This window comes from Microbacterium tenebrionis, assembly GCF_903645325.1.
Lineage (GTDB): Bacteria > Actinomycetota > Actinomycetes > Actinomycetales > Microbacteriaceae > Microbacterium > Microbacterium tenebrionis.
In genome coordinates, this window is sequence record NZ_CAHJXQ010000006.1 from 1 (window position 1) to 56,001 (window position 56,001).

Annotated in this window: 56 protein-coding genes and 3 rRNA genes (1 of these 59 only partly in view); 51 read left to right on the plus strand and 8 right to left on the minus strand. The window is 67.9% G+C overall.

Translation table 11 applies throughout. The features are described from left to right. The first annotated feature begins 171 nt into the window (after positions 1-171). From HWX58_RS15525 to HWX58_RS09725, 4 genes are read left to right on the plus strand one after another with little or no spacing between them, the layout of a single operon-like run. Positions 172-402 carry a hypothetical protein gene (locus tag HWX58_RS15525; protein ID WP_438268252.1) on the plus strand — a complete coding sequence of 77 codons (231 nt, stop codon included), beginning with the start codon at positions 172-174 and terminating at the stop codon, positions 400-402. A 1-nt stretch (position 403) separates the two neighbouring features. Beyond that, the gene (locus HWX58_RS09715; protein ID WP_175987405.1) at positions 404-805 is read left to right on the plus strand and encodes a TadE/TadG family type IV pilus assembly protein; all 402 of its coding nucleotides are present in this window, start codon (positions 404-406) and stop codon (positions 803-805) included. Continuing rightward, positions 798-1,229, plus strand: coding sequence for a TadE family protein (locus HWX58_RS09720; protein ID WP_250646186.1), 432 nt, complete (start codon positions 798-800; stop codon positions 1,227-1,229). Before HWX58_RS09715 ends, HWX58_RS09720 begins: the two co-directional genes overlap by 8 nt. Next, positions 1,226-1,645 (plus strand): pilus assembly protein TadG-related protein, encoded by a 420-nt coding sequence (locus tag HWX58_RS09725; protein WP_175987407.1) that lies wholly within the window; start codon positions 1,226-1,228, stop codon positions 1,643-1,645. The genes HWX58_RS09720 and HWX58_RS09725 overlap by 4 nt, the downstream gene beginning before the upstream one ends. 21 nt (positions 1,646-1,666) lie before the next feature. On the opposite strand, the gene HWX58_RS09730 is transcribed toward HWX58_RS09725, so the two are convergent. Beyond that, complete coding sequence (locus tag HWX58_RS09730; protein ID WP_175987546.1) at positions 1,667-2,890, minus strand: MFS transporter; 1,224 nt, start codon at positions 2,888-2,890, stop codon at positions 1,667-1,669. 64 nt (positions 2,891-2,954) lie between these two features. Beyond that, positions 2,955-3,749: an endo alpha-1,4 polygalactosaminidase gene (locus HWX58_RS09735; RefSeq protein ID WP_175987409.1), complete on the minus strand. Its 795-nt coding sequence runs from the start codon at positions 3,747-3,749 to the stop codon at positions 2,955-2,957. Positions 3,750-3,794: 45 nt separating this feature from the next. Here HWX58_RS09735 and prfB point away from each other — a divergent pair, with 45 nt between their 5' ends. From prfB to smpB, 4 genes are all read left to right on the plus strand, one after another. Beyond that, entirely contained in the window at positions 3,795-4,907 is a 1,113-nt protein-coding gene (gene prfB / locus HWX58_RS09740; protein WP_175987411.1) for a peptide chain release factor 2, read from the plus strand. Between the two features lie 69 nt (positions 4,908-4,976). Further along, a complete protein-coding gene (gene ftsE, locus HWX58_RS09745; RefSeq protein ID WP_175987413.1) occupies positions 4,977-5,951 on the plus strand; it encodes a cell division ATP-binding protein FtsE in 975 nt (324 codons plus the stop codon). Next, complete coding sequence (ftsX, locus tag HWX58_RS09750) at positions 5,948-6,865, plus strand: permease-like cell division protein FtsX (protein WP_175987414.1); 918 nt, start codon at positions 5,948-5,950, stop codon at positions 6,863-6,865. The genes ftsE and ftsX overlap by 4 nt, the downstream gene beginning before the upstream one ends. Before the next feature lie 59 nt (positions 6,866-6,924). Continuing rightward, the gene (smpB, locus tag HWX58_RS09755; protein ID WP_175987416.1) at positions 6,925-7,401 is read left to right on the plus strand and encodes an SsrA-binding protein SmpB; all 477 of its coding nucleotides are present in this window, start codon (positions 6,925-6,927) and stop codon (positions 7,399-7,401) included. 1 nt (position 7,402) lies between these two features. Here the strand turns inward: smpB and HWX58_RS09760 are convergent, their stop codons facing one another. Further along, positions 7,403-9,274, minus strand: coding sequence for an alpha/beta hydrolase family protein (locus HWX58_RS09760; RefSeq protein WP_175987418.1), 1,872 nt, complete (start codon positions 9,272-9,274; stop codon positions 7,403-7,405). Between the two features lie 115 nt (positions 9,275-9,389). Then, positions 9,390-10,076, minus strand: coding sequence for a transcriptional repressor LexA (gene lexA / locus HWX58_RS09765; RefSeq protein WP_175987420.1), 687 nt, complete (start codon positions 10,074-10,076; stop codon positions 9,390-9,392). A 260-nt stretch (positions 10,077-10,336) separates the two neighbouring features. Here lexA and HWX58_RS09770 point away from each other — a divergent pair, with 260 nt between their 5' ends. The 6 genes from HWX58_RS09770 (at position 10,337) to HWX58_RS09795 (ending at position 14,641) form a co-directional block, all read left to right on the plus strand. Then, a complete protein-coding gene (locus HWX58_RS09770) occupies positions 10,337-10,699 on the plus strand; it encodes a LysM peptidoglycan-binding domain-containing protein (RefSeq protein ID WP_175987422.1) in 363 nt (120 codons plus the stop codon). A 13-nt stretch (positions 10,700-10,712) separates the two neighbouring features. Continuing rightward, positions 10,713-11,807: a histidinol-phosphate transaminase gene (locus HWX58_RS09775; protein WP_175987424.1), complete on the plus strand. Its 1,095-nt coding sequence runs from the start codon at positions 10,713-10,715 to the stop codon at positions 11,805-11,807. After that, entirely contained in the window at positions 11,804-12,409 is a 606-nt protein-coding gene (hisB, locus tag HWX58_RS09780) for an imidazoleglycerol-phosphate dehydratase HisB (RefSeq protein ID WP_175987426.1), read from the plus strand. The genes HWX58_RS09775 and hisB overlap by 4 nt, the downstream gene beginning before the upstream one ends. Next, positions 12,406-13,038 (plus strand): imidazole glycerol phosphate synthase subunit HisH, encoded by a 633-nt coding sequence (gene hisH / locus HWX58_RS09785; RefSeq protein ID WP_175987428.1) that lies wholly within the window; start codon positions 12,406-12,408, stop codon positions 13,036-13,038. Before hisB ends, hisH begins: the two co-directional genes overlap by 4 nt. An 84-nt stretch (positions 13,039-13,122) precedes the next feature. Then, positions 13,123-13,869, plus strand: coding sequence for a bifunctional 1-(5-phosphoribosyl)-5-((5-phosphoribosylamino)methylideneamino)imidazole-4-carboxamide isomerase/phosphoribosylanthranilate isomerase PriA (gene priA / locus HWX58_RS09790; protein WP_175987430.1), 747 nt, complete (start codon positions 13,123-13,125; stop codon positions 13,867-13,869). Further along, entirely contained in the window at positions 13,853-14,641 is a 789-nt protein-coding gene (locus HWX58_RS09795; RefSeq protein ID WP_175987432.1) for an SseB family protein, read from the plus strand. The genes priA and HWX58_RS09795 overlap by 17 nt, the downstream gene beginning before the upstream one ends. 96 nt (positions 14,642-14,737) lie before the next feature. On the opposite strand, the gene HWX58_RS09800 is transcribed toward HWX58_RS09795, so the two are convergent. Continuing rightward, on the minus strand, positions 14,738-15,130 hold the full coding sequence (locus tag HWX58_RS09800) for a DUF1844 domain-containing protein (protein ID WP_175987434.1): 393 nt from the start codon (positions 15,128-15,130) through the stop codon (positions 14,738-14,740). Positions 15,131-15,306: 176 nt separating this feature from the next. Here HWX58_RS09800 and infC point away from each other — a divergent pair, with 176 nt between their 5' ends. The 19 genes from infC (at position 15,307) to HWX58_RS09895 (ending at position 34,543) form a co-directional block, all read left to right on the plus strand. Then, positions 15,307-15,996 carry a translation initiation factor IF-3 gene (infC, locus tag HWX58_RS09805; RefSeq protein ID WP_250646187.1) on the plus strand — a complete coding sequence of 230 codons (690 nt, stop codon included), beginning with the start codon at positions 15,307-15,309 and terminating at the stop codon, positions 15,994-15,996. A gap of 68 nt (positions 15,997-16,064) precedes the next feature. Further along, positions 16,065-16,262 carry a 50S ribosomal protein L35 gene (gene rpmI / locus HWX58_RS09810; protein WP_175987436.1) on the plus strand — a complete coding sequence of 66 codons (198 nt, stop codon included), beginning with the start codon at positions 16,065-16,067 and terminating at the stop codon, positions 16,260-16,262. Positions 16,263-16,293: 31 nt separating this feature from the next. Then, a complete protein-coding gene (rplT, locus tag HWX58_RS09815; RefSeq protein WP_175987438.1) occupies positions 16,294-16,680 on the plus strand; it encodes a 50S ribosomal protein L20 in 387 nt (128 codons plus the stop codon). Between the two features lie 80 nt (positions 16,681-16,760). Next, entirely contained in the window at positions 16,761-17,573 is an 813-nt protein-coding gene (locus HWX58_RS09820; protein WP_175987440.1) for a TrmH family RNA methyltransferase, read from the plus strand. Between the two features lie 81 nt (positions 17,574-17,654). Further along, a complete protein-coding gene (locus HWX58_RS09825; protein ID WP_175987442.1) occupies positions 17,655-18,404 on the plus strand; it encodes an amino acid ABC transporter ATP-binding protein in 750 nt (249 codons plus the stop codon). A 50-nt stretch (positions 18,405-18,454) separates the two neighbouring features. Beyond that, complete coding sequence (locus HWX58_RS09830; protein ID WP_175987444.1) at positions 18,455-19,366, plus strand: glutamate ABC transporter substrate-binding protein; 912 nt, start codon at positions 18,455-18,457, stop codon at positions 19,364-19,366. Between the two features lie 65 nt (positions 19,367-19,431). Further along, positions 19,432-20,088, plus strand: coding sequence for an amino acid ABC transporter permease (locus tag HWX58_RS09835; protein ID WP_175987446.1), 657 nt, complete (start codon positions 19,432-19,434; stop codon positions 20,086-20,088). Beyond that, positions 20,085-20,978, plus strand: coding sequence for an amino acid ABC transporter permease (locus HWX58_RS09840; RefSeq protein ID WP_175987448.1), 894 nt, complete (start codon positions 20,085-20,087; stop codon positions 20,976-20,978). The genes HWX58_RS09835 and HWX58_RS09840 overlap by 4 nt, the downstream gene beginning before the upstream one ends. A 42-nt stretch (positions 20,979-21,020) precedes the next feature. Next, a complete protein-coding gene (gene pheS, locus HWX58_RS09845; RefSeq protein WP_175987450.1) occupies positions 21,021-22,061 on the plus strand; it encodes a phenylalanine--tRNA ligase subunit alpha in 1,041 nt (346 codons plus the stop codon). Continuing rightward, positions 22,061-24,562 carry a phenylalanine--tRNA ligase subunit beta gene (pheT, locus tag HWX58_RS09850; protein WP_175987452.1) on the plus strand — a complete coding sequence of 834 codons (2,502 nt, stop codon included), beginning with the start codon at positions 22,061-22,063 and terminating at the stop codon, positions 24,560-24,562. Before pheS ends, pheT begins: the two co-directional genes overlap by 1 nt. A 182-nt stretch (positions 24,563-24,744) precedes the next feature. Further along, the gene (locus HWX58_RS09855) at positions 24,745-25,710 is read left to right on the plus strand and encodes an NAD-dependent epimerase/dehydratase family protein (protein ID WP_175987454.1); all 966 of its coding nucleotides are present in this window, start codon (positions 24,745-24,747) and stop codon (positions 25,708-25,710) included. Between the two features lie 292 nt (positions 25,711-26,002). Further along, a complete protein-coding gene (gene argC / locus HWX58_RS09860) occupies positions 26,003-27,046 on the plus strand; it encodes an N-acetyl-gamma-glutamyl-phosphate reductase (protein ID WP_175987456.1) in 1,044 nt (347 codons plus the stop codon). Beyond that, positions 27,043-28,200 (plus strand): bifunctional glutamate N-acetyltransferase/amino-acid acetyltransferase ArgJ, encoded by a 1,158-nt coding sequence (gene argJ / locus HWX58_RS09865; protein ID WP_175987459.1) that lies wholly within the window; start codon positions 27,043-27,045, stop codon positions 28,198-28,200. The genes argC and argJ overlap by 4 nt, the downstream gene beginning before the upstream one ends. After that, a complete protein-coding gene (argB, locus tag HWX58_RS09870) occupies positions 28,197-29,114 on the plus strand; it encodes an acetylglutamate kinase (RefSeq protein WP_175987461.1) in 918 nt (305 codons plus the stop codon). Before argJ ends, argB begins: the two co-directional genes overlap by 4 nt. Then, positions 29,111-30,331 (plus strand): acetylornithine transaminase, encoded by a 1,221-nt coding sequence (locus HWX58_RS09875; RefSeq protein ID WP_175987463.1) that lies wholly within the window; start codon positions 29,111-29,113, stop codon positions 30,329-30,331. The genes argB and HWX58_RS09875 overlap by 4 nt, the downstream gene beginning before the upstream one ends. After that, the gene (argF, locus tag HWX58_RS09880) at positions 30,328-31,251 is read left to right on the plus strand and encodes an ornithine carbamoyltransferase (RefSeq protein ID WP_175987465.1); all 924 of its coding nucleotides are present in this window, start codon (positions 30,328-30,330) and stop codon (positions 31,249-31,251) included. The genes HWX58_RS09875 and argF overlap by 4 nt, the downstream gene beginning before the upstream one ends. A gap of 13 nt (positions 31,252-31,264) precedes the next feature. Further along, positions 31,265-32,359, plus strand: a complete 1,095-nt coding sequence (locus HWX58_RS09885; protein ID WP_175987551.1) for a heparan-alpha-glucosaminide N-acetyltransferase domain-containing protein — start codon at positions 31,265-31,267, stop codon at positions 32,357-32,359. Between the two features lie 32 nt (positions 32,360-32,391). Next, complete coding sequence (gene argH, locus HWX58_RS09890) at positions 32,392-33,822, plus strand: argininosuccinate lyase (protein WP_175987467.1); 1,431 nt, start codon at positions 32,392-32,394, stop codon at positions 33,820-33,822. 73 nt (positions 33,823-33,895) lie between these two features. Further along, positions 33,896-34,543 (plus strand): SatD family protein, encoded by a 648-nt coding sequence (locus tag HWX58_RS09895; protein WP_175987469.1) that lies wholly within the window; start codon positions 33,896-33,898, stop codon positions 34,541-34,543. A 100-nt stretch (positions 34,544-34,643) separates the two neighbouring features. On the opposite strand, the gene HWX58_RS09900 is transcribed toward HWX58_RS09895, so the two are convergent. Next, positions 34,644-35,234: a hypothetical protein gene (locus HWX58_RS09900; RefSeq protein WP_175987471.1), complete on the minus strand. Its 591-nt coding sequence runs from the start codon at positions 35,232-35,234 to the stop codon at positions 34,644-34,646. Positions 35,235-35,296: 62 nt separating this feature from the next. Between HWX58_RS09900 and tyrS the strand changes: the two genes are divergently transcribed. Further along, a complete protein-coding gene (gene tyrS, locus HWX58_RS09905) occupies positions 35,297-36,598 on the plus strand; it encodes a tyrosine--tRNA ligase (RefSeq protein WP_175987473.1) in 1,302 nt (433 codons plus the stop codon). Further along, positions 36,598-37,407, plus strand: a complete 810-nt coding sequence (locus tag HWX58_RS09910; protein WP_175987475.1) for a DUF4184 family protein — start codon at positions 36,598-36,600, stop codon at positions 37,405-37,407. Before tyrS ends, HWX58_RS09910 begins: the two co-directional genes overlap by 1 nt. Here the strand turns inward: HWX58_RS09910 and HWX58_RS09915 are convergent. Then, positions 37,358-38,593 carry a CoA transferase gene (locus tag HWX58_RS09915; RefSeq protein WP_175987478.1) on the minus strand — a complete coding sequence of 412 codons (1,236 nt, stop codon included), beginning with the start codon at positions 38,591-38,593 and terminating at the stop codon, positions 37,358-37,360. The two genes, HWX58_RS09910 and HWX58_RS09915, sit on opposite strands and share 50 nt — an antisense overlap. Before the next feature lie 506 nt (positions 38,594-39,099). Here HWX58_RS09915 and HWX58_RS09920 point away from each other — a divergent pair. The 3 genes from HWX58_RS09920 to rrf all read left to right on the plus strand — a co-directional run bounded on the left by HWX58_RS09920 (position 39,100) and on the right by rrf (position 44,401). Continuing rightward, positions 39,100-40,622, plus strand: a 16S ribosomal RNA gene (locus HWX58_RS09920). A 427-nt stretch (positions 40,623-41,049) separates the two neighbouring features. Then, positions 41,050-44,156 (plus strand): 23S ribosomal RNA (locus tag HWX58_RS09925). A gap of 128 nt (positions 44,157-44,284) precedes the next feature. Continuing rightward, positions 44,285-44,401, plus strand: a 5S ribosomal RNA gene (rrf, locus tag HWX58_RS09930). The 16S, 23S and 5S rRNA genes sit together here, the layout of an rRNA operon. A 5-nt stretch (positions 44,402-44,406) precedes the next feature. On the opposite strand, the gene HWX58_RS09935 is transcribed toward rrf, so the two are convergent. Then, positions 44,407-45,069 (minus strand): hypothetical protein, encoded by a 663-nt coding sequence (locus HWX58_RS09935; protein ID WP_175987480.1) that lies wholly within the window; start codon positions 45,067-45,069, stop codon positions 44,407-44,409. Here HWX58_RS09935 and HWX58_RS09940 point away from each other — a divergent pair. The 13 genes from HWX58_RS09940 to HWX58_RS10000 form a co-directional block, all read left to right on the plus strand. After that, positions 45,058-45,651 carry a hypothetical protein gene (locus HWX58_RS09940; RefSeq protein WP_250646192.1) on the plus strand — a complete coding sequence of 198 codons (594 nt, stop codon included), beginning with the start codon at positions 45,058-45,060 and terminating at the stop codon, positions 45,649-45,651. The genes HWX58_RS09935 and HWX58_RS09940 overlap by 12 nt on opposite strands. Beyond that, complete coding sequence (locus HWX58_RS09945; protein WP_175987482.1) at positions 45,652-46,683, plus strand: HAD-IIA family hydrolase; 1,032 nt, start codon at positions 45,652-45,654, stop codon at positions 46,681-46,683. A gap of 45 nt (positions 46,684-46,728) precedes the next feature. Beyond that, positions 46,729-46,908, plus strand: coding sequence for a hypothetical protein (locus HWX58_RS09950; protein ID WP_175987485.1), 180 nt, complete (start codon positions 46,729-46,731; stop codon positions 46,906-46,908). Next, complete coding sequence (locus HWX58_RS09955) at positions 46,905-47,702, plus strand: TlyA family RNA methyltransferase (RefSeq protein WP_175987487.1); 798 nt, start codon at positions 46,905-46,907, stop codon at positions 47,700-47,702. Before HWX58_RS09950 ends, HWX58_RS09955 begins: the two co-directional genes overlap by 4 nt. Further along, on the plus strand, positions 47,699-48,610 hold the full coding sequence (locus HWX58_RS09960; protein WP_175987488.1) for an NAD kinase: 912 nt from the start codon (positions 47,699-47,701) through the stop codon (positions 48,608-48,610). Before HWX58_RS09955 ends, HWX58_RS09960 begins: the two co-directional genes overlap by 4 nt. Further along, positions 48,607-50,316: a DNA repair protein RecN gene (gene recN, locus HWX58_RS09965; RefSeq protein ID WP_175987491.1), complete on the plus strand. Its 1,710-nt coding sequence runs from the start codon at positions 48,607-48,609 to the stop codon at positions 50,314-50,316. The genes HWX58_RS09960 and recN overlap by 4 nt, the downstream gene beginning before the upstream one ends. A gap of 14 nt (positions 50,317-50,330) precedes the next feature. Further along, entirely contained in the window at positions 50,331-52,025 is a 1,695-nt protein-coding gene (pyrG, locus tag HWX58_RS09970; protein ID WP_175987494.1) for a CTP synthase, read from the plus strand. After that, positions 52,018-52,584 carry an NUDIX domain-containing protein gene (locus HWX58_RS09975; protein ID WP_175987496.1) on the plus strand — a complete coding sequence of 189 codons (567 nt, stop codon included), beginning with the start codon at positions 52,018-52,020 and terminating at the stop codon, positions 52,582-52,584. Before pyrG ends, HWX58_RS09975 begins: the two co-directional genes overlap by 8 nt. Position 52,585: 1 nt before the next feature. Further along, positions 52,586-53,488 carry a site-specific tyrosine recombinase XerD gene (xerD, locus tag HWX58_RS09980; RefSeq protein WP_175987498.1) on the plus strand — a complete coding sequence of 301 codons (903 nt, stop codon included), beginning with the start codon at positions 52,586-52,588 and terminating at the stop codon, positions 53,486-53,488. Between the two features lie 68 nt (positions 53,489-53,556). Further along, positions 53,557-54,468: a ParA family protein gene (locus tag HWX58_RS09985; RefSeq protein WP_227531360.1), complete on the plus strand. Its 912-nt coding sequence runs from the start codon at positions 53,557-53,559 to the stop codon at positions 54,466-54,468. Next, positions 54,452-55,348 (plus strand): segregation and condensation protein A, encoded by an 897-nt coding sequence (locus HWX58_RS09990; RefSeq protein ID WP_438268251.1) that lies wholly within the window; start codon positions 54,452-54,454, stop codon positions 55,346-55,348. Before HWX58_RS09985 ends, HWX58_RS09990 begins: the two co-directional genes overlap by 17 nt. Continuing rightward, the gene (gene scpB, locus HWX58_RS09995) at positions 55,338-55,958 is read left to right on the plus strand and encodes an SMC-Scp complex subunit ScpB (protein ID WP_175987500.1); all 621 of its coding nucleotides are present in this window, start codon (positions 55,338-55,340) and stop codon (positions 55,956-55,958) included. The genes HWX58_RS09990 and scpB overlap by 11 nt, the downstream gene beginning before the upstream one ends. After that, a protein-coding gene (locus tag HWX58_RS10000; RefSeq protein ID WP_175987502.1) for a pseudouridine synthase crosses the window boundary here: on the plus strand, positions 55,955-56,001 show its beginning. The gene runs 763 nt beyond the window's last position; only the first 47 of its 810 coding nucleotides appear in the window; it begins with the start codon at positions 55,955-55,957; its stop codon lies off the right edge, out of view. Before scpB ends, HWX58_RS10000 begins: the two co-directional genes overlap by 4 nt.

Here is a 56,001-nt window from a genome sequence, read left to right on the forward strand (position 1 = left end):
CGACCAGCCCTGCGGTCATCAGCGTCACCAGCACCCAGCCAGGCACGTCTCCGCGGTCGTCCTCCGCGAGATCGCGCGCGTCGACGGTGAGCTGCGCCCACCAGGTTCGTACTCGCTTCATCATTCGTCCTTTCATGGGGTCGGTCGTTCTGGCCGTCAGCCGAGGCCGAGCTGGAGGATGAACATGCCGGGGAACACGGCGAACAGAACGCTGAGCGGGAGGATCAGAAAGACGAGCGGCAGCATCATCAAGATCTCGCGGAGGACGACCGCGGAGACGTGCCTGGCTGGGTGCTGGTGACGCTGATGACCGCAGGGCTGGTCGTGCTGATCTGGGCAGTCGCCGGTCCTGCGCTGACCGGACTGTTCGAGCAGGCGATCTCGCGGGTCTCCGGGCTCTGAGATGCTGCGGTGGGCGGATGCGGGCGAGGATCGCGGGTCGAGTCCCGTCGACTTCGTGCTCGTCGGCGCCCTGCTGACCGCTCTCACGCTCGCCGTGCTCCAGCTCGGGTTCGCCGTATACGTGCGCAACGTCGTCCACGACGCCGCGGTGGAGGGCGCCCACTACGCGGCCCTCGCCGACACCACGCTCGACGACGGAGCCGAGCGCACCCGGCTGGCGATCTCCCGTGCCGTGGGCGATGCCTTCACCGGCGACATCGTCGTGTCGCAGAGCGACCGGCTCGGGCATCCCACCGCCGTCGTCACCGTCCGCACGACGCTGCCGATCATCGGTCTGATCGGCGTCCCGTATGCGTTGGAGGTGGATGCCGATGCGCCGATGGAGTCGCTGGGGGATGAATGACGAGGGGTCGGCGGCGCTCGAGTTCATCACGGTCGGGGTGATCCTCCTCGTCCCGCTCGCCTACCTCATCATCACGCTCGGCACCGTGCAGCAGGCGATGCTGGGCGCTGAGGCGGCCGCGCGGCACACGGCGCGTGTGATCGGCCAGGCCGAGAACGCGACGGATGCCGCCGACCGGGGCGATGCCGTGCTCGCCAGCGTCATCGACGAATACGACCTGAACGCCGCCGACGTCGACGTGTCGGTGACCTGCACACCGGCCGGAGCGGAATGCCCGCGCTCGGGGGCGACGGTCGTCGTCACCGTCAGCACCCGCGTCTCGCTGCCGTTCGTACCCGAGATCTTCGGGCTCGACCGCGCGACGCAGATCCCGCTCGAGGCCGCGGCGACGCAGAAGGTCTCGCGCCTGTGGGGCGAGCGATGACGGCCCGTGAGCGGCAGGACGACGACGGCAGCATCCTCCCGCTGCTCCTCGGCTACGTCGTGCTCGCGCTCGCCGTGGTCTTCGTCTGCACCTGCGCCACCGATCTCTACATCGCGCAGAAGCGACTGGATTCGCTTGCGGATGCCGCAGCGCTCGCGGGCGCCGACGGTTTCACGCTCGTCGTCGAGGGCGAGAGCGTCCGAGCCGAGCTCACGGACGACGGCGTGCATGAGCAGGCCGCGGCGGTCGTGGGAGCGATGTCCTCCGGCGCGCAACTGGTGTCGGCATCCGCGCCGGACGGCGTCTCGGCCCGCGTGACCGTCGCGGCCGCCTGGCATCCGCCGCTGGTGTCGGCCTTCGTTCCGGACGGCGTGCCGCTCGAGGCGACCGCGACGAGTCGCACCGCTCTGCGTTAGTCGGGCGCCCCTGGCGGGGAGTCAGGCGGGCGGGCCCTGGCGGGGACTGAACCGCGGGATCCAGCGGATGAACCCGAGCGCGCCGAGGAGCCCGACGGCCCCCATCAGGGCCGCTGCCACCGACAGCGACGCGATCGCGGTCACCCCCGACACGATCAGCGGCGCTGCGGCGCCTCCGGCATCGGTCAGCGTGCGCCACGATCCGAGGAACGGAGCAGGGTCCTGCCTCGGGGCGACATCCGCACCGAGGGTGAGCAGGATCCCGCTGGAGAGCCCGTTGCCGACGCCGAGCACGGCGGCCAGCATCCCGAACCACAGCACCGCGGCCTCGCCGTCGTGCGTGAGCGACAGCACGAGGAACCCGGCGCCCATCAGCACCATGGCGGGCATCGCCGCCCAGAGCCTGCCGAACCGGTCCATCACCTGGCCGCTGGCGTAGAACAGGGCGAAGTCGATCGCCCCGGACACGCCGACGACCAGCGCGATCGTCTGGGCGTCGAGCCCGAGCGACACGCCCCACAGCGGAAGCACGACCTGGCGTGCCGAGCGCACCGTCGACAGCGACGCCGCGGCGAGTCCCAGTCGCCCCAGCACACCGCGGAAGCGCCACATCGTGCGGAAGATCCCGACCCGCTCGACTGTCGGGATGGAGCCGCTCACCGCCTCGCCGGAGTCCTCGACGAGAGGGGAGGAGCTCGGCAGGGGAGCGTGGGTCTTCTCCGGGTCGGGCCCGAACAGCACGAGCACGACCATCACGACCAGGCACGCCATGAAGAACCAGATCGCGGCCTGCTCCGTGCCGAACAGCTGCAGAAGACCGGCCGTCACGAACGGGCCGACGAAGACTCCGAGGCGGAAGCTCCCGCCGAGGAGCGAGAGGGCACGCGCACGGAACGCCAGCGGAACACGTGTCGTCATGAACGCGTGCCTGGCCAGGCCGAAGGCGGCGGCGCAGAACCCCAGCAGGAAGACGGATGCCGCGAAGACCGCGATGACCGGCGCGAACGCCATTCCGGCGACAGCGATCATCGAGATGACGCCGGCGACCACCATCGTGAAGCGCTCGCCGATGCGGGCGACGGCCCACCCGGCGGGAAGGTTGCCGCACAACTGCCCGACGACGAGGGCGGATGCGACAAGGGCGGCGGCAGCGACATCGGCTCCCATGTTCGCCGCGATCACGGGGATCAGCGGGAGAACGGCGCCCTCGCCCATCGAGAAGAGGATGGTGGGCAGATACACCATCGGCCCGAACTGCCTCAGGACGGTGGATGCACTGCTCACCCCGCCACGCTACTCCCGCCCGCGGTCAGCACGTTCCGCGCACGTACGCGCTGTCGCCGGGGCGCGTCAGATCGCGGTCGCGGACGATCGCGGACCGCGGCGTGCCGGGCCGCGCGCACAGCACCTCGAACGACTCCGGCAGGTTGTCGGTGTACTCGATGTCGAGCACCGTGGCATAGACCTCGGTGTACGCCGTGCACTCCCCGTACGCCGCGCACTCCTCGGCGATCGCGAAGTCGAAACCGGCATCGTCGCGGAGGGCGACGGCATGCTCGGCTGCATTCTTCTGCGCCGCCGCGAGACCGGAGGCGTGCGCGGTGTCGACGAGTTCCTTCGCGACCGCGACGGCATCCTCCTGGCTCAGCGCACCGTTCGAACGGGTGAACGAGTCGAGGTTGTCGAACTCCACCGCGTCGAAGCCGTCGGCGGCGCAACCGCGGACCCATCCGCCGATGCGGTCGACGACGACGGCGGCGCCCTCGGGGTCGGCGATGTCGAGCAGCACTTCATCGGGCCAGTCCGGATCGACGACGCGGACCCCGGAATCGTCCGTCAGCAGCGCCGTCTCCGGCCACGCGTCCTCATCGCCCGGCTGCGTCTGGAACGCGTTCACGTAGCAGACCGAGTACAGATCGGGATGCGGCGATGCGGTGCGGTCGCGGACGACGATCTCGACCCCGGCGGCCGGCTCGTACGCGCCGCCGAGCTGATAGTCGAACGCGGCATCCGGTGGCGGAGGGACAGGTTCCGCTGCACCGTTCGCGCATCCCGTGAGCAGGACGGCGAGGATCGCCGGCACCGGCCATGTTCGACTGCGCACACCTCAGGCTATCCGCCCGGCTCCGGCACGGTAGGCTGAAGCGTCATGCTCGAACTCGATCTCTCCGCCGAAATCCAGGCGCTCAGGCACACATACGGCGACATCAGCGAGGTCGTCGACATCACCAGGCTCCAGGCCGACATCGCGCGGCTCAGCGAGGAGGCCGGCGCCCCGGACCTCTGGGACGACCCCGAGAAGGCCCAGAAGGTCACCAGCGCGCTCAGCCACAAGCAGGCCGACCTCAAGCGGGTGAGCGAGATCGGGCAGCGTCTCGACGACCTCGAGGTGCTCGTGGACCTCGCCAACGAGATGGAGGACGAAGACTCCGCCGCCGAGGCGCGTGCCGAGCTCGCCGCGCTCACCGACGTCATGAACCAGCTCGAGGTGCAGACGCTGCTGGACGGCGAGTACGACGAGCGCAGCGCCATCGTCACCATCCGCTCCGGCGCCGGCGGCGACGACGCCACCGACTTCGCCGAGATGCTCATGCGCATGTACCTGCGCTGGGCGGAGAAGCACGGCTACCCCGTGAAGGTCATGGACACCTCCTACGCCGAGGGCGCGGGCATCAAGTCGACGACGTTCGAGGTCGAGGCCCCGTACGCGTTCGGCACTCTCTCGGTCGAAGCGGGCACGCACCGCCTGGCCCGCATCAGCCCGTTCGGCTCCGCCGACAAGCGCCAGACCAGCTTCGCCGCGGTCGAGGTCATCCCGCTGATGGAAGAGGCGACCGAGGTCGACATCCCCGAGAACGACATCCGGGTCGACGTCTTCCGCTCCTCAGGCCCCGGCGGCCAGTCGGTCAACACGACGGACTCCGCCGTGCGCATCACCCACCTGCCGACCGGCATCGTCGTGTCGATGCAGAACGAGAAGTCGCAGATCCAGAACCGCGCCGCCGCCATGCGCGTGCTCCAGACCCGCCTCCTGCTGCTGCAGAAGGAGGAGGAGGCCGCGAAGAAGAAGGAGCTCGCCGGAAACATCACGGCGAGCTGGGGCGACCAGATGCGCTCGTACTTCCTCTACGGCCAGCAGCTCGTGAAGGACCTGCGCACCGGACACGAGTCCGGCAACCCGGCCGCGGTCTTCGACGGCGACCTGGACGACTTCATCTCGGCCGGCATCCGCTGGCGCAAGCGTCCCGACGACGACGACTGATCCGGCGCACCCGTGTGACCGGGTGTCGCTCGCGGTCACACGTGAACCCGCGCTTAGGCTCGTAGGGCCATGATTCGGTTCGAGAACGTCACCAAGCGCTACCGCGGTACGAAGAGACCGGCCCTCGCCGGGGTCGACTTCGAAGTCGAGCGGGGCGAGTTCGTCTTCCTCGTCGGAGCATCCGGGTCGGGCAAGTCGTCCTGTCTCCGCCTGATCCTCCGCGAGGACGTCCCCACCACCGGCCGCGTCGCCGTCCTCGGCCGCGACCTGCGCAGCCTCGCCAACCGGAAGGTCCCGTACTTCCGCCGTCACATCGGCTCGGTCTTCCAGGACTTCAGACTCCTGTCGACCAAGACCGTCTTCCAGAACGTCGCCTTCACCCTGCAGGTCACCGGTTCCTCGCGCGGATTCGTGCAGCAGGCGGTTCCCGAGGCCCTGGCTCTGGTGGGGCTGGACGGCAAGGAGAAGCGAATGCCGCACGAGCTCTCCGGCGGCGAGCAGCAGCGCGTCGCGATCGCGCGCGCGCTGGTGAACCGTCCGCAGGTGCTCCTCGCCGATGAGCCGACGGGCAACCTCGACCCTGCGACGTCGGTCGACATCATGCAGCTGCTGGCCCGCATCAACGCCGGCGGAACCACCGTGCTCATGGCCACGCACGAGGCCGCGTTCGTCGACCAGATGCAGCGCCGCGTGATCGAGCTGCGCGACGGCGAGATGGTGCGCGACGAGACGCGCGGCGGCTACGGCGACCGGTCGATGATCCCGCAACTGGTGCCGCAGGAGGAGCGCGGAGCCGCCGCCACCGCCGCCTTCACCGCCGTCCAGGAAGTCCAACGCGAGACCGAGTCCCTCGAGCCCCTCACCGCCGAGATGATCGCCTCCATGAAGGCGGAGCGCGACGCCGCGGCCCCGGAGGCCGCGCCTGCGGTAACCCGGACGCATCCGATCGTGCTGCCCGAGGTCGACGTCGCCGAGCTCGGCGTCGCCGACCGGCTCGGCCTGTCCGCCGCGGACGATGACGACGAAGTGGGGCCGACCTCGTGAGAGTGGGACTGATCCTGATGGAGGCCCTCGGGGGCCTTCGTCGCAACATCTCGATGGTGATCTCCGTCGTGCTCGTCACGTTCGTGTCGCTGACGTTCGTGGGAGCTGCGATCCTCATGCAGGGCCAGATCAGCACGATGCGCGACTACTGGACCGAGCGCGCCCAGGTCGCCGTCTACATGTGCTCCTCCGTGTCGGACACGCAGGAGACCTGCATCGACGGCGAGGCGACGCAGGACCAGATCGAGCAGGTGCGCGCCGAGCTGGAGGGCCCGGCGCTGAACGCGCTGATCTCCGAGGTGCGCTTCGAGACGAAGGCCGAGGCCTACGCGAAGCTCGTCGATCAGCTCGGCGACGAGCAGGCCAGCGTCCTCACCGAGGACCAGATGTTCGACAGCTTCTGGATCACCCTGAAGGATCCGAGTCAGTCGCAGGTCATCGTCGAGGCCTTCAGCGGTGTGAACGGCGTCGAGGAGGTGCTGGATCAGCTGCAGTACCTCGATCCGCTGTTCTCCGCCCTGACGGTGGCGACCTACATCGCCGTCGGCATCGCCGTGCTCATGCTCATCGCCGCCGTGCTGCTCATCGCCACGACCATCCGCCTGTCGGCCTACGCCAGACGCAAGGAGATCGGGATCATGCGCCTGGTCGGCGCATCCAACCGGTTCATCCAGACGCCGTTCGTGCTCGAAGGCGTGTTCGCCGCCTTCCTCGGGTCGGCGCTTGCGAGCGCTGCCGTGATCGCCGGAATGCACTTCGGCGTCGAGGGATACCTCAAGGGCCGCGTGCCGTTCATCACGACCTGGGTGAGCATGCAGGACGCCCTCGTGGTCGTCCCGATCCTCATCGTGATCGGCGTCGTGCTCGCCGCGCTGTCCGCCGGGTTCGCGATCCGTCGCTGGCTGCGCACCTGACGTCCTCGCTGTTGTAGGGTTGAAGGCTGGCCGTACGACAGGATGCACAGGAGAGAACCATGCCAAGGGAACGCGGGGAGAAGGTCATCGCGACCAATCGCCGTGCCCGTCACGACTACACCATCGAGAAGTCGTACGAGGCAGGGCTGGTGCTCACGGGCACCGAAGTGAAGTCGCTGCGCCAGGGGCGCGCGAACCTGTCCGACGGATACGCGTACATCAAGGGCAACGAGATCTTCCTCGACGCCGTGCACATCCCGGAGTACTCGCAGGGGCACTGGACGAATCATTCGGCCAAGCGCATCCGCAAGCTCCTGATGCACCGCGAGGAGATCCAGAAGCTCGAGCACGCCGTCTCGGCCGGCGGCTACACCCTCGTGCCGTTGAAGCTGTATTTCCTCGACGGCCGCGCGAAGGTCGAGATCGCCCTTGCGAAGGGCAAGCGCGAGTACGACAAGCGCCAGACCCTGCGCGAGCGTCAGGACACCCGCGAGGCCGAGCGCGCCATGCGGCTGCGCAACCGCATGGGGGAGTAGCTCAGTCGGCGAATCCGAACGCCCGGCCCAGGAACGCCAGTTCGCGCTCGAGGGCGTCGACGATCGTCTCCGCGCGCCGGAAGCCGTGGCCCTCGCCGGGGTACAGCACGTACTCGTGCGCGATGCCGCGCGCAGCCAGGGCGTCGCGGATCGCCTCCGACTGCGATGGCGGGACCACCAGGTCGTCCGCGCCCTGCAGCAGCAGCACCGGCACATCGATGCGGTCGGCGTGCGTGAGAGGTGAGCGATCGATGTAGATCTGCTCGCTCTCGGGCAACGGGCCGACGAGCCCGTCGATGTAGTGCCGTTCGAAGTCGTGCGAGTCCTGAGCCAGCATCCGCAGGTCGGTGACCCCGTAGCGGCTGATGCCGGCGGCGAACACGCCGCCGCGGACAAGGGCCGACAGCACCGTCCAGCCTCCTGCCGAGCTGCCGCGGATCGCGATGCGCGAGGGATCGGCGCGTCCGGATTCGGCGAGCCCGCGCGCCGCCGCGAGCACGTCGTCGACGTCGACCACACCCCACTGCCCGTCGAGACGCTCGCGGTAGTCGCGGCCGTAGCCGGTCGATCCGCCGTAGTTCACGTCGAGCACGCCGATGCCGCGACTCGTGTAGAACGCGATGGCGGCGGATGCCGCGCCGGCGACGTGCGCTGTCGGGCCGCCGTGCACGAACACGATGTAGGGCGGCAGCTCGCCGTCGGGTGCGGACACCAGCGGGTTAGCGGGTGCGTAGTCGAACGCGTGCACGGGGCCGTGCGCTCCGTCGATCGTGAGCTGCGTTGCGGGCGGCATCCAGTCGGCGTCCGTCGGGCCCCCGCCGCGGACGCGAGTCACCTCGCCGGAGTCGACGTCCACGCACCACAGGCCGGCGTTCACGGCGGATCCTCCACCCGAGAGCAGCACGCGCGAGCCGGCGACGTCGTCGACGCTGACGTGCGCGGTGGCGGGAACATCGAGCGCGCGCGTGGTGCCGTCGCCGTCGATCACGACGACCTCGTCGGAGCCGTTTGTCCGGACCGCGACGATCCTCCCGTCCGCCAGCGGCTGGTACCAGCGGTTCCCGAGCACCCACAGTCCGTACCCGGTGTCGGCGTCGGCCGGCGCGATCGGCTCTGGATCGGATGCCTGGATGCCATCGAGGCGCAAACGGTGCAGCCCCCAGCGCCCTGACGGGTCGTCGGCGTAGAGCAACTCCGCGTCGCCGACCCACTCGGGCTGCAGCGCCGCACGCGTGCGGATGCTCGCGAACGAATCGTCGCCGACCGTCGTGACACGGAGCCAGGCCGTCTGCCACGGCATCCGTCGCCCCGACCACTCGACCCAGGCGATGCGGGTGGCGTCCGGCGAGAGCGCCGGATGCGCGAAGAACGCCGTCCCCTGGATGTGCACATGCACGGCTGAGCCGTCGTCTGCCGCCGATCCGTCGGTCGGGATCTCGACGATTGCGCGACGGTGCGGCACTGCTGCGAGATCCTCGCGGATCGCCAGCAGGCGGCCGTTGTGCAGTCGCAACCCGCCGTGGTTCGGTCCGCGGCCCGCCGCGCCGGCGGGCGTGAGCGGAGTCGGGTCCCCGCCGCGCGGCATCCGGTGCACCCGTTGATCCTGGCCATCGATGAAGTACAGCGTGCCGTCTGCATCCGCTGTCCAGGCGCCGCCGCCGTACTCGTGCACGCGCGACCGCGCGCTCCACGGGGCAGGCAGCAGCACTTCGCCGCTCGAACTGCGGACCGTGACGCGACCGCCTTCGGCGGGAACCGACTCGCCCCACCAGATCTCATCCCCGACGAATCGCGCGCCGTCGATGCGCGGTGCGGATGCCGCGATGCTCGAGGCGCTGAACGGCGACGGCCAGGTTCCGTACGGCTGAGGCATGACTCGAGCCTATGCGGCACTGCCGACGCCGGCACACGAGAGCCGATAACGCAGAAACCGCCCTCCCGGATGCCGGGGAAGAGCGGTTTCCGCGTTGTCGAAGGATGCCGGGGCGTCAGACCGCGCGGAGCACCGCCACGACCTTGCCGAGCACCACGGCGTCGTCGCCGAGGATCGGCTCGAAGGAGCTGTTGCGGGGGAGCAGCCAGGTGTGGCCGTCGCGCTGGCGGAAGGTCTTGACCGTCGCTTCGCCGTCGAGCATCGCCGCGACGATCTCGCCGTTCTCCGCAGTGTTCTGGGTGCGGACGACGACCCAGTCGCCGTCGCAGATCGCCGCATCGATCATCGACTCGCCTGACACCTTGAGCATGAACAGGTCACCCTTGCCGACGAGCTGACGGGGGAGGGGGAAGATCTCCTCGACCTGCTGCTCGGCCGTGATCGGAACGCCCGCCGCGATCTGCCCGACGAGGGGAACCATCGCCGCGTCCCCCACCGGTGTGACCGAATCGGCCGGATTCTCGCCGCTCGTGCCGGGAAGGTCGATGAGCACCTCCATGGCGCGCGTCTTGCCCGGGTCGCGGCGGAGGTAGCCGCTCAGCTCGAGCTGGCCCAGCTGGTGGGTGACGCTGGAGAGCGACTTCAGACCGACCGCGTCCCCGATCTCGCGCATGCTCGGCGGATAGCCGTGAGTGGCGATCGACGTCTGGATCACTTCGAGGATGGCCATCTGCTTGGCGCTGAGGTTCTTGCGCCGACGGGTGCGAGGAGTCTCGGCTTCGATGGCGGAGGTGTCGCTCATGGTGCTCCTTCGTGCGCGATTCCGGGGGTGCTCTTCGAATGTCGGTGGCCCGTGGTGGGGTGTCGATATCGAAACCGTATCCGAGAAACAACCGGAATCGGAAGATCCGTTCGAGCGTGTCGCCGCAGATCGAGGATCGGTTTCGAAGAAGTCTTGACAGATGTTCGAAATCGAAGATACATTCGGAACGTAGCTTCGCATTCATCGCTCCCGGCCGAGCGGTGAATGCGAACGCTACGCCAGAGGCAGAGGAGAATCCCATGAGCACCATCAGCATCGCAGCCCCGGCAGTCCGCACCGTCCGTCCCTCGACGCGACTGCGACTGACCGTGCGCGGGCGTCGCGTGCTGCTGGGCCTCGCCGCACTCCCGCTCGCAGCAGGCATCGCCTTCGCGGCCCTCGGCGGTGGCGCCGCCGTCGCCTCCGGCGAGTCCGTGCCCACGGCGAGCTTCGAGACGGTCACGGTCATGCCCGGTGACACGCTGTGGTCGATCGCCGAGTCCGTGGCGCCGAACGCCGACCCGCGCTCAGTGATCCACCAGATCGAGAGTCTCAACGCCTTGGGCGCGTCCTCGCTCCAGGTCGGGCAGGAGCTCGCCATCCCGGCCGAGTACGTCGACTGATCCCACCGTTAGCATGGGGAGTGTGACTGCTTCCCTCGGCGATCTGCCCCTCCGCGACGATCTTCGCGGCCTCACACCCTACGGAGCGCCGCAGGCCCCGTTGCCGGTCGCGCTGAACGTGAATGAGAACACGCACCCCGTCCCCGACGAGGTGGCGAGCGACATCCTCGACGACATCGCCGTGGCGCTGCGCGAGGTGAACCGCTATCCCGATCGGGAGTTCACGTCGCTGCGCGAGGCGTTCGCGGACTACCTCGGGCACGGGCTCGAGCCCGGCCAGATCTGGGCCGGCAACGGATCGAACGAGGTCCTGCAGCACATCATGCAGGCCTTCGGAGGCCCTGGCCGAACGGTCTTCGGATTCGCACCCACCTACTCGATGTATCCCTTGATCGCGCAGGGAACCGGCGCGCAGTGGGTCGCGGGGCAGCGCGAAGCCGACTACACGATCACGGCGGAAGAGGCCGCTGCGCAGGTGGAGCAGGCGGACCCCGACATCGTCATGCTGTGCTCGCCGAACAACCCCACCGGCACACCGCTCCGCCTCGACGTCGTCGAAGCGGTCTACGAAGCCGCGCGCGGCATCGTGGTCGTCGACGAGGCCTACCAGGAGTTCGCGCCTCGGGATGCATCGTCGGCGCTCACGCTTCTCGACGGACGCCCACGGCTGGCCGTGTCGCGGACGATGAGCAAGGCGTTCGCCTTCGCCGGTGCGCGGGTCGGGTATCTCGCCGCAGACCCGGCGTTCATCGACGCCCTGCGTCTGGTGAGACTTCCGTACCACCTGAGCGCCCTGACCCAGGCGGCGGCCGTCGCCGCCCTCCGCAACGCGGACACCATGCTCGGTATGGTCGACGAGATCGTGGAGCAACGCGATCGGATCACCGCGACGCTCGAGGCGCTGGGGTATCAGCCTCACGAATCGTGGTCGAACTTCGTGCTTTTCGGCGGCGTGGCAGATCCCCGCGCGACGTTCGAGGCTCTGTATGCCCGCGGCGTTCTCATCCGCGACGTGGGCATCCCGCACCACCTGCGCGTGACAGCGGGGACCGAGGCCGAGACGACGGCGTTCCTCGACGCTCTGGCGTCGATAGACTCGGGCGCATGAGCGCCTCCCGCACCGCGTCGCGTACCCGCAGCACGTCCGAGTCGACCGTCGAGCTCGAGCTGAACCTCGATGGCACAGGGCAGAGCCGCATCGACACGTCAGTGCCGTTCTTCGACCACATGCTGACGGCGTTCGCGAAGCACTCGCTCACAGATCTCACCGTCCGCGCCTCCGGCGACACGCACATCGACGCCCACCACACGGTCGAGGACGTGTCCATCGTCCTCGGTCAGGCGATCCTCGAGGCGCTCGGCGAGAAGTCGGGCATCTCGCGCTACGGAGACGCGCTCGTCCCTCTCGATGAGGCGCTCGCACAGGCGGTCGTCGACATCAGCGGCCGTCCGTACCTCGTGCACACCGGCGAGCCCGATGGTTTCGAGCACCACCTCATCGGCGGCCACTTCACGGGTTCGCTCGTGCGGCACGCGTTCGAGGCGATCTCGGTGGGCGCCGGACTCACCGTGCACGTGCGCGTGCTCGGCGGTCGTGACCCGCACCACATCGCCGAGGCCGAGTTCAAGGCCTTCGCCCGCGCCTTCCGGCAGGCCAAGACGCTCGATCCCCTCGTCGACGGCATCCCCTCCACCAAGGGCGCGCTGTGACGCGCAGCGTCGTCGTCTACGACTACGGCTCCGGCAACGTCCACTCCGCGGTCAAGGCGCTCGCGGCCGCCGGCGCGGATGCCACATTGACGGGCGACCGCACCGCGGCGCTCGAAGCGGACGGGCTGCTCGTCCCCGGCGTCGGCGCATTCGCCGCTGTTCGCGCCACGCTGCGCGAGCAGGGCGGGGACGAGGTCATCGAGCGGCGTCTGGCAGGCGGACGGCCGGTGCTCGGCGTCTGCGTGGGCATGCAGGTGCTGTTCGCGCACGGCGTCGAACGCGGGCAGGACGTCGAAGGTCTGGGTGAGTGGCCGGGTGCGGTCACGGAGCTCAACGCTCCGGTGCTTCCCCACATGGGCTGGAACACCGTGACCCCCGACGAGGGCAGCGTGCTGTTCCGCGGCATCGAGGAGGAGCGGTTCTACTTCGTGCACTCGTACGCCGCGCAGAAGTGGGAACTCGACGTCATTCCGCCGTTTCCGCAGCCGGCGCTCACCTGGACCACGTACGGCGAGCCGTTCCTCGCGGCGGTCGAGAACGGACCTCTGTCGGCCACCCAGTTCCACCCCGAGAAGTCGGGGGAGGCGGGCATCCGCCTGCTGCGGAACTGGGTCGAGAGCCTTCCGTGACGTCGACGTTTTGATCACGGGATCGAGGCGGACTACTCTCGGACATCGTGTCGATGATCGGCACTGCACCCACCCGAGGATGACATGAACGACTTCGCGTCCACCCCCAAGCTCACCCTTCTGCCGGCCGTCGACGTCGCCGGCGGCAAGGCGGTCCGCCTGACACAGGGCGAGGCCGGGTCCGAGACCAGCTACGGCGACCCGCTGGCTGCGGCAGGGGAGTGGGTCGACCAGGGCGCGGAGTGGATCCACCTCGTCGACCTCGACGCGGCCTTCGGACGCGGCAGCAACGCCGCGATCCTCCGCAAGGTCATCAAGCAGCACCGCGACGTGAACGTCGAGCTCTCCGGCGGCATCCGCGACGACGCGAGCCTCGAGGCCGCTCTCGAGAGCGGCGCTGCGCGCATCAACCTCGGCCCCGCCGCTCTGGAGAACCCGGAGTGGGCGGCGGACGTCATCAGCCGCTACGGCGAGGCGGTCGCGGTCGGTCTCGACGTGCGCGGCACGACGCTCGCCGCGCGCGGCTGGACGAAGGAGGGCGGTGACCTCTGGGAGGTGCTCGCCCGCCTCGAGGACGCCGGATGCAGCCGCTACGTCGTCACCGACGTGACCAAGGACGGCACCCTGCGGGGTCCGAACATCGAGCTCCTGCGCGAGATCACCTCGCGCACGCCGAAGCCCGTCGTCGCCTCCGGCGGCATCTCGAGCCTGGACGACATCGCCGCTCTCCGCGAGCTGGTGCCCCTGGGCGTCGAGGGTGCGATCGTGGGCAAGGCCCTGTACGCGGGAGCGTTCACGCTGGCTGAGGCGCTGGATGTCGCCGGCGACTGACGACGCCTGCGACCACGGGCATGCCGCAGACTCCGCAGGCGTCCCGTGGGAGGGTCGCAGCTTCGAAGCGAACCCGCACGCAGCTGACGACGGATCGGCCGATCCGTCGCTGCTCGACGCCCTGCTCCGCTTCCGCGCGGGAGCGGGCGGTCAAGCCGAGGTCGTCGATGCGCTGCGTTCGGCCCGCGTCCTCATCCCGCTGATCGCGGAGAAGGGCGAGGAGGGCACCGCCCCCAGCGGCCTCGCCGTCGACAAGACGCAGGAGCTGTCGATCGTCACGGTCGCCGCCCCGGACGGACGCAAGGTGCAGCCGGTGTTCTCGTCGGTGCAGGCGATGCAGACCTGGGATGCGTCGGCGCGTCCGATCCCGGTCGAGGCCGTGCGCGCGGCGCTGGCCGCATCCGCGGAGGACACCGACCTGATCGTTCTCGACCCCACGTCGGAGACGGAGTTCGTCGTCCGTCGCCCCGCGGTCTGGGCGATCGCGCAAGGGCACGCATGGGAGCCGAGCTTCCTCTCGCCCGAGGTGTTCACGGCGCTGCAGGAGAGCATCGCGCACGAGCTCGCCGTCATCGACGTCGCCGTGGCACCAGGCGACCCGGACGCACGCCTGCGCGGACCCGAGCTCGTCGTGATCCTCGATCTCGTCGACGGGCTCGAGCGCGAGGTGCTCGATGCCGTGCTGGCCCGCCTGGCTCAGCGCTGGGCCGCGGACGACCGCATCGCCGTCCTCGCAGATTCACTCACGGTCAAGCTCCGCCGCGCCGGGTGACCCGCACCCGAGAATTGCCTTGCGCGGTGAGAGTCGGCGTGTCATCGCAATTCTCGCCGCGCAACCGAATTCTCGAGGTGTGTGGGGCGACGCGCCCTAGTTGACCGGCCCGGTCCACTTCTCGCCGGGACCCTTGCCGATCGGGTCGGGGATGGCGGATGCCTCGCGGAAGGCGAGCTGCAGAGAGCGCAGACCGTCGCGCAGCGACCGCGCGTGCATGTCGCTGATCTCGGGAGCGCCGGCGGTGATGAGCCCGGCGAGAGCGTTGATCAGCTTGCGCGCTTCGTCGAGGTCGAGCTGCGAGTCGGGGTCGTCCGCGAGCCCGAGCTTGACGGCGGCGGCGCTCATCAGGTGCACGGCGGTGGTGGTGATCACCTCGACCGCGGGCACGTCCGCAATATCGCGGGTGGCGGCCGATGCGGCCTCTTCCTGCTGCTCCCAGCGCTCGTTGCGGTCGTCGTGGCCATGATCGTGGGCCGGAATCGTCACTTCGCCTTGCCTTCTGTTAGACTTTGGCGGGCTCCGGAGCGAAATGCTCCGGATCGAAAGAGGATTCACTTCCCACCCGCGCTTGCCGTTCCAGGCTACCGGGTCTTGCGCTCCGCCGGTTCACGCCGGTAGATCGGACGATGTTCGGTGTTCAGGGTGCGAAGCCGACGTCTGAAATGTCGGCGGGTGGGGCAGTAACTCTTTTTTCGCAGTGCGTCGCAGAAAGCGTCGTACCGGCTGAATCCCCATCGTCTAAGGAGTTCCGCATCAGCGATCCCCGTACCAATGAGCGCATCCGCGTCCCCGAGGTCCGCCTCGTAGGCCCCGCGGGTGAGCAGATCGGCGTCGTCGCCATCCAGGTCGCGCTCCGCCTCGCGCAGGAAGCCGACCTCGATCTCGTCGAAGTCGCCCCGAACTCGAAGCCTCCCGTGGTCAAGATCATGGACTACGGCAAGTTCAAGTACGAGGCTGCCCAGAAGGCGAAGGAAGCCCGTCGCAACCAGGCGAACACGATCCTCAAGGAAGTCCGCTTCCGTCTGAAGATCGAGGCTCACGACTACACGACCAAGCTCAAGCGCGCCGAGGGCTTCCTCAAGGCCGGCGACAAGGTCAAGGCCATGATCCTGTTCCGCGGCCGCGAGCAGTCGCGCCCCGAGCAGGGTGTGCGGCTCCTCCGCAAGTTCGCCGAGGACGTCGCCGAGTTCGGCACGGTCGAGTCGAACCCGACCATCGACGGACGCAACATGGTCATGGTGATCGCACCGGTGAAGAACAAGTCCGAGGCGAAGGCCGAGCAGAACGCCGCGCGCGCCGCGAACAAGCAGGCCGCACGCGAAGCACGCACTGAGGACGCTCCGTCCGAGTGACCCGCAGACTCCCGCATCGCGCGGGTTGACACCGTCGCCTGAGAAGGCGCCATACGAAGGAAGAGAAGATGCCGAAGCAGAAGACCCACTCGGGTGCCAAGAAGCGCTTCAAGATCACCGGCAGCGGCAAGCTGAAGAAGCAGCAGGCCGGGATGCGCCACAACCTCGAGCACAAGTCGAGCCGTCGCACCCGCCGCCTCAACCAGGACCAGGTGCTGTCGGCCAACGACACCAAGGTCGCCAAGAAGCTCCTCGGCCGCGGCTGAGCGCCCGAAGCACGAATAGGAATACACGAAAATGGCAAGAGTCAAGCGGGCGGTAAACGCCCACAAGAAGCGTCGCGTCATCCTCGAGCGCGCCTCCGGCTACCGCGGTCAGCGTTCGCGCCTCTACCGCAAGGCCAAGGAGCAGGTCATCCACTCCCTGGTCTACTCGTACCGTGACCGTCGCAAGCGCAAGGGCGACTTCCGCCGCCTCTGGATCCAGCGCATCAACGCCGCTGCCCGCCAGAACGGCATCACGTACAACCGCTTCATCCAGGGTCTCGGCCTCGCCGGCGTCCAGGTCGACCGCCGCATGCTCGCCGAGCTCGCGGTCAACGAGCCGGCCACCTTCGCCTCGCTGGTCGCGACGGCCAAGGCTGCTCTGCCGTCGGACGTTAACGCTCCGAAGTCGGCTGCGTAAGCATCCTTCCTGGAACGGGCGCTCTCCTTCGGGGGAGCGCCCGTTCTTCTTTGCCGGGCGGTGTTCCCTAGACTGAACGCGTGCTCGAGAACCCCCGCTCCCCGCGTGTCAGAGCCGTGGCGAAGCTCACCAAGCGCAGTGCGCGCACCGACACCGGGCTCTTCCTCCTCGAGGGGCCGCAGGCCGTCCGCGAAGCGCTGGCCTATCGTCCGGATGCCGTCGTGGAGCTGTTCGCGACGCCGAACGGGTGGGATCGGCATCCTGATCTGCGTGCCGCGGCGACGCGCAACGGCGTGGATGCTGAGTTCGTCACCGAGTACGTGCTGGGCGCGATGGCGGACACCGTCACCCCGCAGGGCGTGATCGCCGTCGCCCGGCAGATCCCCATGTCGGTGCGCGACATCTTCGACTCGTCGCCGAGGCTGGTGGCGATCTGCGAGGAGATCCGCGACCCGGGGAATCTCGGGACGATCATCCGCGCCGCGGATGCCGCCGGTGCGGATGCCGTGGTGCTCACCGGCCGCACGGTCGACCCCTACAACCCGAAGGTCGTCCGCTCGACCACAGGTTCGCTGTTCCACCTGCCCGTCTCGGTCGGAGGCGACCTCGACGACGTCGTCGCACGTGCGCACGCGGCCGGCCTGAGCGTACTCGCGGCCGATGTGAAGGGCGCCGATCTGCTCGAGGCCCGGGCTGCCGGGGTGCTCGCGAAGCCCACCGCATGGCTGTTCGGCAACGAGGCGCACGGGCTCGAGGAGCACGCGCTCGACCTCGCCGACCACGTGCTGAAACTGCCGATCTTCGGCAAGGCGGAGTCGCTGAATCTCGCCACCGCAGCCAGCGTCTGCCTCTACGAGAGCGCCTTCACTCAGCGCGCCGCCGACGCGCCCTGACGCGTTTCGAGTCGGTTACAACTCGATAACCGGCGTGCGTGGCTGTTGGTTCGCAGCGTGCGGTGCTTCTAATGTGAACACATGACCGAGACTGGCACACCCCTTGTCGTCGTCGACAACGTTCAGAAGCACTACGGCGATTTCCAGGCGCTGACCGACATCGACCTCACGGTCAACACGGGCGAGGTCGTCGTCGTGATCGGGCCGTCGGGCTCGGGCAAGTCGACCCTGTGCCGTACGATCAACCGCCTCGAGACCATCACGAGCGGTGTGATCTCCATCGACGGCAAGGAGCTGCCGGCCGAGGGCAAGGGCCTCGCGCAGCTGCGCGCCGATGTCGGCATGGTCTTCCAGTCCTTCAATCTCTTCGCCCACCTCACGATCCTCGAGAACGTGACTCTGGGACCGATCAAAGTCCGCGGCATGAAGAAGGCCGATGCCGACAAGGAGGCCATGGCGCTCCTCGAGCGCGTCGGCGTCGCCCAGCAGGCGTCCAAGCTCCCCGCCCAGCTCTCCGGCGGTCAGCAGCAGCGCGTCGCGATCGCCCGCGCGCTGGCCATGCATCCCAAGGTCATGCTCTTCGATGAGCCCACCAGCGCGCTCGACCCCGAGATGATCAACGAGGTCCTCGACGTCATGGTGCAGCTGGCGAAGGAGGGCATGACGATGATCGTCGTCACCCACGAGATGGGCTTCGCCCGCAAGGCCGCCGACCGTGTGGTGTTCATGGCCGACGGTCGCATCGTCGAAGAGGCGACACCCGAGGAGTTCTTCACCAACCCCAAGAGCGACCGCGCCAAGGACTTCCTCTCGAAGCTCCTCACGCACTGACTCTTCCCGACATACAGAACCTGAACACACAGCACACGAAGGAGACGCACATGCGACGCACACGGACACTGGCAGGGATCGGGATCGCGGCGACAGCGCTACTCGCCCTCACCGCCTGCAACAGCGGCAGCCCGACCACCCCCGGCGGCGACGCCGGCGATGGTGCAGACGGCGGAGACGCCCCCGCGTACGAGGTCGCGACCGACGTCCAGCTCGAAGGAAGCCCGACGTTCGACGCCATGGTCGAGCGCGGCGGGCCCGTCATCGGTGTCAAGGAGGACCAGCCCAACCTCGGCTACCTCGACGCCACGACCAACGAGCGCAGCGGCTTCGACATCGAGATCGCGCGCTGGATCGCGGCATCCCTCGGGTTCGAGGAGAGCGACATCACGTACGAGCCGATCGCCTCCGCGAACCGCGAGCAGGCGCTCGTGAACGGCGACATCGACTACTACGTCGGCACCTACTCGATCACGGACAAGCGCAAGGAGCAGATCGACTTCGCAGGTCCCTACTTCGTCACCGGTCAGGGCTTCCTCGTCGCCGCCGACAGCGAGATGACCGAGGTCAAGGAGGTCTCCGACTTCAACGGCATGACCGTGTGCTCGGCGACCGGCTCCACGCCGATCCAGAACATCAAGGACAACTTCCCCGAGATCAAGACGGCTGAGTACGACATCTACTCCCAGTGCGTCGAGGACCTCATCAGCGGGAAGGTCGACGCGGTCACCACCGACGCTGCGATCCTCATCGGCTACGCCGCTCAGTACCCGGATGACGTGAAGGTTCTGGACGGTCTGTTCACCGAGGAGCGCTACGGCGTCGGCCTCCCGAAGGGCGACACCGTCCTGAAGGACCACATCAACACGCTGTTCACCGACGGCGGCGACACCTGGCAGGCGATCTTCGACGCGACCCTCGGTCAGTCGGGCATCGAAGTCGAGCAGCCGGCAGTCGACTGATCCATCACGGTGCGGGGCGGCTCGAGCAGCCGCTCCGCACCGTTTATCTGAGAAGGGGAGGGCGCGTGGACGCCATCTTCGGCAACCTCGACCTGTGGGGTCAGGGCATCACCTACACGCTGCTGGTGTTCTTCTTCGGCGGCATCATCGCGCTGGTGCTCGGCACCATCGTCGGCGCGATGCGCGTCTCGCCCGTCCCCGTCGCCCGCGCGGTCGGAACGGCGTACGTCACGCTCGTGCGCAACACCCCGCTCACCCTCGTCTTCTTCTTCTTCATCTTCGGATACAGCGCACTCGCCCTGCCTCCGCTCTCGAACCTCGTGCTCGGCATCTTCGCCATCGGCGTCTATACGGCCACGTACGTCGCCGAGACGCTGCGTGCCGGCATCAACACGGTGCCGGTGGGGCAGGCAGAGGCGGCCCGGGCGATCGGGCTGCCATTCGGTCAGGTCATGACGCAGGTCGTGCTGCCGCAGGCATTCCGCTCGGTCGTGCCGCCCATGATGAGCGTCTTCATCGCTCTGCTGAAGAACACGACCGTCGCCGCCGGATTCTCCATCGCGGTTCTTCCGCAGCTGCGATCCACGATCTCGGAGTCGCACACCCGGCCCGGCACACCGATGGAGGTGCTGCTGTGGGTCGCCCTCATCTTCGTCGCGCTCGTGATGCTGCTGACATGGCTGCAGCGAACGCTTGAGAACCGTTGGAGGATCGCACGATGAGTTCTGTGCTCTTCGACGTCCCCGGTCCTCGTGCCCGCCGTCGCAACATGATCCTCGCGGTCGTGACCGTCGTCGTCGTGGTCGCTGTCCTCGCCTTCGTCCTGTGGCGGTTGTCTCTGACCAACCAGTTCAGCGCGGCGAAGTGGAACGTGTTCACCTACACGGTCGTGTGGGAATCCATCGGGGCGATGCTGATGAACACGCTGCGCGCATTCGCCCTGGCGGCCGTGCTCAGCCTCGCGCTCGGATTCGTGCTGGCGATCGGACGCCTTTCGGATCACGCCTGGGTGCGCGTACCGGTGACCGTCGTGACCGAGTTCTTCCGGGCCGTCCCCGTGCTCGTCATGATGATGATCCTGTACTACGGTCTGCCGACGCTCGGTGTGAAGATGGAGCCGTACTGGGCTGTCGTGATCGCGCTGATGCTCTACAACGGCTCGGTGCTCGCCGAGGCGCTGCGCGCCGGCATCGAATCGCTGCCGCGCGGCCAGAAGGAGGCCGGCTTCGCGATCGGCCTCCGCAAGAGCGGTGTGATGACCCTGATTCTGCTGCCGCAGGCCGTGCGTGCGATGCTCCCCGTCATCGTGGCGCAGCTCGTCGTGACGATGAAGGACACCGCGCTCGGGTTCCTGATCACGTACCAGGAACTGCTGTACTACGCCAAGCTCCTCAGCACGCAGCCGGGCCGTCCCATCCTGCAGTCGGCGCTCGTCATCGGTGGCATCTACATCGTCATGTGTCTGATCCTCTCCGGCATCGCGAAGTGGGCCGAGATCAAGACCCGCCGCTCGCCGCGGATGAAGGCTCTGGCCGCGGATAACGCTGCGGTGATGCACGAAGGCACCGACACCGAGCTCATTGCCGCCCAGGCCCCGCCCAAGACCGACTGAGGCGCACGAGCGGGACGCACCACGCCGGTAGACTCATGTCTTGTGTCTGACGCCCCAGAAATCACCCCAGAGGCGGTGGAAACCGCGGTCGCCGCAGCTCTCGAGGCGATCGGCGCCGCCGCCACCACCGCAGAACTGAAGGCGGCCCGCGCCGCGCACGTCGCCGAGGGGTCGCCGCTGGCGGTTCTCAACGCGTCGATGCGCCAGGTCGCACCCGAGCACAAGGCGACCTTCGGGAAGCTCATCGGTCAAGGGCGCGGCCGCGTCACTCAGGCCCTCGCCGCGAAGGAGGCCGAGCTCGCCGAAGTCGAGCTCGCCGCCCGTCTCGAGGACGAGCGCGTCGACATCACCGCCGTCTCCTCGCGCACCCGCATGGGTGCCCGGCATCCGCTCATGCAGCTGCAGGACGACATCTCCGACGTCTTCGTCGGCATGGGCTGGGAGATCGCGGAGGGCCCCGAGCTCGAGCACGAGTGGTTCAACTTCGATGCGCTGAACTTCGACGTCGACCATCCCGCGCGTCAGATGCAGGACACGTTCTTCGTCGACCCGGTCGATCGACATCTCGTCATGCGCACGCACACGAGCCCCGTCCAGGTGCGCTCGATGCTCGACCGCGAGGTGCCGATCTACGTGCTGTGCCCCGGCCGCGTGTACCGCACCGACGAGTTCGACGCCACGCACCTGCCCGTCTTCACCCAGGTCGAGGGCCTCGTGGTCGACAAGGGCATCACGATGGCGCACCTGAAGGGCACGCTCGACCACCTCGCCCGCCAGCTCTTCGGCGCCGAGGCCAAGACGCGCTTGCGCACGAACTTCTTCCCCTTCACCGAGCCGTCCGCCGAGTTCGACCTGTGGCACCCGACCTTCAAGGGCGGCGCGCGCTGGATCGAGTGGGGCGGCTGCGGCATGGTCAACCCCAACGTGCTGCGTGCCGCCGGGATCGACCCGGAGGTGTACAGCGGCTTCGCGTTCGGCATCGGCGTCGAGCGCGGGCTCATGTTCCGCTCCGACGTGCAGGACATGCGCGACATGGCCGAGGGCGATATCCGATTCAGCGAGCAGTTCGGGATGGTGGTGTGATGCGCGTCCCGCTTTCGTGGTTGCGTGAGTACGTGGATGTGGCACCGGATGCCACGGCCGACGACGTCTTCGCGGCGCTCGTGTCGGTCGGCTTCGAAGAGGAGGAGCTGCACGGCTTCGAGATCTCCGGCCCCGTCGTCGTGGGTCAGGTGCTCTCGTTCGAGGAGGAACCGCAGAATAACGGCAAGACCATCCGGTGGTGCCAGGTCGACGTCGGCGAGGAGAACGGCGGCGTCCGCGGAATCGTCTGCGGCGCATCGAACTTCGCCGTCGGCGACAAGGTCGTCGTGACCCTTCCCGGCGCCGTGCTGCCGGGCCCCTTCCCGATCGCCGCCCGTAAGACCTACGGTCATGTCTCGGACGGCATGATCGCCTCGGCGCGCGAGCTGGGGCTCGGCGATGAGCACGACGGGATCCTGGTGCTGTCGACGCTCGGCATCGACGCACCCGTCGGAACGGACGCGGTCGCCCTGCTGGGCCTGGACGACAAGGCCGTCGAGATCAACGTGACGCCGGATCGCGGGTACGCGTTCTCGATCCGCGGCGTCGCCCGCGAGTATGCGCACGCGACGGGGGCGGATTTCCGCGACCCCGCCGAGCACGAGTGGGCCGATGTCCAGCCGGGCACGGGCTTCCCGCTCGCCGTGGACGCCGAGCCGCTGCGCGAGAATCCCGCCGTGCAGGAGTTCGTCGTGCGGGTCGTGCGCGATGTCGACCCGTCCCGTCCGACGCCGCCATGGATGATCGCTCGGCTCTCGCTCGCCGGCATCCGCTCGCTCGGCGTCCTCATCGACATCACGAACTACGTGATGCTCGAGATCGGCAACCCGATCCACGGCTACGACCTCGACAAGCTCTCAGGCGGCATCACGGTGCGCCGTGCTCAGCCGGGGGAGAAGCTGACGACGCTCGACGGACAGGAGCGGAAGCTCCACGTCGAAGACCTCCTGATCACCGACGACTCCGGCCCCATCGGCCTCGCCGGTGTCATGGGCGGCGGCACCACAGAGATGTCGGATGCCACCCGCAACGTGCTCATCGAGGCCGCGATCTTCGATCCGATCTCGATCGCCCGCACCGCGCGACGGCACAAGCTGCCCAGCGAGGCGTCCAAGCGCTTCGAGCGCGGTGTCGACCCGCTCGTTCCGTTCGTCGCCGCCCGCCGCGTCGCCGACCTCATGGTCGAGCTCGCGGGCGGACGCATCGACGAGCTCGGCGGTGCGCTGTACTCGGAGTTCGAGATTGCCGGCATCGCCCTGCCGGACGGCTTCGTATCGGGCCTCATCGGCGTGGACTACACCGAGGAAGAGGTCACCGGCGCGCTCGAGACCATCGGCGCCGAGGTGACCGAGACCTCCGACGGCTGGCAGGTGATCCCGCCGAGCTGGCGGCCCGATCTCACGGACAAGTGGACGCTGGCCGAAGAGGTCGCCCGCATCCACGGCCTGGACCGGGTTCCCTCCGTGCTGCCCACCCCGCCCGCCGGTCGCGGACTCACCGCAACCCAGCAGGGGCGCCGCCGGGTTGCGAACGCCCTCGCAGCGGCCGGCCTCGTCGAGACGCCGGCGTTCCCGTTCACGACCGAGGCGCACAACGCCCTGCACGGCTCTGCGTCGGGTGAGAAGCTGCCGAGCATGAAGCTCGCGAACCCGCTCGACGGGCAGGCGCCGTTCCTTCGTCGCTCGCTCATCCCCGGGCTGCTGCAGATCGCGCACCGCAACATCGCGCGCGGTCTCACGGATCTGGCGATCTTCGAGACCGGTTCGGTGTTCCTCCCGGAACCGGGCGTGACGTACGGCACCGACGACGTGCCGCCGCTGGGCCAGCGTCCGACGGACGAGAAGCTCGCCGAGCTGAACGCCTCCATCCCGCCGCAGCGCCGCCATGTCGCCGCGCTCTTCACGGGCAACGTCACGGCGCGTCAGCCGGGCCGGGCCGTCGAGTCGTACGGGCTGTCGGAAGCACTGGACGCCGTCCGCGTGATCGCGGTGGCCGCGGGCGTGGAGATCGACGTCGTGCAGGGACAGCGCGCCGCCCTCCACCCCGGTCGTGCAGGCGTCCTCAGCGTCGCCGGCACCGAGGTCGGCTACGTGGGCGAACTGCACCCGAACGTCGCGTCCGACGCCGACCTGCCCGGACGCGCCGTCGTGCTCGAACTCGATCTCGACGGCATCCTGTCGGTCGCGGGCGAGCGCGTGGTCGCGGCATCCCTGTCGACCTACACCGCCGCCACGCAGGACGTGTCGCTCGTCGTGTCCGAGGAGGTGACCGCGGGCGAGTTGCGCGCCGCTCTCATCGAGGGCGCGGGCGACCTGCTCGAATCCGTCCGTCTCGTCGATGACTACCGCGGGCAGGGACTGGATGCCGGCCAGAAGAGCCTGACCTTCGCTCTGCGGTTCCGGGCGCCCGACCGCACGCTCACCGCCGCCGAGGCGACCGAGGCGAAGCTCGCCGGTGTGGCTGCGGCGTCGGAGCGCTTCGGCGCGAGCATCCGCGACTGAATCGCGTATCCCGTGCACGCACGGGATGACGACGGCGAGGAGGCGGCATCACCTCCTCCTCGCCGTTCGCGTCATGGCTGCGTGCGCAGTCGTCGCTCACCGGCACCCCGCGCTTGGAGACGCCTCCTCTGCTCTGAGCGGAATGACTTCCGCAACGCGCCGCGACATGGTGGCATGGGATCATGCCCGACGTCCTGATCCTCGGCGGCACCGGCTGGCTGTCCGGCCGCATCGCGCGGCGCTGGGCGGATGCCGGGGCGCAGGTCACCTGCCTTGCGAGGGGCGGGAGACCAGCGCCCGACGGCACAGCCCTCGTCCGCGGGGATCGGGACGACCCGGCGACATACGGGCAGCTCGACCGCGACTGGGACGAGGTCGTCGACATCTCCTCCCGCGCCGATCACGTCAGAACCGCGGTGAGCGCCCTCGGCCATCGTGCTGCGCACTGGACGTACGTGTCCTCGATGTCGGTGTACGCCGACGCCGATGTCGACGACGCCGATGAGACCGCGCGTCTGGGGGAGCCGGCCGCCGACGGCGACGAGTACGACTACGCCGCGCAGAAGGTCGCCGCCGAGGCAGCGGTCAGGGCGCTCGGCGGCCGCATCCACATCATCCGACCCGGTCTCATCGTCGGGCCGGGCGACCCCAGCGACCGCTTCGGCTACTGGGCTGCCGCGTTCGCGCGCGCCGGCTCCGAAGCGGTGCTGGTCCCCGACGGCACGGGGCGCTCCGTTCAGGTGATCGATGTCGACGACCTCGCCGGTTTCGCAGCGAACGCCGATCTCATCGGCATCCGCAACGCCATCGGAGATCCGCATCCGTTCGACGACGTGCTCGGGCTGTTCCGGGTCGCGGCCGGCCACACCGGTCGCACCGTAGTCGCGGCCGACGACTGGCTCGAATCGCACGAGGTGCAGCCGTGGATGGGGGAGCGATCGCTCCCGCTGTGGCTGCCACGGGACTGGTCGGGATTCATGACCCGCTCGAACGCCGCCTACGCCGCCGCCGGCGGCACCCGGACCCCGCTCGAGAAGGTCATCGGGCGCGTGCTCGATGACGAGCGCGCCCGCGGACTCGACCGATCGCGTCGCGCCGGCCTCACCCGCGACGACGAGCGAGCGCTCCTCGCCGAGCTCCCGTCCTGACACGGTCGCTGCACGACGGGACGCGTGTGACGGCGTCCGCTTCGCTCGATTTGCGGATGCTGCGCCGCGAGCGCTACTGTCGCGACATGCCTTCGGCCGCAATCACCCCTTCGACGCTTGTTCCGAGCGTCACCGTGGTGCGCCGACGCCGCAGCCGTCTGGGCGGCCGCCGACTCTAGGCGACCTCTGCGCTCCCTGAACCGTGCCCGCGCCGGTGGGTCGAGCGCCGGAGTCGCCGCCTCGGACCTCAGACACCCCAGGGACGACCGTCCCGCACCGTTAAGGTAGAAGCATGACGTATACCGTCGCCGTCTCCGGCGCATCCGGCTATGCGGGCGGCGAGATCCTGCGCCTCCTGGCCAGTCATCCCGACATCGAGATCCGCACGGTGACCGCGCATTCGAACGCCGGTCAGCCGCTCATCGAGCACCAGCCGCACCTGCGCTCGCTCGCGCACCTCACTCTGCAGGACACGACGCCCGAGATCCTCGCCGGCCATGACGTCGTGTTCCTCGCCCTCCCGCACGGGCAGTCCGGTCAGTACACCGACGCCCTCGGCGACGTGCCACTGGTCGTCGACGCCGGTGCCGATCACCGGCTCACCTCGCAGGAATCGTGGGACGCCGTCTACGGCGGGCACTTCCATGAGCCCTGGGCCTACGGAGTCCCGGAACTGATCGTCGATGGCGCCAAGCAGCGCGAGAACCTGCGCACAGCCAAGCGCATCGCAGCTCCCGGCTGCAACGCCTCGACCGTGAGCCTCAGCCTCGTCCCCGGTGTCGCCGCCGGCGTCATCGACGCGTCCGACATCGTCAGCGTGCTCGCCGTCGGGCCCTCCGGAGCCGGCAAGAGCCTGAAGCCGCACCTGCTCGGCAGCGAACTGCTCGGCACGGCGAACCCGTACGCGGTCGGCGGCACGCACCGGCACATTCCGGAAATCCAGCAGGCGCTGCGCGGCGCCGGCGCCGCAGATCCTCGCATCTCCTTCACCCCCGTCCTCGTGCCGATGGCCCGCGGCATCCTCGCGACGTCCACGGCCCCCATCGCGGACGGCGCGACCGACGAGCAGATCCGCGCCGCCTGGCAGGACGCCTACGGCGACGAGACCTTCGTGCAGCTCCTGCCCAAGGGGCACTTCCCACGCACCGCCGACGTCCTCGGCGCGAATACCGCGCTGATGGGACTCGCGATCGACCGCGTAGCGAACCGGGTCACGATCGTCACGGCTGTCGACAACCTCGTCAAGGGCACCGCCGGCGCTGCCATCCAGTCCATGAACCTCGCGCTCGGCCTGCCCGAAGGCCGCGCCCTCACCGTGAACGGAGTGGCCCCATGAGCGTCACAGCCCCCCAGGGATTCGAGGCGGCCGGCGTCGCCGCAGGCCTGAAGTCGACCGGCAAGCCCGACGTCGCCGTCGTCGTCAACCGCGGACCGCGCAAGGTCGGTGCCGCCGTCTTCACGAGCAACCGCGCCAAGGCGAACCCGATCATCTGGTCGCAGCAGGTCATCCTCGACCGCACGGTCGAGGCGGTCGTGCTGAACTCCGGCGGCGCCAACTGCTTCACGGGCAGCTTCGGCTTCCAGACCACCCACCAGACCGCCGAGAAGGCGGCGGAGCTGCTGGGCGTCGCCGCCGGCGACATCCTCGTCTGCTCGACGGGCCTCATCGGCACCGGCGACGAGGCGTTCCGCGCCAAGGTCCTCGACGGCACGGAGCAGGCGATCGCCGCCCTGAGCGCAGACGGCGGCGACGACGCGGCGCACGCGATCATGACGACCGACAGCGTCGCGAAGACCGCGCTCGTCGAGCGGGAAGGCTGGTCGATCGGCGGCATGGCCAAGGGCGCGGGGATGCTCGCACCGGGACTTGCCACGATGCTCGTCGTCATCACGACCGACGCCGACCTCGAGGCGATCGAGGCCGACACGGCCCTGCGGGCTGCGACCGCGAAGACCTTCGACCGGCTCGACTCCGACGGCTGCATGTCGACGAACGATCAGGTCACGCTGCTCGTCAGCGGAGCGAGCGGCGTGAAGCCCGACCTCGAGGAGTTCACCGCGGCGCTCACCGAGCTCAGCGATCAGTTGGCGGCTCAGCTGCAGGCCGATGCCGAGGGCGCGAGCCACGACATCACGATCCGTGTCGCGAACGCGGTCACGGAACAGGACGCCGTCGAAGTCGGGCGTTCGGTGGCCCGCAACAACCTGTTCAAGGCGGCGATCTTCGGCAACGACCCGAACTGGGGGCGCGTCCTCGCCGCGATCGGCACGACCAGCGCGCAGTTCGACCCCTACGACGTCGACGTCTGGATGAACGGCGTCCGCGTGTGCAGCAAGGGCGGCCCTGACCGCCCGCGCGAGGACGTCGACCTCGCCCCGCGCGCCACCGACCTGCTCATCGACCTGCAGGTGGGCGATGCCGAGGCGACGATCCGCACGAACGACCTCACCCACGACTATGTCCACGAGAACAGCGCGTACTCCTCATGACAGACATCCAGGACACACCCCCCGACGTCGCGGCGGGGAAGGCCGCGACGCTCATCGAGTCGCTGCCGTGGCTGAAGAAGTTCCGCGACCAGATCGTCGTGGTCAAGTACGGCGGCAACGCCATGGTCTCCGACGAGCTGCAGGAGGCGTTCGCGCAGGACATCGCGTACCTCCGCTACGTCGGCGTGCAGCCGGTCGTCGTGCACGGCGGCGGCCCGCAGATCTCGAACATGCTCGACCGGCTGGCGATCCCCAGCGAGTTCAAGGGCGGCTACCGGGTCACCAACACCGAGGCGATCAGCGTCGTGCGGATGGTGCTCACCGGTCAGGTGAACCCGCAGCTGGTCGCGAAGATCAACTCGCACGGCCCGATCGCCACCGGGCTCAGCGGTGAGGATGCCGGGCTCTTCGGGGGACGCCGCCGCGGTGTCGAGATCGACGGTGAGCACGTCGACCTCGGTCGCGTCGGCGATGTCGTCGAGGTCGACCCGACCGCGGTCCTCGACCACCTCGCAGCCGGGCGCATCCCGGTGATCTCCAGCATTGCGCCCGACCTCGACAACCCCGGACAGTCGTTGAACGTGAACGCGGATGCCGCGGCATCCGCCCTTGCGACCGCGCTTAACGCGCGCAAGCTCGTCATCCTCACCGACGTCCCGGGCCTCTACGCCGACTGGCCCAACCGCGACTCGCTCGTCTCGCACATCACGTCGCAGCAGCTGGTCCGCATGCTGCCGTCGCTCGAGTCGGGCATGATCCCGAAGATGCGCGCGTGCCTGGATGCTGTCGAGGGCGGTGTGGACGCCGCGGCCATCATCGACGGACGCGTGCCGCACTCGGTGCTCGTCGAGCTGTTCACCAGCAAGGGCATCGGAACCGAAGTCGTACTCGGAGAAGCGGAGGTGACGGCATGACCGTCTGGCAGGATGACGTGGCACGCGACCTGGTGCGCAACGTCGGAGACCGTCTGGCGCTGCTCACCCGTGGCGAGGGATCGTACGTGTGGGACGGCGACGACAAGCGCCACCTCGACTTCCTCGCCGGCATCGCCGTGAACTCGCTCGGCCATGCGCACCCCGTCTTCGTCGAGGCGATCGCGAAGCAGGCCGCGACCCTCGCGCACGTGTCGAATTACTTCGCCACGCCGCCGCAGCTCGCGCTGGCCGCGCGCCTGAAGCGGCTGGTCGGCGCCGGCATCGACGGTCGCGTCTACTTCTCGAATTCGGGCGCCGAGGCGAACGAGGCGGCCTTCAAGCTCGCCCGCCTGCACGGCGGTACGGATCGACCGCGCATCCTCGCGCTGGAGAACGGCTTCCACGGACGCACGATCGGATCGCTCGCGCTCACGGCCAAGAAAGCCATGCGCGAGCCGTTCGAGCCCATGCCGGCCGGCGTCGAGCACATCCCCGCGACCATCGAGGCGCTCGAGGCTGCGATGGATGACCGCGTGGCCGCGATCATCGTCGAGCCCATCCAGGGCGAGGCAGGCGTGGTCGAACTGCCGGATGGATACCTCGCGGCCGCCCGCTCGCTCACGCTGAAGCACGGCGCCTTGCTCATCGTCGATGAGATCCAGACCGGTGCTGGGCGCACCGGACAGTGGTTCGGCTTCAGCCATGAGGGGATCACCCCGGATGCCATCACGCTGGCCAAGGGCATCGGCGGCGGCTTCCCGATCGGAGCGCTCGTGACGTTCGGTGCGGCCAGCTCGCTGTTCACCCCCGGGTCGCACGGGTCGACGTTCGGCGGCAACCCGCTCGGCACGGCCGTCGCGAACGCCGTCCTCGCCGAGATCGAGGATGCCGGGCTCGTCGAGAACGCCGCCCGCCGCGGCACGCAGCTGCGCGAGGCCATCGAGCGCATCGACTCGCCGCTGATCGCCGGCGTCCGCGGCCGTGGACTGCTGATCGGCATCGTGCTGTCGTCGCCGATCGCGAACGCCGTCGTCGCCGCAGCGCAGGAACGCGGACTCATCGTCAACGCGGCAAACCCCGAGACGATCCGCATCGCACCCGCATTGACCATCGGCGACGCCGAGATCGCCGAGTTCGAGACACTGTTCACCGCTGCGCTCGCCGACGTGCAGGCGAGCCTGGCGGAATCCGAGACCGAGAAAGCGACCGCACCATGACCCGCCATCTTCTGCGTGATGACGACCTGACGTCTGCCGAGCAGGCCGAGATCCTCGACCTCGCGGTCGAGCTGAAGAAGGACCGCTGGGCCGACAAGTCGCTCGCCGGCCCCCAGACCGTCGCGGTCATCTTCGACAAGTCGTCCACCCGCACCCGCGTCTCGTTCGCGGTCGGGATCGCCGACCTCGGCGGCTCGCCGCTGATCATCTCGACGGCCAACAGCCAGCTCGGCGGCAAGGAGACGCCGTCCGACACCGCACGGGTGCTCGAGCGCCAGGTGGCGGCGATCGTCTGGCGCACGTACGCGCAGGCGGGGCTCGAGGAGATGGCCGAAGGCACCCGCGTTCCGGTCATCAACGCGCTCTCGGACGACTTCCACCCCTGCCAGCTGCTCGCCGACCTGCTGACGATCCGTGAGCACAAGGGAGATCTGAAGGGCCTGACGCTGACGTTCTTCGGGGACGCGCAGAGCAACATGGCGCACTCATACGCACTCGCCGGCGTCACGGCCGGCATGCACGTGCGCATGGCCTCACCCGAGTCGTACGCCCCGCGGGCCGATGTCGTCGAGGCGGCCGATCGCCGCGCCGCCGAGACGGGTGGATCGATCACGCTGTTCACCGATCCGGTCGAGGCCGCTGCCGGCGCCGACGTCGTCGTCACCGACACGTGGGTCTCGATGGGCAAGGAGGAGGAGAAGATCGCGCGCATCCGCGACCTCGGCGGGTACAAGGTGACGACCGAGACCATGAGCCTCGCCGACCCCGAGGCGATCTTCATCCACTGCCTGCCTGCAGACCGTGGCTACGAGGTCGACCCCGAGGTCATCGACGGTCCGCAGAGCGTCGTGTGGGACGAGGCCGAGAACCGGCTGCACGCCCAGAAGGCGCTGCTGGTCTGGCTGCTCCGCCAGAACTGAAATCCGCGCTGTGATGATGGCGGGTCGTCTGCGCGCGAACTGGCGACGGCTGAACGGCCCTGACCGTATCGCCGGGGTCGACCTCGCGCGCGGACTGGCGGTGATCGGCATGTTCGCCGCGCACCTGCTGGTCACCGCCGACGGTTTCGTCTGGGGTGATCCGACGAGCTGGACGGCGCTCGTCGACGGTCGCTCGTCGATCCTGTTCGCCACCCTCGCCGGCGTATCCATCGGCCTCGTCACCGGCGGCCCGACCCCGCTCGGACGCCGGGAGATGAGCGTGGCCCGCGCCCGCCTGGCATTGCGCGGCGCGATGCTCCTCGTGCTCGGCATCCTGCTCATCCTCACCGGGGTCCCCGTGTACGTGATCCTGCCCGCCTACGCGATCCTGTTCCTCATCGCGCTGCCGTTCACTCGAATGCCGGCACGTGCGGTGCTCGGGACCGCCGCCGGGCTTGCGATCGTCATGCCGTTCGTCCAGCCCGCGCTGAACGAACTGCCGATCTGGCAGATGCCGTTCGGTGGGGAGATCGATGCGTTCCTCGGCTGGCACTACCCGTTCACCGTGTGGATCGCGTTCGTGCTCGCCGGGCTCGGCGTCGCCAGGGCAGGCATCACGCGCCTGCGAACGCAGATCGGGATGCTCATCGCCGGTGGTGCGCTCGCCGCGGTCGGGTACGGTCTGGCCGAGCTGCCACCACCGTCCGCCGACCCGTACTGGTGGTCGGTGTGGACGGCCGAGCCGCATTCCTCGGGGCTGCTCGAGGCGATCGGGTCCGGTGGCTTCGCCATCGCTGTCCTGGCGACCTGTCTCCTGCTGTGCCGCGTCGCCGTGCTGAAGGCCGTCTCCCTGCCGTTGCGCGCAACGGGAGCGATGCCGCTCACGGCATATACGGTCCAGCTCGTGGTGTGGGCCGCCGTCGCCCTCACCCTGTTCGGTGACACGAGCGACCTTTTCGGCTTCCGTGAGCTGGAGCCGTTCTGGCCGCTGACGATCGGTGTGCTCATCGGCTGCACAGCCTGGGCGCTTCTCGTGGGACGCGGCCCGCTGGAGTGGCTGCTGGACCGCTCGGCGCGCGCCGCCGTGTCCTCGCCCCGGCCGACGTGAAGCCGCTGCTGCGCCGCCGCTAGTCTGGGGGGATGAGCGAGGCGAAGAACGACGGCACGAACGAGGGCGCGCTCTGGGGCGCACGATTCGCATCGGGGCCGTCGCCCGAACTGGCCGAACTCAGCCGTTCCACGCACTTCGACTGGATCCTGGCCCCGTACGACATCGCCGGGTCCCACGCCCACGCCACCGCGCTCGCCGCCGCAGGGTATCTCGAGGCCGACGAGGAGCAGCGGATGCACGAGGGACTCGACGCCGTGGCGCGCAAGGTCGCCGACGGCACGATCGTCCCGCAGCCGAGCGACGAGGACGTCCACGGCGCTCTCGAGCAGGCGCTCATCGCCGAGCTCGGCCCTGAACTCGGCGGGCGCCTGCGCGCTGGCCGCTCGCGCAACGACCAGATCGCGACGCTCGTGCGCATGTATCTGATCGATCATGCGAAGGTCATCGCCCGCGACATCCTCCGCGTCATCGACGCGCTCGTCGCCCAGGCCGAGGCGCATCCCGAAGCGATCCTCCCCGGTCGCACCCACCTGCAGCATGCCCAGCCGGTGCTCCTGGCCCACCACCTGCAGGCGCACGCCTGGCCGCTGGTCCGCGAGCTCGAGCGCCTCGTCGACTGGCGCGTGCGCGCCGGCGTCTCGCCGTACGGCGGGGGAGCGCTCGCGGGGTCGACGCTGGGGCTAGACCCCGACCTCGTCGCCCGTGAGCTGGGGCTCGACCGCCCGGCCGAGAACTCGCTCGACGGCACGGCCGCGCGTGACGTCGTCGCGGAGTTCGCGTTCATCACCGCGATGATCGGCGTCGACCTCTCCCGCCTGTCCGAGGAGATCATCCTCTGGAACACGCGCGAGTTCGGATTCGTCACGCTGCATGACAGCTACTCGACCGGGTCGAGCATCATGCCGCAGAAGAAGAACCCCGACATCGCCGAGCTCACCCGGGGCAAGTCCGGCAGACTGATCGGCAACCTCACGGGACTCATGGCCACGCTCAAGGGTCTTCCGCTGGCGTACAACCGCGACCTGCAGGAGGATAAGGAGCCGGTCTTCGACTCGGTGAACACCCTCGAGGTCGTGCTCCCCGCCTTCGCCGGCATGGTCGCGACGCTGCGCTTCGACACGGAGCGGATGGCGGAGCTCGCTCCGCAGGGCTTCTCACTGGCGACGGACGTCGCCGAATGGCTGGTCAAGCGCCGGGTGCCGTTCCGTGACGCGCACGAGATCTCGGGTGCGCTGGTGCGGGCCTGCGAGGAGCAGGGGATCGGCCTCGAGCATGCGGACGACACGCTGCTCGCGCAGGTGTCGGAGCACCTGACGCCCCAGGTGCGCGAGGTGCTGAGCATCGAGGGATCGGTCGCGTCCCGCACCGGAACCGGAGGGACGGCTCCGGTGCGTGTGGAGGAGCAGCGGTCCGAGCTCGTCGCGCGGACGCAGAAGGCCGCGCACGCGCTCGGACTCTGACGATCGGGACTGATATTCTCCAGTAATCAGGCATTCACTTATATCTACGGAATATCAGTGATACGCTGATGTCATGACCATCGTGGTGACGGCGGACATCATCGGCTCCCGGCGGCTCGCCGACCGGGCGGCGGCGCAGCGCGCGTTCGACGACACGATCGCCCGCGTCGAACGCGACTTCCCCGTCGCGACGCAGGGGCTGCGACCCACGGTCGGGGACGAGCAGCAGGCGGTCTATCCGACGCTGGAGGCGGCGCTCGGAGTGATCCTGCTGCTGCGGCTGGCCCTGCCGGACGGCGTGGAGTTCCGATACGGCATCGGCATCGGCGACGTGGGCACCGTCCCGTCGACGGCATCCGCGCAGGGCATCGCGGACGGTCCGGGCTGGTGGGCGGCACGCAGCGCCATCGAGCACGTGGAGGCGCTGCAGAGGCGGACGGCCCCGCAGGCGCGCAGCTGGATCGTCGCGCACGAGAGCGAGAAGGAGCGCTACGCGGACGCCGTGCGGTGGGCGAACGCCTACCTGCTCAGCCGCGACGAGATCGTCGGCGCGATGTCGGAGCGCGTGCGCAGACTGACCTACGGCCGCTGCCTCTCGCGCACGCAGAGCGACCTGGCGACGACCGAGGGGATCACGCAGTCCGCAGTGTCGCAGAGCCTGTCGACGTCGGGCGCGGCCGTCGTCGTCGAGGGGTTCCGGCTGCTCGGGGTTGCGCCGTAGCAGAATGCTGCACCGTCACCAAACCAGCGCCGTCACCACACCAGCGCCGTCACCACACCAGCGCCGTCACCACACCAGCGCCGTCACCACACCAGCGCCGTCACCAAACCAGAGCGAGGCGGATGATCGCGCCGATCACCCCGGCCCAGAGCATGCTCGCGACCGTGCCGATGATGAACCGCTCCCTGGCCTCGGACTCGGCCAGCTCGGGGAAGCGGCCGATGCCCTTGACGGCGATGATGGCTGCGATCGCCTCGGGGAACCCGACCGTGATCGCGATGACCATGGCGACGCGTTCGAGGTACCCGATCACCGTGCCGCCGCGCATCAGCGTCTGTGCTTGATCGGGATCGGTGCCGTGCGCAGCCATGATGAGGATGCCGCCGTCCTCGGTTTCGCGCACGCGCTTGCCCGTGGCGATGTCGAGAGCCCGTCGGGTGAACGGATTGCCGCCGATCGTCGCGGCGGCGATTCCGAGCACGGTCAGCGAGATCGCCGCTGCGATCGGCATGTGTGTCGGGCGCACGACCACGATGGTCACGAGGGCTGCGGCCACGAGCCCACCGGCGACGGCCATCGGCGGCGTCGTGGGCCTGCGGAGGCTCACGAAGGAGAGGACCAGCACCGCGCACAGCATCAGCGCGATGATCGCGGCCACGACGATCGACACGTACTCATCCACCGGTGACATGCCGTCAGCTTCCCACGGGCGGCGGACATGGCGGCACACCCCGCGCTGATAGCCTGGAGTGCGTGTCGAATCCCGCTCTGACGACTGCCCCGCAGGCGATCGATCCCACGTTCGAGAACGTGTGGGACGAGATCGTCTGGCGCGGCCTCGTCCACGTGTCCACCGACCAGGAGGCGCTGCGCGCCCTTCTCGCCGGAGACCCGATCACGTACTACTGCGGATTCGACCCGACAGCGCCCAGCCTGCACCTCGGCAACCTCGTGCAGCTGCTGCTGTTGCGTCGCCTGCAGCTCGCCGGCCACAAGCCGATCGGCCTCGTCGGCGGATCGACCGGGCTCATCGGCGACCCGCGGCCCACGGCCGAGCGCACTCTCAACACGCGAGAGACGGTCGAGGAGTGGGTCGGGCGGCTGCGCGCCCAGGTCGAGCGCTTCCTCAGCTTCGAAGGCGAGAACGCCGCGCGCATGGTGAACAACCTCGACTGGACCGCGCCGATGAGCGCGATCGACTTCCTGCGCGAGATCGGCAAGCACTACCGCGTCGGGACCATGCTGAAGAAGGATGCCGTCGCCGCGCGCCTGAATTCGGATGCCGGCATCAGCTACACCGAGTTCAGCTACCAGATCCTGCAGGGCATGGACTTCCTCGAGCTCTACCGTCAGTATGACTGCGTGCTGCAGACCGGCGGATCCGACCAGTGGGGCAACCTCACCAGCGGCACCGATCTCATCCACCGCGTCGAGGGGACTTCCGCGCACGCGATCGGCACGCCGCTGATCACGAACAGCGACGGCACGAAGTTCGGCAAGAGCGAGGGCAACGCCATCTGGCTGGATGCCGACATGTGCAGCCCGTACCGGATGTACCAGTTCTGGCTCTCGACGGCGGATGCCGATGTGATCGATCGCCTCAAGATCTTCACGTTCCTCACGCGCGCCGAGATCGAGGAGTACGCCGCTCTCGTCGAGACAGAGCCGTTCCGCCGGGCCGCGCAGAAGCGCCTCGCACTCGAGGTCGTCGCGACCGTGCACGGTGCGGATGCCACGGCCGCTGTGATCGCGGCATCCGACGCCCTGTTCGGGCAAGGCGACCTGAACGCACTCGACGCGGCCACGCTGCGCTCGGCGCTCGACGAGCTGCCCAACGCTACCCTCGCCGCCGGCACCGCAGTCGTCGACGCGCTCGTCGCGACCGGTCTCGTCGCGAGCCTGTCCGAGGCGCGCCGCGCGATCGCTCAGGGCGGGGTCTCCCTCGACGGTGCCCGCGTGGAGGACGATGCCGCCGTCGTGGAGGGCACTCTGCCCGGTGGTGTGTCGGTGCTCCGCCGCGGCAAGAAGACCCTCGCGGGAATCTTCATCGACTGATGCCGTTCACGCCGAGCCATGCGGTGGTCGCGCTGCCGTTCCTGCGCACGCCGCTGGTCCCTGCGGCGATCGCGATCGGGGCGATGACGCCCGATCTGCCCCTGTTCGTGCGCGGCTTCGGGGTGAGCTACCCGTTCACGCACACGTACGAGAACATCGTCTGGACCGCGATCATCGCGCTCGGGCTGTTCCTGCTCTGGCGGGTCGTACTGCGTCCGGTGGCTACGGAGCTGTCGCCGGGGTGGGTCGCCCGCAGACTGCCGGACGACTGGAACATGCCGGCGGCGGATGCCGTGAACGAGGCGCTGGGCACCGGTCAGCGCTGGACGCGGGCGGTCGCACTGGCGGCGTCCCTGCTCATCGGCGTTCTCTCGCACATCGTGTGGGACGAGTTCACGCACGAGGGCAGGCTGGGGCTGCAGCTCCTGCCCGCGATCGCGGAGCAGTGGGGGCCGCTGCAGGGCTTCACATGGCTGCAGCACGGCTCGAGCGTGGCGGGTCTGGTGATCATCGCGATCTGGGCGGCGCTGTGGTTGCGCCGTGCGCGCCCGCGGCCTCACGTGCAGCGGTCGACGCGCCCGTGGGTCCGTGTGCTGTGGTGGGCGTCGCTCCCCGTGATCCTCGTCGCGGCGTGGCTGATCGGCTACGCGACGCTCGGACCGCTCACGCCGGACTTCACCGTGCAGCATCTCGCGTACCGGGTGCTCCCGTTCGCGAGCGGCATCTGGGCGATGGGAACCCTCGCACTGTGCGTGGCGCTCACCATTGTGGGGCGTCCGTCGCCCACGCGCGGGGCGCCGCGAAGCTGAAGCCCGGAATCGCTGCCCGCGCGGTCGTGACGATCCGACCGCCGACCGTGAACTCCTGCGTGTGCGGCGCCGGGTCGATCTCGGCCGCCGGCGCCGGCTGCGAGCGGCGCGGCATCCCGAGCAGTTCGGCGGCCACGCGGCGGAGCGAGGTCGAGACGTGCCAGCCGCCGCCCTCATCGCGGCGTCGGCGGACTGCGTCGATGACGCCCGCGGCGAGCAGATACCCGGCGCTGTGGTCGAGCGCTTGGGCGGGGAGTACACCAGGGGTCTCGCCGTCCGGCGACTCGACCATCGCGATGCCGGACTCGGCCTGCACGAGGCTGTCGAAGCCGGCGCGATCCGGATGCTCGGCACCCCACGCGCTCAGTTGCGCGACGATCAGGCCCGGATGCCGCTCGGTGAGCGCGTCGGGGGAGAGGCCGAGACGCTCAATGGCGGCGGGCCGGTAACCGAGGACGACGACGTCGGCGCCGGCCAGCAGCGTCTGCAGCCCGGGCGAGCGCGCATCGAGGATCGCGCTGCGCTTGCCGTGCCCCGTGTCGAGGTGCTGCCACACCGGCTCGGGCAGGTGCGGAGGATCGATGCGCAGAACGTCGGCTCCGAGTAGTGCGAGAGTGCGCGTGCACACGGGGCCGGCGATCACGCGCGTCAGGTCGAGGACGCGGATGCCGCGCAGCGGCGCGTCGTGATCGGAAGGACGCGCGGCTGCCGGTGGCGCTTCGTCGTCGCCCGTCCGGCTGATCTCGACGAGAGGGCGGGCACGGAGTTCCGCATCGATCGCGGGATCCTCCGCACCGACCACGACGGCGAGACCGCCGGCGGCCGTGATGCGCCCGACGCTGTCGCTGCCCGCAGCTCCGGCGATGATCGATCCGACATCCGGCGCGCCTGCGTCATCGGGCAGGCCGAGCCCGCACAGCAGTGCTCGAGCGTGGTGCGGGTAGTTGCCGTGGGTGCGCATCCATCCGTCGGCGGATCGCCAGAACCCCGAGTACGGCGACCAGACCTCGGGCATCGTGCCGTCGATGCGGAAGACGCGGTCACTGCGGTAAGCGAGGGCGATGCGATCGGCGTCGAGGGTCGAGGTGCGATCCAGCCCGGCCGCGCGGAGGACGGCGGTGACGCTCGCCCGCGCGAGTTCGCCGGTGGCGAGCCGAGAGGGGAGGGGGATCGGATGCTCGCTCATGGGCCCGATCGTACGCGACACGCCCGGGATCCCACGCGGATTTGCCGCCCTGCGCCGATCCCGCGTAAGTTATTACCTGTTCGCCCCACAGGGTTGAGCAAGGGCCAAGGCTCAGCTCCCCTCAAGTGGCGGACCACCTCCCGAAACACAGAAGATCACCTCGGTGAACGACTGCGTTTCGGGATGCTCTGTGGTTCCGCAGATCGCACCGGGTTCGCTCGGATCGCCGATTTGACAAACGGATCCCATGGGGTAAGATTGAGAAGTTGCCCTGCGGGCCTGGTTGTGATGACTGGGTCGTGGGTGCGTCCGATCCTTGAGAACTCAACAGCGTGCACTTGTCAAATGCCAAATAACCTCGACTCTGCTTCGGCAGGGTGAGATTCCTTTGGATCAAAGACCAACCCCTTCGGGGGTTGGCAACGGATAGTCAGCAATGATTTATCTCTTTGGTCAGTTTCAAACTCGCAGCCTTGACCTTATTCCGGTTTTGGTTTGCTTCTTTTTTTACGGAGAGTTTGATCCTGGCTCAGGATGAACGCTGGCGGCGTGCTTAACACATGCAAGTCGAACGATGAAGCCCAGCTTGCTGGGTGGATTAGTGGCGAACGGGTGAGTAACACGTGAGCAACCTGCCCCTGACTCTGGGATAAGCGCTGGAAACGGCGTCTAATACTGGATACGAGTAGCGATCGCATGGTCAGTTACTGGAAAGATTTTTTGGTTGGGGATGGGCTCGCGGCCTATCAGCTTGTTGGTGAGGTAATGGCTCACCAAGGCGTCGACGGGTAGCCGGCCTGAGAGGGTGACCGGCCACACTGGGACTGAGACACGGCCCAGACTCCTACGGGAGGCAGCAGTGGGGAATATTGCACAATGGGCGGAAGCCTGATGCAGCAACGCCGCGTGAGGGATGACGGCCTTCGGGTTGTAAACCTCTTTTAGCAGGGAAGAAGCGAGAGTGACGGTACCTGCAGAAAAAGCGCCGGCTAACTACGTGCCAGCAGCCGCGGTAATACGTAGGGCGCAAGCGTTATCCGGAATTATTGGGCGTAAAGAGCTCGTAGGCGGTTTGTCGCGTCTGCTGTGAAATCCCGAGGCTCAACCTCGGGCCTGCAGTGGGTACGGGCAGACTAGAGTGCGGTAGGGGAGATTGGAATTCCTGGTGTAGCGGTGGAATGCGCAGATATCAGGAGGAACACCGATGGCGAAGGCAGATCTCTGGGCCGTAACTGACGCTGAGGAGCGAAAGGGTGGGGAGCAAACAGGCTTAGATACCCTGGTAGTCCACCCCGTAAACGTTGGGAACTAGTTGTGGGGTCCATTCCACGGATTCCGTGACGCAGCTAACGCATTAAGTTCCCCGCCTGGGGAGTACGGCCGCAAGGCTAAAACTCAAAGGAATTGACGGGGACCCGCACAAGCGGCGGAGCATGCGGATTAATTCGATGCAACGCGAAGAACCTTACCAAGGCTTGACATATACGAGAACGGGCCAGAAATGGTCAACTCTTTGGACACTCGTAAACAGGTGGTGCATGGTTGTCGTCAGCTCGTGTCGTGAGATGTTGGGTTAAGTCCCGCAACGAGCGCAACCCTCGTTCTATGTTGCCAGCACGTAATGGTGGGAACTCATGGGATACTGCCGGGGTCAACTCGGAGGAAGGTGGGGATGACGTCAAATCATCATGCCCCTTATGTCTTGGGCTTCACGCATGCTACAATGGCCGGTACAATGGGCAGCGATACCGTGAGGTGGAGCGAATCCCAAAAAGCCGGTCCCAGTTCGGATTGAGGTCTGCAACTCGACCTCATGAAGTCGGAGTCGCTAGTAATCGCAGATCAGCAACGCTGCGGTGAATACGTTCCCGGGTCTTGTACACACCGCCCGTCAAGTCATGAAAGTCGGTAACACCTGAAGCCGGTGGCCTAACCCTTGTGGAGGGAGCTGTCGAAGGTGGGATCGGTAATTAGGACTAAGTCGTAACAAGGTAGCCGTACCGGAAGGTGCGGCTGGATCACCTCCTTTCTAAGGAGCACTGCAGAACTTCGGTTCTGACAGAGCCGGTTCCGGAACACACGTTTCCGGCCGGAGCTCATGGGTGGAACATTTGACTTGGCATCATGGATGCATGGTTTTCGTTAGTACGCTGCTTCGGCGGTTGGAACGGGGAGGTCATGGGGATGTGGTGTATGCACGCTGTTGGGTCCTGAGGGACCGGAACCGGGTTCGTCTTCTTCGGAGGGCGGATCTTGGGACTGTACCTCTGGGCCCCTTTCTGGTTCACCGGTTGGTGAGTTGGTGGGGGTACCGCCCGTACTTTGAGAACTACACAGTGGACGCGAGCATCTTCAGCATCGCAGCCGGCCCTTTTAGGGTGGGTTGTGGTGTTGTGAAAGATGATCTTAAAGATCATTAGTCAATTTCAATTTTGACGATTCGAACTCATGTTTTGTTTCAAGTCTTTAAGAGCAAACGGTGGATGCCTTGGCATCTGGAGCCGAAGAAGGACGTAGCAATCTGCGATAAGCCTCGGGGAACTGATAAGCAAGTTTTGATCCGAGGGTGTCCGAATGGGGAAACCCCGCTGGGCGGCGTGCCGACCTAGTGACTCCCGCCTGAATATATAGGGCGGGTAGAGGGAACGTGGGGAAGTGAAACATCTCAGTACCCACAGGAAGAGAAAGCAACCGCGATTCCGTTAGTAGTGGCGAGCGAAACCGGATCAGGCTAAACCGAGTGTGTGTGATATCCGGCAGGAGTTGCATGTTCGGGGTTGTGGGACTCACCTGTCATCTCTGCCGAGGTGGCGACGTTACAGAAGCGTATAGACGAACGGTCTTGAAAGGCCGGTCATAGAGGGTGCCAACCCCGTAGTCGAAATGCGTGTTCTGGCGTGGAGAGTATCCCAAGTAGCACGGGGCCCGTGAAATCCCGTGTGAATCTGTCAGGACCACCTGATAAGCCTAAATACTCCCAGATGACCGATAGCGGACAAGTACCGTGAGGGAAAGGTGAAAAGTACCCCGGGAGGGGAGTGAAATAGTACCTGAAACCGTTTGCTTACAAACCGTTGGAGCCTCCTTAGTAGGGGTGACAGCGTGCCTTTTGAAGAATGAGCCTGCGAGTTAGTGATATGTGGCGAGGTTAACCCGTGTGGGGTAGCCGTAGCGAAAGCGAGTCTGAATAGGGCGATTCAGTCGCATGTCCTAGACCCGAAGCGAAGTGATCTATCCATGGCCAGGTTGAAGCGCGTGTAAGAGCGCGTGGAGGACCGAACCCACTTAGGTTGAAAACTGAGGGGATGAGCTGTGGATAGGGGTGAAAGGCCAATCAAACTTCGTGATAGCTGGTTCTCTCCGAAATGCATTTAGGTGCAGCGTTGCGTGTTTCTTGCCGGAGGTAGAGCTACTGGATGGCCGATGGGCCCTACAAGGTTACTGACGTCAGCCAAACTCCGAATGCCGGTAAGTGAGAGCGCAGCAGTGAGACTGTGGGGGATAAGCTTCATAGTCGAGAGGGAAACAACCCAGACCACCATCTAAGGTCCCTAAGCGCGTGCTAAGTGGAAAAGGATGTGGAGTTGCTTAGACAACCAGGAGGTTGGCTTAGAAGCAGCCACCCTTGAAAGAGTGCGTAATAGCTCACTGGTCAAGTGATTCCGCGCCGACAATGTAACGGGGCTCAAGCACGCCACCGAAGTTGTGGCATTGACATTTTTGGTAGGCCTTCGTGGTCCAGCCGTGTTGATGGGTAGGAGAGCGTCGTGTGGCCGGCGAAGCGGCGGGGTGACCCAGCCGTGGAGGCTACACGAGTGAGAATGCAGGCATGAGTAGCGAAAGACGTGTGAGAAACATGTCCTCCGAAAGACCAAGGGTTCCAGGGTCAAGCTAATCTTCCCTGGGTAAGTCGGGACCTAAGGCGAGGCCGACAGGCGTAGTCGATGGACAACGGGTTGATATTCCCGTACCGGCGAAGAACCGCCCAAGCTAATCCAGTGGTGCTAAGTATCTGAATCCTCATGACCGGATCCCTTCGGGGTGATGGGGTGAGGCCTAGCGTACGACCCCATGCTGGTGCGGTTAGCGTATTAACAGGTGTGACGCAGGAAGGTAGCCCAACCCGGGCGATGGTTGTCCCGGGGCAAGTGCGTAGGCCGAGTCATAGGCAAATCCGTGACTCATGTGGCTGAGACACGATGCGGATAAAAAGTGGGTGATCCTATGCTGCCGAGAAAAGCATCGACGCGAGGTTCTAGCCGCCCGTACCCCAAACCGACTCAGGTGGTCAGGTAGAGAATACCAAGGAGATCGAGAGAATCGTGGTTAAGGAACTCGGCAAAATGCCCCCGTAACTTCGGGAGAAGGGGGGCCATCCACTTATTAGGACTTGCTCCGAAAGGGTGTGGTGGCCGCAGAGACTAGTGGGTAGCGACTGTTTATTAAAAACACAGGTCCGTGCCAAGTCGCAAGACGATGTATACGGACTGACGCCTGCCCGGTGCTGGAAGGTTAAGAGGACCGGTTAGCCGCAAGGCGAAGCTGAGAATTTAAGCCCCAGTAAACGGCGGTGGTAACTATAACCATCCTAAGGTAGCGAAATTCCTTGTCGGGTAAGTTCCGACCTGCACGAATGGCGTAACGACTTCCCAGCTGTCTCAACCGCGAACTCGGCGAAATTGCACTACGAGTAAAGATGCTCGTTACGCGCAGCAGGACGGAAAGACCCCGTGACCTTTACTACAGCTTGGTATTGGTGTTCGGTGTGGCTTGTGTAGGATAGGTGGGAGACTGTGAAGCGTGGACGCCAGTTCACGTGGAGTCGTTGTTGAAATACCACTCTGGTCACTCTGGATATCTAACTTCGAACCGTGATCCGGTTCAGGGACAGTGCCTGGTGGGTAGTTTAACTGGGGCGGTTGCCTCCCAAAAAGTAACGGAGGCGCCCAAAGGTTCCCTCAACCTGGTTGGCAATCAGGTGGCGAGTGTAAGTGCACAAGGGAGCTTGACTGTGAGACTGACAGGTCGAGCAGGGACGAAAGTCGGGACTAGTGATCCGGCAGTGGCTTGTGGAAGCGCTGTCGCTCAACGGATAAAAGGTACCTCGGGGATAACAGGCTGATCTTGCCCAAGAGTCCATATCGACGGCATGGTTTGGCACCTCGATGTCGGCTCGTCGCATCCTGGGGCTGGAGTAGGTCCCAAGGGTTGGGCTGTTCGCCCATTAAAGCGGTACGCGAGCTGGGTTTAGAACGTCGTGAGACAGTTCGGTCCCTATCCGCTGCGCGCGTAGGAAGTTTGAGAGGATCTGACCCTAGTACGAGAGGACCGGGGTGGACGAACCTCTGGTGTGTCAGTTGTTCCGCCAGGAGCACCGCTGATTAGCTACGTTCGGGATGGATAACCGCTGAAAGCATCTAAGCGGGAAGCCGGCCTCAAGATGAGACTTCCATGCCCCTTGTGGGTGAGAGGCTCCCAGTAGACGACTGGGTTGATAGGCCAGATGTGGAAGCACGGCAACGTGTGGAGCTGACTGGTACTAATAAGCCGATGACTTGATAACACCCTTATTTTCATCAGTTCGAATTCTTTCTGATGCCGCGTCCACTGAGTGGTTCTCGATGTACGGTCGAGAACCGCAAACGAAAACAATACTTTTCGTTATGCGTATGATTGAAACATCAATAGTGTTTCGGCGGCCATAGCGTGAGGGAAACGCCCGGTCACATTCCGAACCCGGAAGCTAAGCCTCACAGCGCCGATGGTACTGCAGGGGGGACCCTGTGGGAGAGTAGGACACCGCCGGACTCCTTTTAGTCAAAATGGCCACCCAACGCAGGGTGGCCATTTTGCGTTAACAGAAGAGTTGAGAGAATCAGGACATGCCGAACGACGACGAGCGCCGACCGCGACGCGACGACGACAACCGCCCTGGAGACCGCCCTCGGCGGCCACACCCTGATCGCTCTTCTCCTACCGGGCGCTCCGGCGCCCCTCGTCGCGACGGTGGTGCCCCGAGTCGTGATGGAGACCGCCGTGAGGGCGGCTACCAGCGTCGCGATGGTGCGGCCCCTCGTCGCGACGGTGGTGCCCCGCGTCGTGATGGCGACCGTCGTGAGGGCGGTTACCAGCGTCGTGATGGTGCTGCGCCGCGTCGCGACGGCGGTGCCCCGCGTCGTGATGGCGATCGCCGTGAGGGCGGTTATCAGCGTCGTGATGGTGCTGCGCCGCGTCGTGATGGCGACCGTCGTGAGGGCGGCTACCAGCGTCGCGAAGGCGGCAGCCAGCGTGACGGCCGCGGCTTCCCGCAGCGCGGGGGTGCCGGCCGTGAGCGCCCGGATCGTCGGTCCGAGGATCGTCCGCGTCACGATGACCCGGTCGTTCCCGAAGAGATCACCGCGAAGGACCTGCAGAACGCGGCGCGCAATGAGTTGAAGACTCTGAGCAAGGAGAACGCGGAGCAGGTGGCGCGTCACCTCGCGATGGCCGCGCAGCTCATCGATGAAGACCCCGAGCTCGCCCACAAGCACGCCCTCGCGGCATCCCGTCGCGCCGGTCGCATCGCGATCGTCCGCGAGACGCTCGGCATCACCGCGTACGCGACCGGCGACTTCGCCCTCGCGCTTCGCGAGCTCCGCACCTATCGCCGGATCTCCGGCAAGGACGACCAGATCGCGCTCATGGTCGACAGCGAGCGCGGCGTCGGACGCCCCGACCGCGCCCTCGAGGCCGGTCGTGCGGTCGACCGCAGCGCTCTGCCGACGCCCGTACGCGTGGCGTTGGCGATCGCGATGTCGGGTGCCCGCCTCGACCAGGGCGAGCCAGAACTCGCCCTCGGCGAGCTGCAGATCCCCGAGCTCGACCCCGACCGCGCCTTCGAGTGGAGCCCCGCGCTGTTCAGCGCGCATGCGGCGGTACTTGAAGACCTCGGGCGAGACGACGAAGCATCCTTCTGGGCCGCTCGTGCCGAGGTCGCTGCCGACGCGCTGGGCCTGAACGACGAAGACGATGAGGAGATCTTCATCGAGGACGGCCTCATCGAGGGTGAGGAATCCTGAGTGGGACTCTTCTCCAAAGCGCGCGCCACACCTCTGGACGGCGTCGACGTCGTCCTCGCTGACCTCGATGGCGTCGTCTATGCCGGTCCCGGCGCTCTGCCCCACGCGGTCGAGAGCCTGAACCGGGTCGCCGAAACCCGTCGGGTCGGCTACATCACCAACAACGCGTCGCGCACGGATGCGTCGGTGGCCGGCCACCTCACCGAGCTCGGTCTCTCCGTCGCCGCCGAGGATGTCGTCACCAGTCCGCAGGCGGCCATGCGCCTGCTCGCCACCATGGTGCCCGCTCCAGCGACGCTGCTGATCGTCGGGGGTGAGGGGCTCGTCGTCGAGGCGGAGAAGGCCGGTTACCGGGTCACCCGCAGCGCAGAGGACGCGCCGGATGCCGTCGTCCAGGGCTTCGCACCCGAGGTCGCCTGGACGGACCTGGCCGAGGCGGCATTCGCGCTCAAGGTGCCCGAGGACGAGGGCGGCATCCCCTGGATCGCCACCAACAGCGACTGGACGATCCCGCGCGAGCGCGGCGTCGCCCCCGGCAACGGCACTCTGGTCTCTGCCGTGCACACGGCTGTCGGCCGCCTGGCGACCGTCGCGGGCAAGCCGGAGGTTCCGATCTTCGAAGAGGCGATCGCCCGCTTCAACGCGCACAAGACCCTGTTCATCGGCGACCGCCTCGATACGGACATCATGGGGGCAGCGCGCGTCGGCATCGATTCCGCGCTCGCGCTGACCGGGATCGACCGGCCCAAGCACGTCCTCGCCGCCCCCGAGGGCTCGCGTCCGACCTATGTGCTCAGCGACCTGCGCGAACTGCATGAGCCGTACCCGACGGTCGAGCGCCGGAACGGCGCCGTGACGGTCAACGGGGCAACGGTGCGCGTCGTCGGAGGAGACGTCGAGATCCTCGCCGAGGGAAAGCGGCACATCGACCTCGTCCGCGCCGGCGCCCACGCCATCTGGGATTCGGGCACGCCGATCTTCGTGCTCGACGTCCCCGAGAAGCTCTACGACGACCCGTTCCACCGGCCCTGACGCGCCTCGGCGTCTCCGCGCCCGAAGGCACGTACAGTGGAAGGCGTGAACGACCAGACCCCGCAGCCGACCGATGGCCTGTGGAGCCGTCTGCGCCTGATCGAGGGCCAGCCGCTGGCGGCCAGGGCCGAGGCCTACACCGCCGTGCACGACGAGCTGTTCCGCCGGCTCGAGGCGGGCGCCAGACTCGATTCGCCGGGCGCATCGCCGTCAGGAGACCGGTGACGCGCCTCGACGCCGCTCTCGCCGCGCGCGGACTCGCCCGCTCGCGCACGCACGCCTCGACGCTGATCGCAGCAGGACTGGTCAGCGTCGACGGACGCCAGATCATCAAGCCCTCGACCGGGGTCGCAGACGACGCCGTCATCGACGTCGCCGCGTCCGATCACTACGTCAGCCGGGGCGCGCACAAGCTCATTGCCGCCCTCGATGCGTTCGACGTCGCAGCAACCGGCAGGCTCGCGCTCGACATGGGGGCGTCCACCGGCGGCTTCACCCAGGTGCTCCGCGAACGCGGCGCGCGCACGGTTCTCGCGGTCGACGTCGGTCACGGGCAGCTGGCCGCATCCGTGGCGGCCGATCCCGGCGTCGTCGAGGTCGAGGGCTTCAACGTCCGGTATATGACGCCGCAGAGCCTCGCCGAGGCGACCGGGGAGACCAGCGCGCCGGAGCTCATCGTCGGCGACCTCTCGTTCATCTCGCTCGAGCACATCCTTCCCGCCGCTGCCGCCGTCGCGGCATCCGATGCCGACATCGTCGTCCTCGTCAAGCCGCAGTTCGAGGTGGGGCGCACCGCGGTCAGGGGCGGTCTCGTGACCGACCCGGCGACGCGCGCGGATGCCGTCGCGCGCGTCGTCTGGCACGGCTGGGATGCCGGACTCGGGATGCTCGGCATCATCGCGTCGCCGATCCTCGGCACGCACGGCAATGCCGAGTTCCTCGTCCACATGGCATCCGGACGCGGCAGCAATCCGACAGAATGGACGGAACGCATCGACGAGCTGGCAGGAGGACGATGAACGAGCGCAACATCCTGGTCGTCGCTCACGCCGGCCGGGACGACACGGTCGCCGCAGCCCGTCGCGTCATCGATCTTCTCCGCGGCGCCGGCGCGCGCCCCGTCCTCTCGATCGACGACCGCACCGAGCTGTCCGCCGTCGACGGAGGCTTCGCAGACGTCGACGTGCTGATCGACGACGTCGCGGTCGACGACCTCGAACTCGCCATCGTCCTCGGCGGCGACGGCACGATCCTGCGGGCGGCCGAGCTCGTCCGGAGCACGCGCAGCGCGCCCGTGCTCGGCATCAACATGGGCCATGTCGGCTTCCTCGCCGAGATCGAGCGCGATGCGATGGACGACGCCGTGCAGCGGGTCATCGACCGCGACTACGTCGTCGAGGAGCGCATGGCGCTGGCCGTGCGCGTCAAGAATGCCGCCGGCGACGTCGTCTACGAGACCTGGGCGCTCAACGAGGCCACGGTCGAGAAGGCGAGCCGGGAACGCATGATCGAGGTGGTCGTCGAGATCGACGGCCGGCCCCTGTCGAGCTACGGCTGCGACGGCATGGTCATCTCCACGCCGACCGGCTCGACCGCCTACAACTTCTCCGCCGGAGGTCCGGTGATCTGGCCCAGCGTCGAAGCCATCACCGTGATCCCGCTGTCGGCCCACGCGCTGTTCGCCCGCCCCCTCGTCGTGAGCCCCGACGCTTCCGTGGCGATCGAGATGCTCGAGCGCACCAGCGGCACCGGCATCCTGTGGTGCGATGGACGGCGCTCGCACGACCTGCCGCCCGGAGCCCGCGTCGTCGTCCGGCGGTCGTCGCGCCCCGTTCGTCTCGCGCGCCTGCACCCGGCGGCCTTCACCGACCGTCTCGTCCGCAAGTTCCAGCTCCCGGTGGCGGGGTGGCGAGGAGCGTCCTCATGATCGAGGAGATGCGGATGCGCGGCCTCGGCGTGATCGACGACGCCGTCCTGCCGCTCGGACCGGGTTTCACCGCGATCACGGGTGAGACCGGCGCGGGGAAGACCATGGTCGTGACCGGGCTCGGACTCCTGCTGGGCAACCGTGCCGACTCGGGGGCCGTGCGCGCCGGAGCCGATCAGGCGTCCGTCGCCGGCGTCTGGCTCGTCCCCGCCTCCGGCGCCGTCGCCGACATCGTCGCGGATGCCGGAGGCGAGCTCGAGGAGTTCGGATCCGGCGAGGGCGGGACCCCGCAGGGCGAGCTCTACGTCTCGCGCACCCTCAGCGCCGAAGGGCGCAGCCGCGCCAGCGTCGGCGGCCGTGCAGCTCCCGCCGGCGTGCTGTCGGCGCTCGCAGATGAACTCGTCGTCGTGCACGGCCAGTCCGAGCAGCTGCGGCTGCGTTCGGCGGCCGCCCAGCGCGACGCCCTCGACCGCTTCGGCGGCGCCCCGATCGCCGCAGCCCTCGAGACGTATTCGAGCGCGTACACGCGGTGGCGCGAGCTGGATGCCGAGATCACCGATCTGTCCGAGAACCGGGATCGCCGTGCCGAGGAGGCTGCTCGCCTCCGGGAGCAGCTGGCGCTCATCGAGGCGACGGCGCCCGAACCCGGGGAGGATGTCGTCCTCGCCGAGCGTGCCGAGCGCCTCGCGAACGCCGAGGAGCTGCGGGTCGCGGCGTCCCTCGCCAGGGGAGCGATCTCCAGCGAGGAGGGCGAACCCGATGCGTCGGCGCTCGTCGCCGAGGCGCGGCGCCACCTCGAACGCTCCGCGGACTCCGCGCTGGCCGGCATCGCCGAGGGCATCGCCGACGTCGGCTACCGGCTCTCCGACCTCGCCCTGCAGCTGTCCGCCTACCTCGCCGATCTCGACGAGTCGGGGCCGCACGAGCTCGCCGCCGTCGAAGAGCGCCGCGCGGCGCTGACGACTCTCGTCCGCACGCACGGCAGCCTCGATGAGGCGCTCGAGCTCTGGTCGAGCGGGTCGAACCGGCTCGCCGAACTCGACGACGACGGCGACCGCCTCGAGCGGCTGCAGAGCGAGCGGGATGCCGCGCGCGAGGCGCTCGACGCCGCAGCATCCGCCTTGACGGGCGCGCGCAGCGAAGCGGCATCCCGGCTCGGCGCCGCCGTCACCGAAGAACTCCATGCGCTGGCTATGCCCGACGCCCGGCTCGAGGTCGCCGTCCGCGAGGGCGCGGAGAGCTCGCACGGGCGCGACGATGTCGCGATCCTCCTCGCACCGCACCCCGGCGCCGAACCGCGCTCGGTCGCCAAGAGCGCGTCGGGCGGCGAGCTGTCCCGCGTGATGCTCGCGATCGAGGTCGTGATCGCGGGCACCGATCCGGTGCCGACGTTCGTGTTCGACGAGGTGGATGCAGGCATCGGCGGCGCCGCGGCCATCGAAGTCGGGCGGCGCCTGGCCCGCCTGGCGGAGTCCTCGCAGGTCATCGCCGTCACCCACCTGGCGCAGGTCGCGGCGTTCGCGTCGAATCACCTGTCGGTCGTGAAGTCCAACGACGGCGCCGTCACCGCGTCGAGCGTCCGGCGCCTGGACGGACCCGAGCGCGAGGCCGAGATGGCCCGACTGCTCTCGGGTCTCGCGGACTCCGACGCCGCACTCACCCATGCCCGTGAACTGCTCAGCCTTTCGGCCCCGGCGAACTGTTAGGATTGAAGCCCGTGATGAACTCTTCTGAGGCGCGGCCCGACAACGACACGACCAAACACATCTTCGTGACTGGTGGTGTCGTTTCTTCGTTGGGGAAGGGCCTGACGGCTGCGAGCCTCGGCAACCTCCTCACCGCGCGCGGACTGCGCGTCGTGATGCAGAAGCTCGACCCGTACTTGAACGTCGACCCCGGCACGATGAACCCGTTCCAGCACGGCGAGGTGTTCGTCACCGATGACGGCGCGGAGACCGACCTCGACATCGGGCACTACGAGCGCTTCCTCGACATCAACCTGTCGCAGGCGGCCAACGTCACCACCGGCCAGATCTACTCCCAGGTCATCGCCAAGGAGCGCCGCGGCGAGTACCTCGGCGACACCGTGCAGGTCATCCCGCACATCACCGACGAGATCAAGCGCCGCATGCGCCTGCAGGCGACCGAGGAGCCGCGCCCCGACGTCATCATCACCGAGGTGGGCGGAACCGTCGGCGACATCGAGTCGCAGCCGTTCCTCGAGTCCGCCAGGCAGTTGCGCCACGAGCTCGGCCGCGACAACGTCTTCTTCGTGCACGTCTCGCTCGTGCCGTTCATGGGCGCCTCCGGCGAGCAGAAGACCAAGCCCACCCAGCACTCCGTCGCAGCTCTCCGCCAGGTCGGAATCCAGCCCGACGCACTGGTGCTGCGCAGCGACCGGCCCGTCAGCGAGTCGAACCGCAACAAGATCGCCCTCATGTGCGACGTCGACGCCGAGGGCGTCATCAACACGGTCGACCTGCCGAGCATCTACGACATCCCGTCGACGCTGAACGACCAGGGCCTCGACTCGTACATCGTGCGACGTCTCGGTCTCGACGGAAAGGCTGCGGACGAGGTCGACTGGTCGCGCTGGCAGAAGGTGCTGCAGGCCGTCCACAACCCGAAGCACGAGGTGACGATCGGCCTGGTCGGCAAGTACATCGACCTGCCCGACGCCTACCTGTCCGTGACCGAGGCGCTGCGCGCCGGCGGTTTCGCCCACGAGGCGCACGTCAGCATCCGGTGGATCCCGTCCGACTCGTGCGAGACGCCCGAGGGCGCGGCCAAGGCCCTGTCCGACCTCGACGGCATCTGCGTGCCCGGCGGCTTCGGCATCCGCGGCATCGAGGGCAAGCTCGGCGCTCTGAAGTTCGCGCGCGAGCAGGGCATCCCCACGCTCGGCCTGTGCCTGGGCCTGCAGTGCATGGTGATCGAGTACGGCCGCAACGTGGCCGGCATCACCGGTGCGTCCTCGAGCGAATTCGACCCCGAGACCTCGGAGCCCGTCATCGCGACGATGACCGAGCAGGTCGAGATCCTCGACGGCGGCGACCTCGGCGGCACCATGCGCCTGGGGCTGTACGAAGCAGCCCTCACCGAGGGGTCGCTCGCGGCCGAGGTGTACGGCACCACGAAGATCTCCGAGCGCCACCGTCACCGCTACGAGGTCAACAACGCCTACCGTCAGCGGCTGTCGGACGCCGGGATCGTGTTCTCGGGGCTCAACCCCGAGCTCGACCTCGTCGAGTTCGTCGAGCTGCCCCGCGACGTTCACCCGTACTACATCGCCACGCAGGCGCACCCCGAGCTGCGCTCGCGCCCGACCGATCCGCACCCGCTGTTCCGCGGACTCGTCGGCGCGGCGATCGACCGTCACCGCTCCAGCGAGCTGTTCGACGTCGAAGATGAGTGAGGCCCTGCGGGACGAGCCCTTCGAACCGGAGGTCCTCCAGAGCGACCTGGTCTACAAGGGCCGGATCTGGGATGTCCGTTCCGATCGCGTCGCGTACGGCGACGGCGAGATCGTCCGCGAGTACGTGGATCACACCGGCGCTGTCGTCGTCGTCGCCCTCGACGACGACGGACGCGTGCTGATGATCCAGCAGTATCGGCATCCGATCCGCCACCGGGACTGGGAGCTGCCGGCGGGCCTCCTCGACATCGAGGGCGAGGACCCGATGATCGCAGCCCAGCGCGAGCTGGCCGAGGAGGCCGACCTCCGAGCGCGCGACTGGCAGCCGCTCGTGTCGACGTGGACGACTCCCGGCGGCAACAACGAGATGATCCGCATCTACCTGGCCACGGGCATCGAGGCGGCTCCGTCCGCCTTCGAGCGCGAGGACGAGGAGGCGGACATCCGTCTGGAATGGGTGCCGTTGGCCGAGGCTGTGGAGGGTGTGCTGGAGGGGCGGCTGCGCAACGGCATCCTCTCGCTCGGAGTGCTCGCGACCGAGCGGCGCCTGCGGGGCTGAGATGCGGCTCGACCGCGCGATCGACGCGTATCTGCGGCACATCACGATCGAACGGGGCCTGTCCGAGCACACGGTCGGCGCCTACAGTCGCGACCTCGCCGTCTACCTGAGCTGGCTGACGGATGCCGGCATCGCCGACACCACGGCGGTGACCGGTGCCGTGATCGGCCGATTCATCGCCGACCGCTCCGCCGTGGTTCCGGCACCTGCGGCGACGAGCCTGGCCCGGCTGCAGTCCTCGGTGCGCGGGCTGCACCGATTCCTCGTCCGCGAGGGGATCGAGGTCGAGGACCCCAGCGGACGGCTGCGCCCGCCCAAGACGCCGCAGCGGCTGCCCAAGGCCCTGACGATCGATCAGGTCGAGCGGCTGCTCGTCGCGCCTTCGGGGGAGGAGCCCCTCGGGATCCGCGATCGTGCGCTGCTCGAGCTGCTCTACGCCACCGGAGCCCGCGTGTCGGAGGCCGTCGGGCTCGACGTCGACGACCTCGCGCACGGCGACGTGCTGCGTCTGCGGGGCAAGGGATCCAAGGAGCGGATCGTGCCGGTCGGGTCCTTCGCCCGGGATGCCGTGGACGCGTATCTCACGCGGGTCAGGCCCGCTCTGGCGGCCAAGGGGAAGGCATCCGCCCGGCTGTTCCTGGGCGCGCGGGGGGCTCCGCTGTCGCGGCAGAGCGCGTGGCTCGTCATCCGGTCCGCCGCGGAGCGCGCGCAGATCACGGCCGAGGTGTCGCCGCACACACTGCGCCATTCGTTCGCGACGCACCTGCTGCAGGGCGGCGCCGATGTGCGCGTCGTGCAGGAGCTGCTCGGGCACGCGTCGGTGGCGACGACGCAGATCTACACGCATGTCTCGGTCGACACGCTGCGCGACATCTACGCCACCTCGCACCCGCGGGCCCGCTGACGGGCTGTGGGGGATCGCCGGGGGGCGAACCGGCGAATACGCAGGTGACTGGCTAGAATCGAGCAAGCATGAAGGAAGCAGGAGATTCGGTGGCTCAGAACGCGACGAAGACCAAGGGCAAGACGTCGAAGGCCGACGACATCGTCTTGGGTCCCACGGGGCGTCCGTACCACGGCTTCCCGATCCCCGCCCCGCTCGACGCGCACGGACCTGCGCGCATCATCGCGCTTTGCAACCAGAAGGGCGGCGTCGGCAAGACGACGACCTCGATCAACCTCGCAGCATCCCTCGCCGAATACGGCCGCAAGGTGCTCGCCGTCGATTTCGATCCGCAGGGCGCGCTGTCTGCCGGTCTCGGCATCCAGACCCACGATGTGCCCACCGTCTACGACCTGCTGCTGGACACCAAGCGCGACGCGCACGACGCGATCGTGGCGTCCGCTGTCGCCGGTCTCGACGTCCTGCCGGCGAACATCGACCTGTCGGCCGCCGAGGTGCACCTCGTCAACGAGGTCGCCCGCGAGACCATCCTCGCGCGCGTGCTGCGCCAGGTCGCGGGGGAGTACGACGTCATCCTCATCGACTGCCAGCCCTCGCTCGGACTGCTCACGGTCAACGCGCTCACGGCGAGCCACGGCGTGCTCATCCCGCTGGAGTGCGAGTTCTTCGCGTTGCGCGGCGTCGCCCTGCTCATCGAGACGATCGAGAAGGTGCGCGACCGCCTGAACCCGGCCATCGAGCTCGACGGGCTGCTGGCGACCATGTACGACGCGCGCACGCTGCACTCGCGCGAGGTGCTCGAGCGCGTGGTCGAGGCGTTCGGCGACGACGTGCTGGAGACCGTGATCGGACGCACCGTGAAGTTCCCCGACGCGTCGGTGTCGGGTGTTCCCATCACCGAGTTCGCGCCGGAGCATGCCGCCGCTCAGGCGTACCTGCGACTGGCCCGGGAGCTGGTCGCCCGTGGCGCCGTCGCGTAGCGAGGATGTTCTCGACCCTTCGACAGGCTCAGGGATCGACTCCGCGGACACTCCGATCCCTGAGCCCGTCGAAGGGTCGGATCCAATTCCTGAGGCCGACTCCGGATTCCGCGTCTCGCTGACGAACTTCGACGGGCCGTTCGATCTGCTGCTGAACCTCATCTCGAAGCACGAGATGGACATCACCGAGGTCTCGCTCAGCGCCGTGACAAACGAGTTCATCGCGTACCTGCGCGAGCTCGAGGCCGAGGAGGAGCTGGATCAGGCATCCGAATTCCTCGTCGTCGCGGCGACCCTGCTCGACATGAAGGTCGCCGGTCTCCTTCCGCAGGGCGAGCTCGTCGACGCCGAGGCCGTCGCGCTGCTCGAGGCGCGCGACCTGCTGTTCGCCAGGCTGCTGCAGTACCGGGCGTTCAAAGAGGTCTCCGCATGGTTCGCGCGCTGCCTGCAGCGAGAGGATCGCCGGCACACGCGCGCCGTCCGGCTGGATGAGAAGCACCGCCGCCAGACGCCGGAGCTCGTCTGGACGCTCAGCGCCGACGACTTCGCCGCCCTCGCCCTGCTCGCATTCGCGCCCAAGGAGATCCCCACCGTCGGCTTCGACCATCTGCATGCGCCGCTGGTGAGCATCCGCGAGCAGGCGGCGATCGTCGTGGCCCTGCTGCGGAACACCGAGTCGTTGACGTTCCGCGAACTCGTCGCGGGGACGACCGAGCCCGGCATCGTCGTGGCGCGGTTCATCTCGGTCCTCGAGCTGTACCGGCACGCGGCGCTGTCCTTCGAACAACTGGAACCGCTCGGCGAGCTGACGCCCCGCTGGGCAGCCGACTCCTGGTCGGATGAGACACTGGCGACCCTGGGGGCCGACTATGACCGATGACACCTCGACCGCTGACCCTGCCGAGACGACCGCTGACCCTGTGGAGCCGCCGACGACCCCGCTGACCGAGCGGCTCGAGGCCATCCTGCTCATCATCGACGAGCCGCTGGGCCTGGTCGCACTGGCCGCGGCCGTCGGCTCTCCGGTGCCCGCCGTCCGCCAGGCCATCGAGACGCTCGTCGACGACTACGACGGCAAGGGAACGGGTCCGCGGCGGGGCTTCGAGCTGCGCGAGGTCGGCGGAGGCTGGCGCCTCTACGTCCGGGAGGACCACGACGCGCTGGTCGCGGAGTTCGTCGGCGGGCAGGCGCCGGCGCGCCTGTCTCAGGCGGCCCTGGAGACGCTCGCCGTGATCGCCTACAAGCAGCCGGTCACGCGCAGCCAGGTGGCGTCCATCCGCGCCGTGAACGTCGACTCCGTCGTGCGCACGCTGCTCGCGCGGGGCCTCATCACCGAGCTGTTCGCCGATTCTGAGACCGGCGCCATCAACTACGGCACCACGGACGCGCTGCTGCAGAACCTCGGCATCAACTCGCTCGACGAGCTGCCGCCGATCTCGCCGCTGCTCGACGACGGCGCCGACGGATTCGACGAAGGAACCATCCGATGAGTGACAACGCCGCCCCCGCGGGCGTCCGATTGCAGAAGGTGCT

What these genes read in the sequence shown, in the direction of transcription:
- xerD (WP_175987498.1), top strand. Translation starts at nt 52,586, where the DNA reads ATGCGGCTCGACCGCGCGATCGACGCGTATCTGCGGCACATCACGATC.
- smpB (WP_175987416.1), top strand. Translation starts at nt 6,925, where the DNA reads ATGCCAAGGGAACGCGGGGAGAAGGTCATCGCGACCAATCGCCGTGCC.
- HWX58_RS09720 (WP_250646186.1), top strand. Translation starts at nt 798, where the DNA reads ATGAATGACGAGGGGTCGGCGGCGCTCGAGTTCATCACGGTCGGGGTG.
- HWX58_RS09715 (WP_175987405.1), top strand. Translation starts at nt 404, where the DNA reads ATGCTGCGGTGGGCGGATGCGGGCGAGGATCGCGGGTCGAGTCCCGTC.
- argJ (WP_175987459.1), top strand. Translation starts at nt 27,043, where the DNA reads ATGAGCGTCACAGCCCCCCAGGGATTCGAGGCGGCCGGCGTCGCCGCA.
- pheT (WP_175987452.1), top strand. Translation starts at nt 22,061, where the DNA reads ATGCGCGTCCCGCTTTCGTGGTTGCGTGAGTACGTGGATGTGGCACCG.
- rplT (WP_175987438.1), top strand. Translation starts at nt 16,294, where the DNA reads ATGGCAAGAGTCAAGCGGGCGGTAAACGCCCACAAGAAGCGTCGCGTC.
- HWX58_RS09830 (WP_175987444.1), top strand. Translation starts at nt 18,455, where the DNA reads ATGCGACGCACACGGACACTGGCAGGGATCGGGATCGCGGCGACAGCG.
- argF (WP_175987465.1), top strand. Translation starts at nt 30,328, where the DNA reads ATGACCCGCCATCTTCTGCGTGATGACGACCTGACGTCTGCCGAGCAG.
- HWX58_RS09855 (WP_175987454.1), top strand. Translation starts at nt 24,745, where the DNA reads ATGCCCGACGTCCTGATCCTCGGCGGCACCGGCTGGCTGTCCGGCCGC.
- rpmI (WP_175987436.1), top strand. Translation starts at nt 16,065, where the DNA reads ATGCCGAAGCAGAAGACCCACTCGGGTGCCAAGAAGCGCTTCAAGATC.
- priA (WP_175987430.1), top strand. Translation starts at nt 13,123, where the DNA reads ATGAACGACTTCGCGTCCACCCCCAAGCTCACCCTTCTGCCGGCCGTC.
- HWX58_RS09915 (WP_175987478.1), bottom strand. Translation starts at nt 38,593, where the DNA reads ATGAGCGAGCATCCGATCCCCCTCCCCTCTCGGCTCGCCACCGGCGAA.
- ftsE (WP_175987413.1), top strand. Translation starts at nt 4,977, where the DNA reads ATGATTCGGTTCGAGAACGTCACCAAGCGCTACCGCGGTACGAAGAGA.
- HWX58_RS09770 (WP_175987422.1), top strand. Translation starts at nt 10,337, where the DNA reads ATGAGCACCATCAGCATCGCAGCCCCGGCAGTCCGCACCGTCCGTCCC.
- HWX58_RS09795 (WP_175987432.1), top strand. Translation starts at nt 13,853, where the DNA reads ATGTCGCCGGCGACTGACGACGCCTGCGACCACGGGCATGCCGCAGAC.
- HWX58_RS09975 (WP_175987496.1), top strand. Translation starts at nt 52,018, where the DNA reads ATGAGTGAGGCCCTGCGGGACGAGCCCTTCGAACCGGAGGTCCTCCAG.
- HWX58_RS09730 (WP_175987546.1), bottom strand. Translation starts at nt 2,890, where the DNA reads ATGGTGTATCTGCCCACCATCCTCTTCTCGATGGGCGAGGGCGCCGTT.
- HWX58_RS09775 (WP_175987424.1), top strand. Translation starts at nt 10,713, where the DNA reads ATGGGGAGTGTGACTGCTTCCCTCGGCGATCTGCCCCTCCGCGACGAT.
- recN (WP_175987491.1), top strand. Translation starts at nt 48,607, where the DNA reads ATGATCGAGGAGATGCGGATGCGCGGCCTCGGCGTGATCGACGACGCC.
- infC (WP_250646187.1), top strand. Translation starts at nt 15,307, where the DNA reads ATGTCGGCGGGTGGGGCAGTAACTCTTTTTTCGCAGTGCGTCGCAGAA.
- HWX58_RS09895 (WP_175987469.1), top strand. Translation starts at nt 33,896, where the DNA reads ATGACCATCGTGGTGACGGCGGACATCATCGGCTCCCGGCGGCTCGCC.
- HWX58_RS09985 (WP_227531360.1), top strand. Translation starts at nt 53,557, where the DNA reads ATGAAGGAAGCAGGAGATTCGGTGGCTCAGAACGCGACGAAGACCAAG.
- HWX58_RS09875 (WP_175987463.1), top strand. Translation starts at nt 29,111, where the DNA reads ATGACCGTCTGGCAGGATGACGTGGCACGCGACCTGGTGCGCAACGTC.
- argH (WP_175987467.1), top strand. Translation starts at nt 32,392, where the DNA reads ATGAGCGAGGCGAAGAACGACGGCACGAACGAGGGCGCGCTCTGGGGC.
- HWX58_RS09900 (WP_175987471.1), bottom strand. Translation starts at nt 35,234, where the DNA reads ATGTCACCGGTGGATGAGTACGTGTCGATCGTCGTGGCCGCGATCATC.
- HWX58_RS09960 (WP_175987488.1), top strand. Translation starts at nt 47,699, where the DNA reads ATGAACGAGCGCAACATCCTGGTCGTCGCTCACGCCGGCCGGGACGAC.
- prfB (WP_175987411.1), top strand. Translation starts at nt 3,795, where the DNA reads ATGCTCGAACTCGATCTCTCCGCCGAAATCCAGGCGCTCAGGCACACA.
- scpB (WP_175987500.1), top strand. Translation starts at nt 55,338, where the DNA reads ATGACCGATGACACCTCGACCGCTGACCCTGCCGAGACGACCGCTGAC.
- HWX58_RS09760 (WP_175987418.1), bottom strand. Translation starts at nt 9,274, where the DNA reads ATGCCTCAGCCGTACGGAACCTGGCCGTCGCCGTTCAGCGCCTCGAGC.
- HWX58_RS09825 (WP_175987442.1), top strand. Translation starts at nt 17,655, where the DNA reads ATGACCGAGACTGGCACACCCCTTGTCGTCGTCGACAACGTTCAGAAG.
- lexA (WP_175987420.1), bottom strand. Translation starts at nt 10,076, where the DNA reads ATGAGCGACACCTCCGCCATCGAAGCCGAGACTCCTCGCACCCGTCGG.
- pyrG (WP_175987494.1), top strand. Translation starts at nt 50,331, where the DNA reads ATGAACTCTTCTGAGGCGCGGCCCGACAACGACACGACCAAACACATC.
- argC (WP_175987456.1), top strand. Translation starts at nt 26,003, where the DNA reads ATGACGTATACCGTCGCCGTCTCCGGCGCATCCGGCTATGCGGGCGGC.
- HWX58_RS09725 (WP_175987407.1), top strand. Translation starts at nt 1,226, where the DNA reads ATGACGGCCCGTGAGCGGCAGGACGACGACGGCAGCATCCTCCCGCTG.
- argB (WP_175987461.1), top strand. Translation starts at nt 28,197, where the DNA reads ATGACAGACATCCAGGACACACCCCCCGACGTCGCGGCGGGGAAGGCC.
- HWX58_RS09910 (WP_175987475.1), top strand. Translation starts at nt 36,598, where the DNA reads ATGCCGTTCACGCCGAGCCATGCGGTGGTCGCGCTGCCGTTCCTGCGC.
- hisB (WP_175987426.1), top strand. Translation starts at nt 11,804, where the DNA reads ATGAGCGCCTCCCGCACCGCGTCGCGTACCCGCAGCACGTCCGAGTCG.
- HWX58_RS09840 (WP_175987448.1), top strand. Translation starts at nt 20,085, where the DNA reads ATGAGTTCTGTGCTCTTCGACGTCCCCGGTCCTCGTGCCCGCCGTCGC.
- HWX58_RS09885 (WP_175987551.1), top strand. Translation starts at nt 31,265, where the DNA reads ATGATGGCGGGTCGTCTGCGCGCGAACTGGCGACGGCTGAACGGCCCT.